This window comes from Actinomadura sp. HBU206391 (assembly GCF_014323665.1).
Taxonomy (GTDB): domain Bacteria; phylum Actinomycetota; class Actinomycetes; order Streptosporangiales; family Streptosporangiaceae; genus Actinomadura_C.
Genome location: NZ_JABVEB010000007.1, coordinates 57,672 through 102,195, shown reverse-complemented (window position 1 = coordinate 102,195; position 44,524 = coordinate 57,672). Strand labels below are relative to the sequence as shown.

At 70.9% G+C, this 44,524-nt stretch carries 52 protein-coding genes (1 of these 52 running past the window's edge); 21 read left to right on the top strand and 31 right to left on the bottom strand.

Annotation, left to right across the window (positions count from 1 at the left end):
* Positions 1-67: 67 nt before the first annotated feature.
* Positions 68-1,606 (bottom strand): alpha/beta hydrolase domain-containing protein, encoded by a 1,539-nt coding sequence (locus HKK72_RS05715; RefSeq protein ID WP_187233166.1) that lies wholly within the window; start codon positions 1,604-1,606, stop codon positions 68-70.
* Between the two features lie 180 nt (positions 1,607-1,786).
* Between HKK72_RS05715 and HKK72_RS05710 the strand changes: the two genes are divergently transcribed.
* Complete coding sequence (locus tag HKK72_RS05710; protein WP_187233165.1) at positions 1,787-2,638, top strand: MaoC/PaaZ C-terminal domain-containing protein; 852 nt, start codon at positions 1,787-1,789, stop codon at positions 2,636-2,638.
* Between the two features lies 1 nt (position 2,639).
* On the opposite strand, the gene HKK72_RS05705 is transcribed toward HKK72_RS05710, so the two are convergent.
* From HKK72_RS05705 to HKK72_RS05695, 3 genes are all read right to left on the bottom strand, one after another.
* On the bottom strand, positions 2,640-3,293 hold the full coding sequence (locus HKK72_RS05705; RefSeq protein ID WP_187233164.1) for a TetR/AcrR family transcriptional regulator: 654 nt from the start codon (positions 3,291-3,293) through the stop codon (positions 2,640-2,642).
* A gap of 203 nt (positions 3,294-3,496) precedes the next feature.
* Complete coding sequence (locus HKK72_RS05700) at positions 3,497-5,668, bottom strand: DUF6351 family protein (RefSeq protein ID WP_187233163.1); 2,172 nt, start codon at positions 5,666-5,668, stop codon at positions 3,497-3,499.
* A 374-nt stretch (positions 5,669-6,042) separates the two neighbouring features.
* The gene (locus HKK72_RS05695; protein ID WP_187233162.1) at positions 6,043-6,636 is read right to left on the bottom strand and encodes a Uma2 family endonuclease; all 594 of its coding nucleotides are present in this window, start codon (positions 6,634-6,636) and stop codon (positions 6,043-6,045) included.
* Positions 6,637-6,922: 286 nt separating this feature from the next.
* Between HKK72_RS05695 and HKK72_RS05690 the strand changes: the two genes are divergently transcribed.
* Genes HKK72_RS05690 through HKK72_RS05680 form a run of 3 tightly spaced genes read left to right on the top strand, consistent with a single transcriptional unit; the run spans position 6,923 to position 9,551 of the window.
* Complete coding sequence (locus tag HKK72_RS05690; RefSeq protein WP_187233161.1) at positions 6,923-7,594, top strand: NADPH-dependent FMN reductase; 672 nt, start codon at positions 6,923-6,925, stop codon at positions 7,592-7,594.
* Between the two features lie 29 nt (positions 7,595-7,623).
* A complete protein-coding gene (locus HKK72_RS05685) occupies positions 7,624-8,694 on the top strand; it encodes an ATP-binding cassette domain-containing protein (RefSeq protein WP_187233182.1) in 1,071 nt (356 codons plus the stop codon).
* Entirely contained in the window at positions 8,691-9,551 is an 861-nt protein-coding gene (locus HKK72_RS05680) for an ABC transporter permease (RefSeq protein ID WP_187233160.1), read from the top strand. The genes HKK72_RS05685 and HKK72_RS05680 overlap by 4 nt, the downstream gene beginning before the upstream one ends.
* A gap of 44 nt (positions 9,552-9,595) precedes the next feature.
* Here the strand turns inward: HKK72_RS05680 and HKK72_RS05675 are convergent, their stop codons facing one another.
* Positions 9,596-12,835 carry an ATP-binding protein gene (locus HKK72_RS05675; protein WP_187233159.1) on the bottom strand — a complete coding sequence of 1,080 codons (3,240 nt, stop codon included), beginning with the start codon at positions 12,833-12,835 and terminating at the stop codon, positions 9,596-9,598.
* Positions 12,836-13,037: 202 nt separating this feature from the next.
* Here HKK72_RS05675 and HKK72_RS05670 point away from each other — a divergent pair, with 202 nt between their 5' ends.
* Complete coding sequence (locus tag HKK72_RS05670) at positions 13,038-13,448, top strand: VOC family protein (protein WP_187233158.1); 411 nt, start codon at positions 13,038-13,040, stop codon at positions 13,446-13,448.
* A gap of 128 nt (positions 13,449-13,576) precedes the next feature.
* Positions 13,577-14,851 carry an SGNH/GDSL hydrolase family protein gene (locus HKK72_RS05665; protein ID WP_187233157.1) on the top strand — a complete coding sequence of 425 codons (1,275 nt, stop codon included), beginning with the start codon at positions 13,577-13,579 and terminating at the stop codon, positions 14,849-14,851.
* A 132-nt stretch (positions 14,852-14,983) separates the two neighbouring features.
* Here HKK72_RS05665 and HKK72_RS05660 read toward each other — a convergent pair whose 3' ends face one another.
* From HKK72_RS05660 to HKK72_RS05640, 5 genes are all read right to left on the bottom strand, one after another.
* Positions 14,984-15,358 (bottom strand): fluoride efflux transporter FluC, encoded by a 375-nt coding sequence (locus tag HKK72_RS05660; protein ID WP_187233156.1) that lies wholly within the window; start codon positions 15,356-15,358, stop codon positions 14,984-14,986.
* Positions 15,355-15,717 carry a DUF190 domain-containing protein gene (locus tag HKK72_RS05655; protein ID WP_222720366.1) on the bottom strand — a complete coding sequence of 121 codons (363 nt, stop codon included), beginning with the start codon at positions 15,715-15,717 and terminating at the stop codon, positions 15,355-15,357. The genes HKK72_RS05660 and HKK72_RS05655 overlap by 4 nt, the downstream gene beginning before the upstream one ends.
* The gene (locus tag HKK72_RS05650; RefSeq protein ID WP_187233154.1) at positions 15,717-16,322 is read right to left on the bottom strand and encodes a fluoride efflux transporter FluC; all 606 of its coding nucleotides are present in this window, start codon (positions 16,320-16,322) and stop codon (positions 15,717-15,719) included. Before HKK72_RS05650 ends, HKK72_RS05655 begins: the two co-directional genes overlap by 1 nt.
* 167 nt (positions 16,323-16,489) lie before the next feature.
* Positions 16,490-17,743 (bottom strand): RNA polymerase sigma factor, encoded by a 1,254-nt coding sequence (locus HKK72_RS05645; protein ID WP_187233153.1) that lies wholly within the window; start codon positions 17,741-17,743, stop codon positions 16,490-16,492.
* A complete protein-coding gene (locus HKK72_RS05640) occupies positions 17,740-18,093 on the bottom strand; it encodes a YciI family protein (protein WP_187233152.1) in 354 nt (117 codons plus the stop codon). Before HKK72_RS05640 ends, HKK72_RS05645 begins: the two co-directional genes overlap by 4 nt.
* Positions 18,094-18,311: 218 nt before the next feature.
* Between HKK72_RS05640 and HKK72_RS05635 the strand changes: the two genes are divergently transcribed.
* Complete coding sequence (locus HKK72_RS05635; protein ID WP_187233151.1) at positions 18,312-19,955, top strand: MFS transporter; 1,644 nt, start codon at positions 18,312-18,314, stop codon at positions 19,953-19,955.
* A 19-nt stretch (positions 19,956-19,974) separates the two neighbouring features.
* Here the strand turns inward: HKK72_RS05635 and HKK72_RS05630 are convergent, their stop codons facing one another.
* The 6 genes from HKK72_RS05630 to HKK72_RS05605 form a co-directional block, all read right to left on the bottom strand.
* The gene (locus HKK72_RS05630) at positions 19,975-21,015 is read right to left on the bottom strand and encodes an ABC transporter permease (RefSeq protein ID WP_187233150.1); all 1,041 of its coding nucleotides are present in this window, start codon (positions 21,013-21,015) and stop codon (positions 19,975-19,977) included.
* Positions 21,012-22,592: a sugar ABC transporter ATP-binding protein gene (locus tag HKK72_RS05625; RefSeq protein WP_222720365.1), complete on the bottom strand. Its 1,581-nt coding sequence runs from the start codon at positions 22,590-22,592 to the stop codon at positions 21,012-21,014. Before HKK72_RS05625 ends, HKK72_RS05630 begins: the two co-directional genes overlap by 4 nt.
* 4 nt (positions 22,593-22,596) lie before the next feature.
* A complete protein-coding gene (locus HKK72_RS05620) occupies positions 22,597-23,625 on the bottom strand; it encodes an ABC transporter substrate-binding protein (protein ID WP_187233149.1) in 1,029 nt (342 codons plus the stop codon).
* Between the two features lie 306 nt (positions 23,626-23,931).
* Positions 23,932-24,291, bottom strand: coding sequence for a TraR/DksA family transcriptional regulator (locus tag HKK72_RS05615; protein WP_187233148.1), 360 nt, complete (start codon positions 24,289-24,291; stop codon positions 23,932-23,934).
* 33 nt (positions 24,292-24,324) lie between these two features.
* On the bottom strand, positions 24,325-24,660 hold the full coding sequence (locus tag HKK72_RS05610) for a lipopolysaccharide assembly protein LapA domain-containing protein (RefSeq protein ID WP_187233147.1): 336 nt from the start codon (positions 24,658-24,660) through the stop codon (positions 24,325-24,327).
* 126 nt (positions 24,661-24,786) lie between these two features.
* Positions 24,787-25,083 carry a hypothetical protein gene (locus HKK72_RS05605; RefSeq protein ID WP_187233146.1) on the bottom strand — a complete coding sequence of 99 codons (297 nt, stop codon included), beginning with the start codon at positions 25,081-25,083 and terminating at the stop codon, positions 24,787-24,789.
* Positions 25,084-25,264: 181 nt separating this feature from the next.
* On the opposite strand from HKK72_RS05605, the gene HKK72_RS05600 reads away from it, so the two are divergent.
* Positions 25,265-25,516: a hypothetical protein gene (locus tag HKK72_RS05600; protein WP_187233145.1), complete on the top strand. Its 252-nt coding sequence runs from the start codon at positions 25,265-25,267 to the stop codon at positions 25,514-25,516.
* 57 nt (positions 25,517-25,573) lie between these two features.
* Here HKK72_RS05600 and HKK72_RS05595 read toward each other — a convergent pair whose 3' ends face one another.
* The 10 genes from HKK72_RS05595 to HKK72_RS05550 all read right to left on the bottom strand — a co-directional run bounded on the left by HKK72_RS05595 (position 25,574) and on the right by HKK72_RS05550 (position 32,530).
* Positions 25,574-27,079 carry a cytochrome P450 gene (locus HKK72_RS05595; RefSeq protein WP_222720364.1) on the bottom strand — a complete coding sequence of 502 codons (1,506 nt, stop codon included), beginning with the start codon at positions 27,077-27,079 and terminating at the stop codon, positions 25,574-25,576.
* Positions 27,076-27,675, bottom strand: coding sequence for a GTP-binding protein (locus HKK72_RS05590; RefSeq protein ID WP_187233144.1), 600 nt, complete (start codon positions 27,673-27,675; stop codon positions 27,076-27,078). Before HKK72_RS05590 ends, HKK72_RS05595 begins: the two co-directional genes overlap by 4 nt.
* On the bottom strand, positions 27,653-27,961 hold the full coding sequence (locus HKK72_RS05585; RefSeq protein ID WP_315987093.1) for a DUF742 domain-containing protein: 309 nt from the start codon (positions 27,959-27,961) through the stop codon (positions 27,653-27,655). The genes HKK72_RS05590 and HKK72_RS05585 overlap by 23 nt, the downstream gene beginning before the upstream one ends.
* 41 nt (positions 27,962-28,002) lie before the next feature.
* Positions 28,003-28,416, bottom strand: coding sequence for a roadblock/LC7 domain-containing protein (locus HKK72_RS05580; RefSeq protein ID WP_187233142.1), 414 nt, complete (start codon positions 28,414-28,416; stop codon positions 28,003-28,005).
* A complete protein-coding gene (locus HKK72_RS05575) occupies positions 28,413-29,777 on the bottom strand; it encodes an ATP-binding protein (RefSeq protein ID WP_187233141.1) in 1,365 nt (454 codons plus the stop codon). The genes HKK72_RS05580 and HKK72_RS05575 overlap by 4 nt, the downstream gene beginning before the upstream one ends.
* Before the next feature lie 363 nt (positions 29,778-30,140).
* On the bottom strand, positions 30,141-30,725 hold the full coding sequence (locus HKK72_RS05570) for a hypothetical protein (RefSeq protein ID WP_187233140.1): 585 nt from the start codon (positions 30,723-30,725) through the stop codon (positions 30,141-30,143).
* The gene (locus HKK72_RS05565) at positions 30,725-31,261 is read right to left on the bottom strand and encodes a DUF6286 domain-containing protein (RefSeq protein ID WP_187233139.1); all 537 of its coding nucleotides are present in this window, start codon (positions 31,259-31,261) and stop codon (positions 30,725-30,727) included. Before HKK72_RS05565 ends, HKK72_RS05570 begins: the two co-directional genes overlap by 1 nt.
* Complete coding sequence (locus HKK72_RS05560; RefSeq protein WP_187233138.1) at positions 31,261-31,764, bottom strand: hypothetical protein; 504 nt, start codon at positions 31,762-31,764, stop codon at positions 31,261-31,263. The genes HKK72_RS05565 and HKK72_RS05560 overlap by 1 nt, the downstream gene beginning before the upstream one ends.
* A complete protein-coding gene (locus tag HKK72_RS05555) occupies positions 31,761-32,291 on the bottom strand; it encodes an Asp23/Gls24 family envelope stress response protein (protein ID WP_187233137.1) in 531 nt (176 codons plus the stop codon). The genes HKK72_RS05560 and HKK72_RS05555 overlap by 4 nt, the downstream gene beginning before the upstream one ends.
* 53 nt (positions 32,292-32,344) lie before the next feature.
* Positions 32,345-32,530, bottom strand: a complete 186-nt coding sequence (locus HKK72_RS05550) for a hypothetical protein (RefSeq protein ID WP_187233136.1) — start codon at positions 32,528-32,530, stop codon at positions 32,345-32,347.
* Positions 32,531-33,024: 494 nt separating this feature from the next.
* Between HKK72_RS05550 and HKK72_RS05545 the strand changes: the two genes are divergently transcribed.
* The 10 genes from HKK72_RS05545 to HKK72_RS05500 are packed head-to-tail and all read left to right on the top strand — an operon-like array spanning position 33,025 to position 38,877.
* Positions 33,025-33,633, top strand: coding sequence for a hypothetical protein (locus HKK72_RS05545; protein ID WP_187233135.1), 609 nt, complete (start codon positions 33,025-33,027; stop codon positions 33,631-33,633).
* A 21-nt stretch (positions 33,634-33,654) separates the two neighbouring features.
* Positions 33,655-34,977 (top strand): SRPBCC family protein, encoded by a 1,323-nt coding sequence (locus HKK72_RS05540; RefSeq protein ID WP_187233134.1) that lies wholly within the window; start codon positions 33,655-33,657, stop codon positions 34,975-34,977.
* A 35-nt stretch (positions 34,978-35,012) separates the two neighbouring features.
* Entirely contained in the window at positions 35,013-35,438 is a 426-nt protein-coding gene (gvpJ, locus tag HKK72_RS05535; protein ID WP_187233133.1) for a gas vesicle protein GvpJ, read from the top strand.
* Positions 35,435-36,235, top strand: a complete 801-nt coding sequence (locus HKK72_RS05530; RefSeq protein WP_222720363.1) for a GvpL/GvpF family gas vesicle protein — start codon at positions 35,435-35,437, stop codon at positions 36,233-36,235. Before gvpJ ends, HKK72_RS05530 begins: the two co-directional genes overlap by 4 nt.
* Positions 36,236-36,238: 3 nt before the next feature.
* Positions 36,239-36,484, top strand: a complete 246-nt coding sequence (locus HKK72_RS05525) for a gas vesicle protein GvpG (RefSeq protein ID WP_187233132.1) — start codon at positions 36,239-36,241, stop codon at positions 36,482-36,484.
* Positions 36,481-37,023, top strand: coding sequence for a gas vesicle protein GvpO (gene gvpO, locus HKK72_RS05520; protein ID WP_222720362.1), 543 nt, complete (start codon positions 36,481-36,483; stop codon positions 37,021-37,023). Before HKK72_RS05525 ends, gvpO begins: the two co-directional genes overlap by 4 nt.
* A gap of 1 nt (position 37,024) precedes the next feature.
* The gene (locus tag HKK72_RS05515; RefSeq protein WP_410050285.1) at positions 37,025-37,435 is read left to right on the top strand and encodes a gas vesicle protein; all 411 of its coding nucleotides are present in this window, start codon (positions 37,025-37,027) and stop codon (positions 37,433-37,435) included.
* A complete protein-coding gene (locus HKK72_RS05510; protein ID WP_187233131.1) occupies positions 37,428-38,222 on the top strand; it encodes a GvpL/GvpF family gas vesicle protein in 795 nt (264 codons plus the stop codon). Before HKK72_RS05515 ends, HKK72_RS05510 begins: the two co-directional genes overlap by 8 nt.
* Positions 38,207-38,524: a gas vesicle protein gene (locus HKK72_RS05505; protein WP_315987092.1), complete on the top strand. Its 318-nt coding sequence runs from the start codon at positions 38,207-38,209 to the stop codon at positions 38,522-38,524. The genes HKK72_RS05510 and HKK72_RS05505 overlap by 16 nt, the downstream gene beginning before the upstream one ends.
* Complete coding sequence (locus HKK72_RS05500) at positions 38,521-38,877, top strand: gas vesicle protein K (protein WP_187233130.1); 357 nt, start codon at positions 38,521-38,523, stop codon at positions 38,875-38,877. The genes HKK72_RS05505 and HKK72_RS05500 overlap by 4 nt, the downstream gene beginning before the upstream one ends.
* A gap of 51 nt (positions 38,878-38,928) precedes the next feature.
* Here the strand turns inward: HKK72_RS05500 and HKK72_RS05495 are convergent, their stop codons facing one another.
* From HKK72_RS05495 to HKK72_RS05485, 3 genes are all read right to left on the bottom strand, one after another.
* Positions 38,929-39,252: a hypothetical protein gene (locus HKK72_RS05495; RefSeq protein WP_187233129.1), complete on the bottom strand. Its 324-nt coding sequence runs from the start codon at positions 39,250-39,252 to the stop codon at positions 38,929-38,931.
* Positions 39,243-39,827 (bottom strand): RNA polymerase sigma factor, encoded by a 585-nt coding sequence (locus tag HKK72_RS05490; protein ID WP_222720361.1) that lies wholly within the window; start codon positions 39,825-39,827, stop codon positions 39,243-39,245. The genes HKK72_RS05495 and HKK72_RS05490 overlap by 10 nt, the downstream gene beginning before the upstream one ends.
* 260 nt (positions 39,828-40,087) lie before the next feature.
* Positions 40,088-40,993: a helix-turn-helix domain-containing protein gene (locus HKK72_RS05485; RefSeq protein ID WP_261986569.1), complete on the bottom strand. Its 906-nt coding sequence runs from the start codon at positions 40,991-40,993 to the stop codon at positions 40,088-40,090.
* 399 nt (positions 40,994-41,392) lie between these two features.
* Between HKK72_RS05485 and HKK72_RS05480 the strand changes: the two genes are divergently transcribed.
* Positions 41,393-42,043 (top strand): restriction endonuclease, encoded by a 651-nt coding sequence (locus HKK72_RS05480; protein WP_187233127.1) that lies wholly within the window; start codon positions 41,393-41,395, stop codon positions 42,041-42,043.
* Between the two features lie 68 nt (positions 42,044-42,111).
* On the opposite strand, the gene HKK72_RS05475 is transcribed toward HKK72_RS05480, so the two are convergent.
* Positions 42,112-43,056: a LysR family transcriptional regulator gene (locus HKK72_RS05475; RefSeq protein WP_187233126.1), complete on the bottom strand. Its 945-nt coding sequence runs from the start codon at positions 43,054-43,056 to the stop codon at positions 42,112-42,114.
* 70 nt (positions 43,057-43,126) lie between these two features.
* Here HKK72_RS05475 and HKK72_RS05470 point away from each other — a divergent pair, with 70 nt between their 5' ends.
* Both HKK72_RS05470 and mscL read left to right on the top strand, forming a co-directional pair.
* Positions 43,127-43,963 carry a class I SAM-dependent methyltransferase gene (locus HKK72_RS05470; protein ID WP_187233125.1) on the top strand — a complete coding sequence of 279 codons (837 nt, stop codon included), beginning with the start codon at positions 43,127-43,129 and terminating at the stop codon, positions 43,961-43,963.
* 70 nt (positions 43,964-44,033) lie between these two features.
* Positions 44,034-44,471, top strand: coding sequence for a large conductance mechanosensitive channel protein MscL (gene mscL, locus HKK72_RS05465; protein ID WP_187233124.1), 438 nt, complete (start codon positions 44,034-44,036; stop codon positions 44,469-44,471).
* 23 nt (positions 44,472-44,494) lie between these two features.
* Here the strand turns inward: mscL and abc-f are convergent, their stop codons facing one another.
* Positions 44,495-44,524, bottom strand: partial view of a ribosomal protection-like ABC-F family protein gene (gene abc-f, locus HKK72_RS05460; protein ID WP_187233123.1) — the final stretch only. Its footprint extends 1,608 nt past the window's final position; 30 of the gene's 1,638 nt are visible here — the last part of the coding sequence; its start codon lies off the right edge, out of view — the gene reads right to left on this strand; its stop codon occupies positions 44,495-44,497.

Here is a 44,524-nt window from a genome sequence, read left to right as displayed (position 1 = left end):
GCCGGCGGTGCGCTCGCCGCGCACCGCCGGCGGACCACTCGGCCGGGACGGCTCGGTCAGACGTCGGTCAGACGTGACGGCGCCGGGCCGCGTCGATGAAGACGTGACCTTCCTCAGGGAGGAGGAAGCGCTGGCCCACCAGCCGGCGCACGACGTCCGCCACCTGCCGCCGGTAATCCTCGTCGTCGTAGTACAGCGCGTCGAGCTGGGCCTGGGTGAAGGGCCGGTGCGTGCCGTACAGGACGCAGAAGGAGTTCAGCGGATTGTCCAGGCTCGCCGGCGAGTTGATGCCGTCGCCCAGGGCGACCGGGACCTCCACGTCCGGCAGCCGGATGCCGCCCTGTGCGATGCCGTTCGGGTCACGCACCAGGTTCGCCGGCGGGCCCGGATCGGCGATGGCCAGCGGCTGGGCGACGCGAGGCGCGGTGCCCTTTCTCGCCCACTTGTCGAGAGCCTCGTACGCGGCATGGAAGACCGTCCAGGAGGTCACCTCGCTCGGCCCGGGGTTCGTGCAGTCGCGGGGTTCGGACGGCCCGAACTCGCGGTCGCGGATGCCGCCCAGCGTCGCCCGGAAGTCACGCGGGTCAGATCTGGTCGAATAGGCCGGGACGTGTGAGGCGCCCGCGATGTGCCAGGTTCGCAGGGTCGCGCTGTCCGGGGCGGTCCGGCTCGGCACGCCCGCACCGCGGTAGATGTCGTTCTCGGTGAAGACCCGCATGGCCTTGGTGCCGACACCGCCGCGCGGCGGCAGCGAGCTGTCGCCGATCGCGAGCAGGAAACCGTCGTAGACGTGCCGCAGCGGCTGGACGGTGTTGTAGTAGACGCCGAGGTAGCGGCCCGACTGGGACGCCCCGGCCGCGTACACGTGTGAGATGTCCAGGTCCGCGAGCGGGTTCCTTTTGCCTCTGCCCTTGGCCAGCTCGGCGATCTGCGTGTAGATGTCGAACGACTGCGAGTCGTCCAGCACGGCGCCGTTGTCGGTCAGGTCGAGTGAGCCGTAGCGCTGCGGGCTCCACTGCCTGAGCCCGCGCCCTGCCGTGGCGCCGGAGGTGGCGCCGTTCACTCCGACGCGCTGGACGGACGCTCCGATCCAGGTCCAGCCATGACGGACGAAGTAGTCCCCGCTGGTACCCCATTCGGTGTCGATGTCGTACCCGGCGGTGACGTTCTGCCAGTCCACGACGGCGATCCCGGCCGACTTGGACGGCTTCGCCGGACGGCGTACGACGATCCGCGTCGTGTAGGGCATCGCGCCGATCGGCGTCGCCGCCTGCTTCTGCTCGTCGACCGTCGGGTTGGAGTTGTACCGGGTGGCCGTGCCGGAGATGAAGAACTCCTGCTCCTCGTATCCGGCCTTCTTCAGGTCGTACGGCGTGGAGTAGAAGACGTAGTCGTGCGACGAGCCGCCGGGCTTCGCGTTCGACCGGATCGGGCCGGTGATCTTGGCGGGGCCGGCGGCGGGCGACGTCGTGGGCGACCCGCTCGCCCGTGTGTTGGCAGCTGACTTGGCAGGTGTCGTCGCCGGCTCGGACGCGACCGCCCCCGCAGCGGACGGCGCGGCGGACGCCGTCGCTGGAGCGGCGGCGAGCGCCGCGATGACGGTCATGACCAGGGAGACGAGAAGCGGTCTGTGTCGTCGGTCGGGTTGCAGGGACATGAGGTTCCCTTCGCCGGGGGTGACGGCCGCCCCCACATGCACGCTTGCGGTCGGTGGGGTTTCCAGATCGTAGATGATTCTAGATTCGGATACTAGAATTGGATTCCGTCACAACGGGAAGGGCGCGACATGCCACTCGACCACAACGCGATCGGTGTCGAATCGGCACCGTACGAGCGGTCCTGGACGTCGAAGGACGCGCTGCTGTACGCCGTCGGCGTCGGCGCCGGGGCCGGCGATCCCCTGAACGAACTGGCCTTCACCACCGAGAACTCGAGCCGCGTCGAACAGCGGGTGCTGCCGACGTACGCGGTGCTGCTGTCCCAGGTGCCCGGCGCCCGCCGCATCGGCGACTTCGACCCGGCGATGCTGGTGCACGCCGAGCAGGCGTTCGAGCTGCGCCGACCGCTGCCCGCCGAGGGTTCTGTGCGGGTGACGTCCAAGGTCACCGGTATCTACGACAAGGGATCGGGCGCGCTCGTCGTCAGCGAGGCGACGGCGGTCGATCCGGCCACCGGCGAGCCGGTCATCACCTCGCGCGGCTCGGCGTTCATCCGCGGCGAGGGCGGGTTCGGCGGCGACCGCGGGCCCCGCGACGACTGGGCGGTGCCGGATCGGGCACCTGACCACCGGGTCACCTACCTCACCCGGCCCGAGCAGGCGCTGGTCTATCGGCTGTCGGGCGACCGGAACCCGCTGCACTCCGACCCGGAGTTCGCCGCGCGCGCCGGGTTCGAGCGGCCGATCCTGCACGGCCTGTGCACGTACGGCGTGACCGGCCGGGCCCTGCTGCACACACTGGCCGGGTCGGATCCGGCTCGGTTCGCGGCGATGTCCGGCCGGTTCAGCAGCCCGGTCGTGCCGGGCGAGTCGCTGACCGTCTCGATCTGGGCCGACGGCGACGCCGCACTGTTCCGAACCACCAAGGAGGACGGAACGGTCGTCATCGACCGTGGACGCGCTACCTGCCTCGCTGCGTGAGTCAGGCCGGATCAGGCGGTCGCGCCCGGTCGTCGCCCGCGGTGAGCGGGTCAAGACGACGGATCAGACGGAGGGTGACCGCGGCCACGGTGTCGGCTTCGGCCTTGGTCTCACACGCGGCGATCTCGCGACCCGCCTCACCGATCACGGTGGTCAGCACCGCGACGGTGGCGCGGCCCACCGGGTCGGTGCCGGCACCGAGGAGGACGGCGTTCTGCCGTACCCACTCGCGGTTGCGGGTGCGGCGCGTCAGCTCGAACCCGGGCGGGCCGTCGCCGTCCATGAACAGCCGGACGAGGTCGCGCCGTTCCCACGAACCCCCGAGGAACGCCTGCGCGCCGGCGATGAACAGCTCCAGCGGATTGGTCTCGCCCGCCTCTCGCAGCGCGGCGACGGCGGCCGAGGCGTCCTCCTCGTGCGCGACCTGGTGGTCCTCGTAGAGCGCGAGGAACAGCTCGGCCTTGCCGCCGAAGTGGTGGTACAGGCTGCCGACACTGGATCCGGAGTGCTCCACCACATCGGCCACGCTGGCGTCGGCGAAGCCCCGCTCGGTGAACACCTCGCGAGCCGCCCCCAGGATCCCCCGGCGCGTCTCGGCCGTACGGCTCCATTGCCAGGCGTTCGCGCTCGGGCGGCTGCTCGTCCTGCGTGCCATCAGATCTTCGCCACCTTGCCGTCGGCCGTGTCCCCCTGATTACGGAACCGTATTCCAAAATTCTTCCACGCCGGTGCGGCGATCATGCCTGGCCACGGCCTTGACGAGGCACGATCGGGCAGCGCGAACGACTGCGAGATCACGGCAACGGGGGTGCGTGATCTCGCAGTCGTTCGTCGTGCGAGCGATAGGCCAGGGAGTGGTCAGTGCCGGTGCGGCGAGCCGGGCAGCCTGGTCGGCGGAGTCGTACCCGTCCTCTCGTCGCCATAGCTCAGCCAGGTGCCGATCGGCTTGCGCTGCCCGACACCCGGACGGCCGTAGTCACAGACGCCCTTGGCGAACGTGGCGCGCAGCTGCGCCCGCTCGGCCGCGGTGAACGTGACCGGGTAGTCCCTGAAGTCGAGCGGCTTCAGCGTGCACTTCATGACGTCCATGGAGAGCCTCTCCCCTGCCGCCATGCGCGTGTTCGCACCCACCGGGAAGCGCGCCCCGCACTGTCCGCCGGACGGGTACGTCAGAGTCTCGCGGATACGTTGGGTGGCCGACAGGTAGCAGCCGTCGCCGAGGTCGGCCGGCCGGTTCGCGAGCACCTTGTGCCGCATGTCGCGTCCCGACCGATCGGCGCCGATCGCGGACAGCCAGCGGTCCATGGCGTCGAGCTCGTACCGGGCGGCCGCGGCCGTCTCGGCCGGGGTCGGGGCGCTCGCGATGATGACCTGATTGCCGGCGGTGCCGCCCGCCCGCAGCAGCCGCTGGCGCATGACGAACGACCACTCGGTGGTGTGGATGTCGTTGCCGAGACCGGCCAGGTCGAGGTCGGTGCGCTGGTCGATGATGGGGGTCTGCCGCAGCCCCTGAGACGCCGAGTTGACGATGTCGTTGGCGTACACCGCGTTCAGCGCCTTCGGATCCGCGACGGTGCGCTGCGGCACGGGCTTGCCGGTGTGGTCCATGCCGCCGACGCCCGCGTTGAGGGCGGTGAACTGGGCCGGTGTGATCGTGCCCGCCTTCAGCGCGGCCAGCCCGTACTGCACGCCGGTGTTGTCCAGCGGGCTGCGGACGAACCCGGTCTTCGGGTCACGGCCGATCTGGTTGACCAGTTGCTCGGTGGAGTTGCACTTGACGCCGTTCGGATTGGTGACCGGGTCCCAGCGCACCGAGACCGGGATCGCCGCATTGCAGCTCTCCGTGGCGGTGGACCGGCTGGCGAAGGTCACGTCCCAGGAGACGCAGGTCGAATAGGTGAGGAAGCCGCCGATCGCGGTCTTCTGCGCCGTGGTGAACGACGCGCCGGGGCCGGCGAAGAAGCGGTTCAGCAGGCGGCAGTCCGAGACCGGGCCGGCCGTGCTCAGCGGGTCGGGGAAGGAGACGCCGGGGATGATGCCGTCCAGGATGCCGGGGTAGCTCTCGGCGATGTCGTACTGCTGGATGGCGCCGCCGGAGCCGCCCCAGCCGATGGTGTGCTCGACCGGGCCGTAGGTCTCGACGAAGTGCTCCTTGACCATCATCGCGGCCTCGGCCGAGATGATCGGGCTGCAGTTGTTGTCGAGCACGTTCAGGCTGGAGGACGCGACCGCGTAGCCCTGCCCGAGGAACAGGTCGTTCATGACGCCGCCGGTCCCTCTGCCCTGGTGGAAGCCGGAGTTGCAGCCGCCTCCGAAGGTGTAGACGAGCTTGTCGTTCCAGCCGCCGTCCGGCGTGACCGGCGAGGGTGCGGATCCGTCGTACAGTGCGGCGATCTCGTACACCGCGCGGTCGATCGTTCCGCGTTCGACCCGCACGATGTACGGCACCTGCTCGCCGTTCACCGTGGCGGTCGCGAGGTCGGCGGGCCGGGTGGACGGATCGGGCAGCGGCGCGAACGCGCCCGCCGTGGTGCGGTACTGGTAGACCACCTGGGTGGGCGCGCTGCAATGCGGCTGCTCGGCGGCCGGCAGTCCGTAGGCCTGCGTCTCGCAGTAGAAGGGGAGCTGCTGACTGCCGGACAGCACCGGCCCGGTGATCGGGTGGTTCGTGACGCGCAGAGTTGTGCTGCGGGAACCGGACTGCCTGGCCTCCAGGGTGTTGCGCCCCTCGCGCAGGCCGCTCACCAGCCCGAGGAGGCTGCCGTCGGACCGCTTGTGCAGGCCGGAGGTCACGTCGCGCCCGTTCGCGCTGACGGTGATCCGCTTGGCGTGGTTCCTCGCCGACGCGGCGACCCTGATCAGGACCTGACCTCCGCTGACGAGTTCCGGCCGTGGATTGGACACGGTCTCGATGGTCAGCCGTCCACCGTGGGACGGCGTCGTCGCGGCCGCCGTCCCGTACGTCAGCATCGGCACCGCCGCCGCGAGTGCGGCGACGACGATGGCCGAGCGCCATCTACGGTGTGCCACTGGCAACTCCGCTCGCTCATGACACCGCGAACGCGTCGCGGTGCCGGGACTCGTGGTCCTCCGCTCTGCGCGTCGCCACGAGTCGCCATGACGACGATGAGCGGAGCTCTATCTCCCGGTTCGTGGCCGCCGATCACTCATGACCAGAGTCGCTGCGGACAAGAACATCCCGCCGTCGCCGAGCGAGCATGACGCTGAGCTCAACACCGGGCACCTGCGTAAGTGCGAAGAGCATTCTAGAATGCTTTTCTAAAACCTGACCAGCCCCCCCGCGCGGGCTATGGCTCGGCGTCACCCATCATGATCGAAGCGTCACCGCATCGCCGGGAACGCCGGGGGCGCATCTCAGGTCGGCGTCGGGAGGCCGACGCGCGTCACGCCCAGGGACGCCAGGCGGCGGGGATCTCCAGCCCGAAGGGATCGGGCAGTACGACCGTCTCGCCGAACTCCCAGGTGTCCTGGTGGAGATGGCCGCCGGATGCCCCGTCGGGGATGGAGTAGAGGGTGATGCGCGAGACTCCGGGGTCGCGGTCGATCAGGAGGTAGTACGGGATCTCGGACCGGGCATACCCGTTCCACTTGGTGAGCTTCCGGTGCTCCCGCGGGCGACGGTCGTTGCCGGCGTTCGACGGCGAGGTCACCTCGACGACGAGCTCCACCTGATCGGGGACCACGTAGAGGACATCGGCGCGCTGGGCGGCCGCGAAAGTCTCCGTCTCCAGGAACATGAGATCGGGGATGTAGCCGTCCTGGACGCCGACGAGGTCGAGACCCGTGCCCTGGATGCATCTCCACGCGAAGGCAGGCTCGGTGACGCGGGCCTCGGCGACCCGGTCGACGACGTCCTGGATGATGCCGCCATGCCCGAAGGCCGGTGCCGGTGACACGACGATCTCCCCACCGATGATCTCGACCTGGTGCGCTCGTGGGGCAGATCGAGGTGGCCGTCCAGTTCGCCACGCGCTCACAGGGCGTACGGCGTGTCCGGCAACACGAGATTGAGGTGGGCCTCGACCGCGATGCTCACGTTCCGCAACTCATCCCTCACGATCTGCTCCGGTCATCGTAGGGAACCCCTACCGCCGAGCGTATCCAGAACGGCGTTTATGAGTGACGGGTGTTCCTTGCCGCCCCTCATGGGTCACTCTGGAGGCGCGAGACGCGGCCGGCGGGCCCGCTAGATCTGATCTGGCGGGATGCCGGGCCCGGACTCGCGCCTGTGGGGTGACCGCTGAGAGCCACAGGAGGCACCCGATGATCCAGAACGGAGCCACGGCCCCGCTGCGCGTGGCGGTCGTCATCGGCAGCACCCGCGAAGGCCGGGTCGGTGATGCCGTCGGCCGTTGGCTGACCACGCGGATCAGGCGGCGCGCCGACATCGAGCCGAAGGTCATCGATCTGGTCGACTTCGACTTCCCGTCCCGCTACCCGCATGAGGCGACGGGTCAGATGCTGGCTTTCACCGCACAGATCGGTGCGGCGGACGCGTTCGTCGTCGTCACCCCGGAGTACAACCACAGCTTCCCGGCGTCACTGAAGCAGGCGATCGACTACGCCTACGACGAGTGGCAGGCAAAGCCGGTCGGCATCGTCTCGTACGGCTACCGGTCCGAGGGCCTGTACGCCATGGAGCACCTGCGCACGGTCTTCGGTGAGCTGCACGCCGCGACGATGCGGAGCGGCGTGAGCATCAACCTCCTGAAGGACGGCTTCGACGAGCCGTCCGGCCTCTTGAACGACGGTTTCGACGAGCGCGGCCGACCACGAGAGGCGCAAGGCCCACGAGGTTCGGAATGCCCACGAGGTTCGGAATGCCCACGAGGTTCGGAATGCATCGGGCAAGAGGCCGACGCGATGCTCGACCAGCTCACCTGGTGGGGCCTCGCGTTGCGCGACGCCCGTGCGGCGCGCCCGTACGTGTCTTAGATCCCTTGAAGCGATGGAGAGGACAGATGATGAGCAGACCGACCGCTGACCTGGCGATCGAAACGTCGGGCCTGGTGAAGTCGTTCGGAAAGACACGGGCGGTGGACGGTGTCGATCTGACCGTGCCGGCGGGCACGGTGTACGGATTGCTCGGTCCCAACGGGGCAGGGAAGACCACCGTGGTCAGGATGCTCGCCACGTTGCTGCGTCCCGACGGGGGCCAGGCGCGGGTGTTCGGGCGTGACGTCGTCGCCGAGGCCGACGCGGTGCGCGGCCGGGTGAGTCTGACGGGGCAGTACGCCTCGGTGGACGAGGACCTGACCGGCACCGAGAACCTCGTGCTGCTGGCGCGGCTGCTCGGCTACGGCAAGCCGGCGGCCAGAGAGCGGTCGGCGGCGTTGCTGGAGGCGTTCGGCCTGACCGACGCCGCCGACCGCCAGATCAAGAAGTACTCCGGGGGCATGCGCCGCCGGATCGACATCGCAGCGAGCATTCTCAACACGCCCGACCTGCTGTTCCTCGACGAGCCCACCACCGGCCTGGACCCCCGCAGCCGCAACCAGGTCTGGGAGATCATCCGTGCGGTCGTCGCCCACGGCACCACCGTGCTGCTCACCACCCAGTACCTAGACGAGGCCGACCGGCTCGCCGGCCGCATCGCCGTGATCGACCATGGCAAGGTCATCGCCGAGGGAACCCCCGGCGAACTCAAATCCTCCGTCGGTGCCGGTGCCGTCCACGTACGGCTCCGCGACCCCCGGCAACGGCCCGAGGCCGAACAGGTCCTCACCCGCGCCCTGGAACGCGCACTCGCCGCACCCGTACAGCTCGACGCCGACCCCGTCGCCCTCACCGCCCGCGTCTCAGGCCACGAGACCGACCTCGCCGCAGCCGAGCAGGCCTCCCACGCGCTCGCCGAACTCGCCCGCAACGGCATCACCGTCGACGACTTCTCGCTCGGCCAGCCCAGCCTCGACGAGGTCTTCCTCGCCCTCACCGACCACCCCGCCACCCCCGGTCCGGACCAGTACGGACCCGACCAGAACGCCGCCGCCGCGCCCGCCGAGCCGGCCGCCACCGACAAGGAGACCGTGGCATGAGCACCGCCACCACCACGACCACGATCGAGGCGCCGGTCGCCGCCTACACCCCGTCGGCCGAGACCCTCGGCGCCGTGCTCGCCCTCGGAGAGCGCCCGGCACGCCCCAGCCCGCTGTCGGCCTCGCTGACCTTCGGCTGGCGCGCCATGCTCAAGATCAAACATGTCCCCGAACAGCTCTTCGACGTCACGGCCTTCCCGATCATCATGACGTTGATGTTCACGTTCCTGTTCGGCGGCGCTATCGCGGGATCGACCAGTGAGTACGTGCAGTTCCTGCTGCCGGGCATCATGGTGATGAGCGTCGTCATGACCACCATGTACACCGGTCTCGCCGTCAACACCGACATCGAGAAGGGCGTCTTCGACCGCTTCCGCACCCTGCCGATCTGGCGGCCCGCGCCCATGGTCGGCTACCTGCTCGGCGACGCCTTCCGCTACACCATGTCCGCGACGACCATCCTGATCGTCGGGCTCATCCTCGGCTTCCGCCCGGACGGCGGTCCCGTCGGAGTCCTCACCGGCATGGCGCTGCTCGTGGCGTTCTCCTTCGCCTTCTCGTGGGTGTGGACCATGTTCGGCCTACTGCTCCGCAGCGAGAAGTCGGTGATGGGCACCAGCATGATGGTGCTGTTCCCGCTGACCTTCCTCAGCAACATCCTGGTCGAGCCCGACACCATGCCCGGCTGGCTCCAGGTCTTCGTCGACGTCAACCCCATCACCCACCTCGTCGCCGCCGTACGCGGCCAGATGGCCGGCGACCCCGACGTCACCGCCATGACCTGGGTCCTGGCATCCGGCGCAGCGCTCATCGCGATCTTCGGAACGCTCACCATGCGCCTGTACAACCGCAAGTGACCGAGAAGAGCCGGGTTCGGCCGGCTCACTGACCACCTGGCGGCTCAGAGCCGCCAGGTGGTCTCGCCGTCCGGCCGGTAGGCGCAGGTCGCCCCGGTCGAGACGGTGGCGCGCAGGTGGGCGGCGAGTTCGGGGTGACGCTCGTCGAGCTTGCGCAGCGTGTCGCGGATGCGCGCGGTGACCGTCTTGCGGGCGCGCTCGGCCTCGTCGCCCAGCCGGCGGGTGCGCCCGGCCAGCCCGGCGGCGGCGCGCAGCTCATCGAGCAGCGCCTCGCGCTCGCGGTCGTACTCGGCGGCCCGGCGATCGTCGCCCAGTTCAGTGGCCCGGTCGATCTCCTCGTCCAGCCGGGTGAGGCGACGCCTGTACTGCGCCTTGGCCTCGTCGTCGAGCACGTCGTCGCCGCCCATGCGCCGCGCGGCCACGACGATCGCACCGCCTTCGGGATTCAGGAGCTGTACGGCCGGGATGTCCGTGCCCGGTCGTCCGAGCAGGAGATGCAGATCATGCAGGCCCTTGGCATCGGGCATGTGAACCCCGCGACCGCCGTACCGCAGCGACCAGACCTGACCGTCGAACCGGAACTCGCCGGCCTGCCGCCCGTCGGCGGCGACCGCGGAAGCCGTGGAAGCAGCCGACCCGGCGGCGGAGGCTGCGGGGACATCAGCCGAGGCCGTGGAACCCTCCGCGCCGGCGGGCTCGGCCCCGGCACGAATGTTCTTCACTCGCTCGACGATGTGCCGCATACCGATCTCGGCCGCCTCACGCCCCACCTCGTCGAGGAGCTCGGCCGCGGTGTCGGCGTCACCGGCGGAGCCGCGTGCCAGGAGTGCCTCGGCGAGCCGGCTCCGCGCCTCGATCGACCACGGCCGCGCCCGCAGCCGGTCGGCGGACCGGTAGGCGGCGGTGTATCCGTCGATCGCGTCGTCCCAGCGCTCCTGGGCGGCGTCGACGAGGGCCGACCACAGGTCCATCGGTCCGCTGATCTCGCACCCGTACACCGACAGCGCCCACTGGCCGGCGTACGGAGCCAGATCGGCGCGCGCCCGTTCGCACAGCTCCGGTTTCCGTGTCGCGGCCGCGACCTGGGCCTGGAACCTCAGCCACAGCGGCATGACACCACGCGGATACGGCTCATCGGCGTCCGCCAGCTCGGTGTAGTGCCGTAGCGCGACGTCGAGATTCCCTCCCTGCACCGCTGTGACGGCCTCCAGCAGGTGCGGGTAGGGAAGCCCGCGCTCGCCGAGTGATCGGTGCAGGGCCGCCAACTCGTCGTACCGGCCCTGAAGCAGCCAGAGCGCCCAGCGAAGGTGGTTGACCATGTCCACGACGCCGCCGTGATCGTCCTCGGAGAGCAGCACCGCCCGGTCGATGAGGGCCTCCGCCTCGGCGAAGCGGCCCTGCAGGCCGGTGATGATGCTCTGGTCGATGACCGAGGCGAACTTGAAGCGCGGAAGAGCCTCGCGTTCGGCCAGGGCGATGAACGCGTGGTACTGGTCGAGGTAGCGGGGGTCGCCCTGCTCCAGCAGTGCCACCCACCGCAGTGACGACGCGAAGTGCTCCATGTCGTGGTCGGAGATGCGGCGTGCCAGCTCGGTCATCTCATCGGTGAGCTCCTCCCGCTCGGCTGCGGTGCCCGGGCCCCAGATGACGTCATGGCGGGCCCACAGGCTGAAGGCGAGAGCCTCGTCGTCGCCCGTGCGCCGCGCCAGCCCGGCGGCGTGGACGGCCAGCTCCTGCGCGAGGCGGTCGAGCGGCAGCGGGCGGGGCGGGGCCGCGCCCCCGAGAACGAGCTTGCCGTGCGCCTCGGTCAGGAGGTCGGCCCGCAGCCGGCCCTTTTCGCCGCCGCAGTCCTCGTAGGAGTACAGGGTGAGCGCCACGCGCGCCAGCAACTCCTGGTCGTCGAGCTCGCGGCTGAGTGCGGCGGCGGCTTCGAAGGCCTGCCAGGCATCGCCTCGATCACCGGCGTGGAACAGCTCTCGGCCGAGATCGAGCGAGATCGTGGCCTGCCTTCGAGGTTCGAGCGCGTCGGCGCGTTCCAGTGCCCGGCGGTAGTGCCCGACCGACTCCTCCACGGCGAGCCGGCGGTCGGCGTCGCGTGCCGCGGCCAGCAGATGGTCCACCGCTCGGGCGGGTTCGAGGTCGTCTCCGGCGAGGTAGGCGTGCCGGGCCAGCTCGGCCGGCAAGACCCTCTCGGTGAGGGCGGAGGAACGGTCGATGGCTCGGACGGCGGCGGCGTGATGCCGGCGCGCCTGTGCCTCGTCGAGCGAGTCGTAGAGCGTCTCGCGGACCAGATCGTGCGCGAACGCGAACCGGCCGGAGCCGAGGGTCACCACGAGCCGGGCGGCCACCGCCTGATCGAGCAGCCGGTCGACCTGCGGAACGGGCGCCGCCGCGGTGCCCGCGAGCACCTGACGGTGGAACTCCCGGCCGAGCGTGGCCGCCACCGCGAGGATCCGGGCGACCGGCGCGGGCAGCAGTGACAACCGCCGCTGCACGGCGTCGCGCACGCCCGGCGCGATCGCGGTGACCGCGCTGCCGCTGAGCCACAACCGGGCCGTCTGCTCCACGAAGAACGGGTTGCCGCCGGTGCGGCGGTGCACCTCGGTGACCAGGTCGCCGTCCGGCTCGTGACCCGCCGTACGGGTCATCAGCGCACCGACCTCGTCACGGCTCAGACCCGTCAGCGTCACCGTCGTGGCCTTGGCCACCAGCGACAGCATCAACGGCCGCAGCGGGTGTTCGGCCGACTCCACCTCGACGTCCCGGTACGTGCCCACGAGCAGCAGCCGCTCGAACCAGGTGTGCCGGGCCGCGAACTCCAGCAGCTTGACCGACGCGGCGTCGGCCCAGTGCAGGTCGTCGATCACGACCACGAGCGGGCGGCTCTGCGAGACCGACACCAGCGCGGTGGTCACCGCGTCGTACAGCCGAAAGGCCTCGGCCGCCTCGGCGCCCGACGACTCTCCGAGCATCACCGACAGGCCGCCGCCCGCGGCCGACTCGGCCGCCGCCCATTCCTCGGGGGTGGCGCTCCGGCGCAGGCCCCGGACCACCTGAACCCACGGCCAGTGACCGGGCGCGCTCTCGGAGTCCCAGCAGGATCCGCTCAGTACCAGCGCGCCGAGCCGCCGGGCCTCGTCCATGGCCCCGGTGACCAGCGTGGTCTTGCCGATTCCGGCCTCTCCCGTGACGAGGAGCAGCCCACCGTGGCTGTCGGCCGCCCGGCCGATCTCAGCACGAAGAACACCGGCGGGATGGTCCCGCCCGATGATCGCAGGTGTCATTTCCGGCCTGCCGTCGCTCCGTGGGTGGACATGGCACACAAGAACGTATCGAACGGGTCGGACAGCGAGGGCTGAGCGCGCGAGACCGCCAGACCGCGAGATCCGGTCTGGCGCGCGCTAGTCCACGTCTCGCGCCTTCGGGGAAACGGCTGAGGATCCGGTCGGATCCGGTGGCCGAACGGCACCGAGAAAGGCACCCGAAATGTCCACGAAGATCTTCATCAACCTCCCTGTGAAGGATCTCGCCGTCTCCAAGCGATTCTTCTCCGAGCTGGGTTTCGCCCTCAACGAGGATTTCGCCGACGAGAACATGGAATGCGTGGTCGTCACCGCCGACATCTACGTGATGCTGCTGGTGGAGCCGTACTTCAAGACCTTCACCGACAAGGAGATCGCCGACGCCACCACGACGACCGAGGCGATCATGGCGCTGGGCGTCGACAGCAGGCAGCGGGTGGACGAGCTGGCCGACAAGGCCCTCGCGTCCGGCGGACGGCACGCCGATGACCCCCGCGACCTGGGCTTCCTGTACGGACGCAACTTCCAGGACCCCGACGGGCACCTGTGGGACGTCATCTACATGGACATGTCCGCGGCGCCCGAGCAGGCCTGATCCGTGCCCGCACCGACCACGCGGGGCCGGCGGCGGCTCGGAGACGACGACGCCGGCCCCCGCACGGTCGGACGTTCTGCTGAAAGGACATCCTGGTGAACGCTTCAAGATTTCGAACCTTCGCGTCCATGGCCGCGGTGACAGTGGTGGCGGCGCTGGCCGTTCCTACCGGTTCCGCCGCCGCCTCCGGCGACCGCGCAGAGACCGGCCGTGACAGGTCCGGCGCCTGGTCCGGCGCCTGGTCGGCCTCCCAGCACAAGCCGGCGGTCGGCACACCATGGGACGGCCCCAACTGGTCGATCCCGGGATTCACCGCCGACCAGTCGGTGCGGCAGGTCGTCCGGGTCACCACCGGTGGCTCACGGGTGCGGATCCGGCTGTCCAACCGGTACGGCACCGGTCCGCTGCGCGTCGCCGGGGCGACCATCGCCAAGGCCGGCCACGGCGCGGCGATCCGGCCCGGCACGGTACGCCGGGTGACCTTCGGCCGCTCGGCGTCCACGACGATTCCGGCCGGCCGCGATGCGACCTCCGATGCCGCGTGGCTGGTGACCGCGCCGCTGGAGAAGCTGACGGTCACGCTCTACTTCGCGAAGCCCACCGGGCCCGCCACCTTCCACGAGCTCGGATTGACGACGACCTACCGCGCCACCGGTGACCGCCGGTTCGACCAGGACGCCGGCGCGTTCGCCGGCGAGACCAGCCACTCCTGGTACTACCTGACCGGCGTGGACGTCGCCGGTGGAGCACACCGGGCCGACGGCACCGTGGTGACGTTCGGCGACTCCATCACCGACGGGTTCGGCTCCACACCTGGCGCCGACAACCGCTTTCCGGACGAGTTGGCCGAGCGGCTCACCGGCGCCCACAGGCCGATGGGCGTGCTCAACGCAGGGATCGGCGGGAACATGCTGCTCACCGACTCGCTCTGCATCGCCGGCGAGAAGGGCCTCACGCGGTTCGCCCGCGACGTGGCCGACCGGCCCTCGGTACGCTCGGTGATCGTCTTGCTGGGCACGAACGACATCGGCCTCGGCGATCGCGACTTCGGCTGTGGTGCGTTCCCCTTGATGACCGCGCCACGGCTCATCGAGGGGCACCGGGCCCTGATCCGCGCCGCGCACTCCCGTGGCATCAAGATCATTGGCGCTACCCTGCCGCCGTTCAAGGGCGCCGAGCCCTACTACGACGAGGCCGGAGAACACGAGAAGGTCCGCGACGCCGTCAACCAGTGGATCCGCCACAGCGGCGAATACGACGCGGTGGTCGACGTCGACAAGGTCCTCGCCGACGCCGGCGATCCGGACGCGCTGTCGCCCGCCTACAACTCGGGAGACAACCTGCACCCGAACGACGCCGGCATGAAGGCCATCGCCAGGGCCATCGATCCGCGCACGCTCTGATGCTCCTGCTGATCCGCTTGTTGATCGCAGGCCATACCCCCTGGGCCATCCCCGCGGCGCCGACGCCGCGGGGATGGCCCAGGGCATCGATCCCCAGTACATCGGTCACCGGTACATCGGTCACCGGCCGGGTCACCAGGGGCCGCCGCCGGTGACGACGTGGGCGACGGCCATGCCGCAATAGGCGGCGCCGAGGCCCGCGGCGATGGATCCGGCCACGTTCAGCACCGCGTAGGCGCGGGCGCCCCCCTCGGCCAGTCGCAGGGTCTCGTACCCGAAGGTCGAATAGGTCGTGAGCGCTCCGCAGAACCCCGTGCCGGCCAACGCCATCAGGCCACTGCCGGCGGGCAGGGCGGCCAGGAACCCCAGCAGCGCCGACCCCGCGACGTTGACGGCGAACGTGCCCCAGGGGAACGCGCTGTCATGACGTGTCTGCACCATCCGGTCGGCCACGTACCGCAGCGGCGCACCCACCGCGGCGCCGAGCGCCACGAGCAACAGTGTCATCGGGTCCCCTGCCCGCCGGGCTCCGCGGACCGTCCTCCATAGCGGATCACCCGCACCGGATCGATGATCGCCAGGCCCTCCAGAACGAGCTCGTCGAGCTCGGGCAGGAAGGAATTGATCTTGTCCTCCGTGTCGACGATGACGACCGCGACGGGCAGGTCGTCCGACAGCGACAGGATCCGGGTGGTGTGGATCCGGCTCGACGCTCCGTAACCCTCGATGCCGCGCAGTACGCTCGCCCCGGCCAGGCCGGCGGCATGGGCCCGATGCACGATCTCGTGGTAGAGCGGCCGGTGGTGCCACTGGTCGGTCTCGCCGACGAAGACCGTCAGGCGGACGGCCGGGCCTTCCAGCTTCATCACCGCTCCCTCCCATGTCCGCCGTCACGGTGGACTCTCTCAGCGACCCTGTGCCCGGCGGCGGCCTGACCATCGCCCGCGGAGATCCAGGGCCTGCGGTGCCGGCGGGCGATCAGCCGGGTCACCCGGTCGCCGGCGTACACGGCGGCCAGCGCGGTGACCACGGTGCCCGCCAGGTAGGCCACCGCGACGCCAGGCGACCCCGAGTCCACGCCGCGCTGGACGTCGACGATGTAGGTGGAGAAGGTGGTGAACCCGCCCAGCACCCCCACCCCGAGGAACGGGCGGGCCGGCGCGGGCGCCTGCCACACCTCGGTGATCGCGAACATCAGGGCGCCGATCAGCAGGCAACCGGACACGTTGATCAGGAACGTCGCCCACGCGAACGAACCGGGCGCGGCGGGGAGGGCGACCGACAGGCCGTGGCGGGCCAGTGCCCCGAGCGCCCCGCCCGCCGAGACGGCCGCCAGAGTGGCCCACGGCACGCGGCGCGTCGGCCGGCTAGGGCCCCGAGGGCCGCCGGACTCGCGCGCCGACACGCCGTCGGGCGATCCCGCCGGACCGCGCGGACGGCCGGTGTTCGCGGGAGTGATGGGGTCGGGCATGGTGCCTCCTACCAGAACGACGAATCCCTGGTAGGGACCGTTGGCGGAACACCGCGGTCGTCCCCGGTCACGGGGGCGGCGGGCCCCACCGCCGCGGGCCCCGCACTCGGGGACCTGTTCGCGATTCTACCGAGGCCAGGGCCGCCGGGAGGACTCGGTGATCTCGTTCACCGGTGTCCTTGGGCCAGGCGGGCGGCGCGGGTCTGCAGATAGTGCTGTTCGGGACGGCTGGTGGTACGGCGGGCTGCGGCCTGGTAACAGGCCCGGGCCGCGTCGTGGTCACCGGTCATCTCCAGCAGGTGCCCGCGCACCGCGTCGAGGCGATGGTGCCGCGCGACGCGCGAGTCGGCGTCGAGGGTCTCGAGCAGGTCGAGCCCGGCCTGTGGGCCGTCGACCATCGCGAGCGCGACGGCGTGGTTGAGCGTGGTCATGGGGTTGGGTGAGATGCGAGACAGCAGCCGGTAGAGGACGAGGATCTGCGGCCAGTCGGTGTCCTCGGCGCGTGCCGCCTCGGCATGGATCGCGGCGATGGCCGCCTGAAGCTGGTACGGGCCGAGCGGTGTACCGGAGAGCGCGCCGGTGACGAGGGCGACGCCCGCACGGATGTACTCCCGGTTCCAACGATCCCGGTCCTGTTCGGCGAGCGGGATCAGAGTGCCGTCCGGCCCGGTGCGCGCCGTCCGCCGCGCGTCGGTGAGGAGCATGAGCGCGAGCAGCCCGGCGACCTCGCCGTCGCCCGGCAGCAGCCGGTGCACCGCGCGGGTGAGCCGGATCGCCTCACCGGTCAGCTCGCGACGTTCCAGGTCGGGGCCCGAGGAGGTGGTGTAGCCCTCGTTGAAGATCAGGTAGAGCACGTGCAGCGCCACCCGCATCCGGCCTGGCCACTCCGGTTCGGGCGGCATGCTGAACCGGGCGCCGGCGGCCTTGATGCTCTGCTTGGCCCTGCTGATGCGCTGGGCCATGGTCGCCTCCGGAACGAAGAAGGCGTGCGCGATCTGCGCGGTGGTCAGGCCCCCGACGGCGCGGAGGGTGAGCGCGATCTGAGAGGCCGCCGACAGCGCGGGATGGCAGCAGAGCAGCAGCAGTGTCAGCGTGTCGTCCCGGTCCGGTGGTGGTTCGTCGTCGGCGGCGGGCGCGAGAAGGGCGTCGGCCGGCAGGCGTTCGGCGGCGGTGACCTCCCGGTCGTGGCGCGCGTGGTCGCTGCGCCACTGGTCGACCAGGCGGCGCGACGCGACGGTGATCAGCCAGCCTCGCGGGTTCGCCGGCACGCCCTGGTCGGGCCACTGGACGGCGGCGGCCAGCAGCGCCTCCTGCACCGCGTCCTCGCAGGCGTCGAACTGCCCGTGTCGGCGTACGAGCGTGCCGAGGACCTGCGGCGACAGCTCGCGCAGCAGATCCTCGACGTCGGCGTGCGCCGTCATGACCCCACGTCGCCGGTGTCCAGGATCGGCCGCACCTCCATGGCGCCGTAGCGGGCGTCCGGCCAGCGCGCGGCGATCTCGGTCGCGCGCTCGAGGGTCTCGCACTCGACCACGCAGTAGCCGGCCAGCTGCTCCTTGGCCTCGGCGAAGGGCCCGTCCGTGGTCGCCGGGACGCCGTCTCGCACTCTGACCGTCCTGGTGTGCGCCGGCTCGGCCAGCGCCTCGCCGCCGACCCACTCCCCCGACTCGGCCAGTTCGCCCATGAGGACGTCGACCTCTCGCATCAGCCCGTCGATGTCCTGCGCGGCCAGCGATTCGGGGTTGTTGTAGATCAAAAGCATGTATTTCATGGCTTAATCCTCACGTTTCGGCACCTGGACTGCGGCAGAGACTGCGGATGTTAGGCAGCGCCTCAGCGGGGTGGCAAGCCGAGAGCCGTCCCCGTCCGCGGGATCAGATCTTCTCCGCGAACATGCGACACCGATGTCGAGAACCTCCCGGCCGCTCCGACCGATCTGCGAAGGGCGCTCACACCGGGCGCCCACCGACGCGACCAGAGGAGCCCGACATGGACACAGGCACCGCGACCGGGGCCGGGCGGCGGGAATGGATCGGGCTGGCCGTGCTCGCCCTGCCGACCCTGCTCATATCGATCGACGTCTTCGTCCTGCTGCTGGCGCTGCCGCACCTGAGCGCCGACCTGGGTGCGAGCAGCACACAGCAGTTGTGGATCATGGATGTCTACGGATTCATGCTGTCCGGCTTCCTGATCACGATGGGCACTCTGGGCGACCGGATCGGCCGCCGCAGACTGCTGCTGATCGGCGCGACCGGGTTCGCCGTCGCCTCGGTCCTGGCGGCCTACTCCACCGGTCCCGGCATGCTGATCGCCGCCCGCGCGCTGCTCGGGATCGCCGGCGCGACGCTGGCGCCCTCGACCCTGGGGTTGATCAGCAATATGTTCCGCGACCCCAGGCAGCGGGCCGTCGCCATCAGCGTGTGGCTCGTGTGCTTCATCTCCGGCGCGGCCATCGGCCCGCTGGTCGGCGGGGCGCTGCTGGGCCACTTCTGGTGGGGCTCGGCGTTCCTGATCGGTGTGCCGATCATGGCAGTGCTGCTGGTGACCGCGCCGACGCTGCTGCCTGAGTACCGCGACACCGCGGCCGGCCGGCTCGACCTCACCAGCGTCGGCCTGTCGCTGGCGTCCATCCTGCCGTTCATCTATGGCGTCAAGGAGCTGGCCAAGAACGGCTGGCAGACCGTCCCGGTCCTGGCCGTCGTCGCCGGTGTCGCCATGGGCGTGGTCTTCGCGGCTCGTCAGCGCACGCTGGCCGACCCCCTGCTGGACCTGCGCCTGTTCGCGGACCGTACGTTCAGCACCGCGCTGGGCGGCTTGATGTTCGGCACGATGCTGATGGGGGCGATCATGTTCTTCATCACGCAGTACCTCCAGCTGGTGCAGGGGCTGTCGCCGCTGCGGGCGGGCCTCTGGATGCTCCCCGGGACGGCCGGATCGGTCGCGGGCTTCCTGCTGTCCCCGCTGATCGCGCGTCGGATCCGCCCGGCCTACCTCATCGGCGGCGGCCTGGCCGTCTCGGTGGTCGGCCTACTGATCATCGCGCGGGCCGACACGGTCTCGGGGCTGGCGGCCGTGGCGGCCGGGTTCGCCGTCATCAACCTCGGCGCCGGTCCGCTGGTGACGCTCGGCACCGACCTGATCGTCGGATCCGTCCCGCCCGCCAAGGCCGGGTCGGCGGCCGCGATGAACGAGACCAGCGGGGAATTCGGCTTCGCACTCGGCATCGCCGTCCTGGGCAGCCTCGGCACCCTCCTCTACCGCAGCGAGATCAGCGACGCCATTCCCGCCGGTGTCCCGGCCGACGCGGCCAAGGCCGCCCGCGACACCCTGGCGGGCGCCACCACCGCGGCCGAGCAGCTGCCGGCGGGACTGGGCGCGCAGTTGCTCGGCCCCGCCCGTGAGGCCTACACGAGCGGAATGCACACGCTCGCGGCCGTCAGCGCCGCGCTCCTGGTCGTGGTCGCCCTCCTGACCGTGACCCTGCTGCGGCACGTACGGCCCAGCGGCGAGGCGGCCGAGGCCGGGCCCGGCGAACCGGCGGAGCCAGAGCGGGCCGAGGCCGGGGGGCCGGCCGACGCCGGGGGGCCGGCCGACGCCGGGGGGCCGGCGGAGGCCGTACATGCCACCGCCTGACCCTCCCGGCCACCGCGGGTCACCGGTGATCGCGAACCTTCGCCCGCAGGTTCTGCAGATGCTCGGTGGCGACCGCCACGAGGATCAGCGCACCTGTGAGGATCTGGAGCCAGAACGGATCGATGCCGAGAAGCGTGCCGCCGTTGTCGAGCGTGCCCACGATGAGGGCTCCGACGAGCGCGCCGAGAGCGGTGCCACGGGCGCCGAACAGGCTGGCGCCACCGATCACGCAGGCCGCGATGGCCTGCAGCTCGTAGCCGGTGCCCGCGGTGGGCACGCCGTTGCCGAGCCGCGAGGCGAGCAGCAGGCCCGCGAGAGCGGCGAGGAGGCCGCTCAGCGTGTAGGCGCTGATCTGCACCGCGCGCACCGGCACACCGGTCAGCCGGGCCGACTCGGCGTTGGAGCCGACCGCGTACAGATAGCGGCCCCACACCGTACGCCGCAGGAAGAACGCGACCGCCACCGTGACGGCCAGCATCACCCAGGTGAGGTTCGCGATTCCGAGCATCGACCCGCCGGCCAGTTCGGAGAAGCCGTCCGGCAGCGGCTGAACGGTCCGGCCGTCGGTGATGAGCAGGGTCACGCCGCGCGCGATCCCCATCATCCCCAGGGTCACGATGAAGGGCGGCAGCCGCACCACGGCGACCAGCACGCCGTTGATCAATCCGGCCAGGGCGCCCACGGCCAGCGCGAGCAGCACCCCCCACAAGATCGGCAGCCCACCGGTGGTCTCGAACACCGCCTTGGCGGCGACGACTCCGGCGATGCCGACCACCGAACCGACCGACAGGTCGATCCCGGCAGTGATGATCACTATCAGCTGGGCCGCGCCGAGAATGGCGTAGATGGAGACCTGGCGGCCTAGGTTGTCGAGGTTGGTGCCGGTGAGGAATGTATCGGTGGTCAGGCTGAGCCCGAACGCCAGCACCAGGAGGACGGGGATGCCGCCGAGCCCCCTGCTGAAGATCTGCCCCAGCCCGAGGATCTCGTCGTCACCCGGCTCGGGGCGCGGGCTCCGGCCGCGGCTCTTGCTCGGCGGTGCGGTGGTGACTTCGGTCATCGGTGCTCCACTGGTTTCACATCATCGAGTACGGACGCGGCGCCGCCGCTGGGGCTGGCCAGGCGGAGCACCTCCTCTTCGGTCGCCTCGGCGGCGGTGAGCTCGGCGACGAGGCGTCTTTCCCTGACCACGACCACCCGGTCGCACAGGCCCAGCAACTCGGGCAGGTAGGACGAGACCACGACGATCGCGAGGCCGGCCGCGGCCAGGTCGGCCACGATCCGGTAGATGTCGGCCTTCGCGCCGACGTCCACGCCCTTGGTCGGTTCGTCGAGCAGCAGGACCTTCGCGTCGAGCGCCCGCCACCGGGCGATCAGCACCTTCTGCTGGTTGCCGCCGGACAGCGACGACACCGGGTCGGACCAGTCGCCGAAGCGCAGCCGCAGCCCGTCCGCCGCGGTCTCGACGTGCCGCCGCAACCTGGCCCGGTTCACGAGGCCACGGGAGCCGGCGGTCCGCCAGCCGGCAATGGCGATGTTCTCCTCGATGCTGAGCTGGGGCAGCAGCCCCGACTCCTTGCGGTCCTCGGTCAGCAGCCCGATGCCGCGCCGCGACGCCGCCCGGGTCGAGCCGGCCGGTACGGGCCGTCCGTCCACCAGCACCTGGCCGCCGCTGACCGGGTCGGCACCGAACACCGCGCGCAGCAGTTCGCTCCGGCCCGACCCGAGGAGCCCGGCGAGACCGACGATCTCACCGGCGCGCACGGACAGGTCGGCGGGTTCCGGGAAGCCCGGCGGGCGCAGACCGCGTACCTCCAGCCGCGTTTCTCCGGCCTCGCTGCGCTGGCCCGGGTAGAGGTTGGAGATCTCCCGGCCGACCATCGCCGCGATCAGCGAGTCCTCGTCGAACTCCGCCACCGGGCCGGTGGCGACGTGGGCGCCGTCGCGTAGCACCGTGACCGTGTCGCCGATCTCGAAGATCTCCTCCAGCCGGTGGGTGACGTACAGGACGGCCACGCCGCCCGACCGCAGCGTGGAGATCCGGCTCAGCAGGGCCTCGGCCTCTTCGGCCGACAGGGCCGTGGTCGGTTCGTCGAAGACGACGACCTTGGCGCCGCCCGCCAGCACCCGGGCGATCTCGACCAGTTGCCGCGTAGCCGTGGGCAGCACGGCCACGGGCAGATCGAGGTCGAGGCCGGTGAGTCCGACCCGGTCGAGCATCGCCGCGGCCGCCTCTCGCTGGCGCCGCCGGTCGACGATCCCGGCACGCGACGGGAACGCGCCCATGCACAGGTTGTCGACCACCGTGAGCTGAGGCAGCAGGCTGAGCTCCTGGTAGACGACGCCCACCCCGGAGGAGCGGGACTCGGCGGGAGTGACGTTGCGCCGCACCTGGCGGCCCTCGATCTCGTAGTCGCCGGCATCGCGCTGTACGGCGCCGGTGAGGATCTTGATCAGGGTGGACTTGCCCGCGCCGTTCTCACCGGCGAGGCAGTGCACGGACCCCGGATAGAGGTCCAGATCGACACCGTCGAGCGCCCGCACCGCGCCGTACCGCTTGCTGATCTTGTGGAGGGTCAGCACCGGCGGAACCTCCGGCGTCATGGTGTCCGGAGCCGCCGTCTGGGACGTCGGCATCGGCTCAGCCCTTCGTCTTCGGCGGGTCGAGCAGCTGCGCGAACTCGGGCTTGTCGACCATCGACTTGTCGATGACGACCGCTCCGGGGTCCAGGTTCACCGGCGGGGCGCTGCCGCGCACCGCCATCACCGCCTCGGCCACACCCTGGTAGCCGAAGAAGAACGGGTTCTGCACGATGATCGCGCTGAGCGTTCCGGTGCGAACGCCCTCGACCTCGGCGGGGTCGGAGTCGAAGGCGACCGCGACGACGCGCGAGGCGGCGTTCTTCTCCTTGATCGCGCGCGCCGCTCCGGTGCCGGAGGTGTTGTTGTCAGCGAAGATCCCCACGACGTCGGGCCTGCTGCTCAGCACGTCGCCGACCTGGCCGACGGCCTTGTTGAGGTCGTTGTCGTTGACGAGGGTCTGGACGATCTCGGCCTTCGGGCAGTCCTTGGCGAGCCCCTCCTTGAACCCGGTGAACCGGTCGACCAGCACCTGCTGACCTGAGACGGAGCTCTCGTGGACGATCTTTCCGTCCGCCTTGTCCTTCTCCTTGATCAGCTTGCACATGCGCTCGCCGGCCTGCTGCCCGGCCTTGATGTTGTCGGTGCCGATGAATCCCTCGGACTGCGTGGTGATCGCGTTGTCCACGGTGACGACCTTGATGCCTTCGGCCCTGGCGCGCTGCACCACCCCGTTGAGGGCGGTGGAGGAGTTGGCGGCCAGCACGATGGCGTCCGCGCCGCGCGAGATGGAGTTCTCGACGAGCTTCACCTGCCCGTCGATGTCGGTCTCGGACGTCGGGCCGAACAGGCCGAGCCGGACCCCGAAATCACCGCCGGCCTTCTTGGATCCGGCGAGCATCGACTGCCAGAACTCGGAGTCGGTCGCCTTCGTGATCACGTCGACCTTGGTTCCGGTGGTGCGTGCGGCACCGGCGTCGGATTCGGTATCGCCGCCGAACGCGGCCTTTCCGGTGGTGAGCCCCGCGGCCACCGCCACGACGGCGATGACGGCGGCGACCCCGGGTGAGACATAACGGATGCGGGCCATGGGGGTTCCTCGGGACGGTGGTTGCGGGTCGGCTCGATGGATGGCGTGAACGCAACTGTTGTCCTGTAATGACAGGATGTCAAGAGTGGCCGCTCGATCTGCCAGGCCTCTGCGCGCCCCGCCGTGTCTCCGCGCCCCTGAACACGACCCGCCGCCGAGTGGCCGGTGCCGGTGGATCCCCGCAACGGACGAGAGAGGGGCGCGTTGCGCGCTCCTCTCCCTTTGCCGCCGGCCTGGCGTCGCGGACTTCCCGTCGGTCATGGCCCGCGGATCCGCTCCCGGAGGTCCCGGTGGCGGACCGGCGGCCTACCGGGCGGCGCAGGCGATGCAGGTTCTCGCGGTGGGGCGGGCGGCCAGCCGCTCGGGGGCGATCGGACCGCCACAACGCTCGCAGTTGCCGTACGTGCCCGCGCGAAGCTTCTCAAGAGCCTGGTCCAGATCGGCGATCCGCTCGTGAGCCCGGGTGAGCTGGGCCTCGATCTGAGACCTCTCGAACGCGAGCGTCGCGCCTTCGGGGTCGTGCTCGTCGTCCACGCCGACGCCGGTCGACGATTCGACGATGCCGTCCCAGTCGCCGGTCAGCGCCGCGATGCGGCGCAGCGCGCTCACGCGCTCGGCCGCGAGCCGCTCCTCCAGCGAGGATGAGTCCGGAGATCGCTCGGTCATCGCCGATCCGGCATGCTCACGGGGTCCGGCCGGTCAGTCCGCGTGCTTGCGGGCCAGGTGACGTCGCCGGGTGGCGAACGCCGCGCCGATCGCCAAGGTGACGGCGGTGCCGCTCAGCATGGCCAGGAACAGAGCCATCGCCAGCGGCAGTGTGCCGCCGAGCCCCAGGAAGGACACCTTCACGCTGTCGGTGTTCTGCACGATGAAGGTGATCAATCCGGCGAGCATGACGGGTGCCGCGCAGATGCTGATCCACACCACGCCCACCCGGCCCCGCGGTATCCGCCGCGCCGCGGTGAACGTCTGGACGTCACGAGCCGTCGGCTCCTGATCGTCGGGATTGTCCCGGGTTCGTTGGAGTAGGAACATGCATCGCCCTCCGACGGGCCGGCCTGGCAGGCATCTCGAGGCAGGATGTCGCTGCCGGCTCACTTTGACCATACGCCCGCGCACCGTCGCTAACCAGCTTTCGGCAGGGGCGCCAGAGGCCACGTCCTACAGCGGTTCGGTGACCCAGTGCCAGCCACGGTCATCGCGGACGGGACGTACGAGCTGCGCGCCGCTGGAATCCGCCAGTTCGGCCACCGCCCGGAGCAGCTGACGGTGGAAATCGGCCGGCGGGTGCTCGCCGACGGAACCGTCCACCAGCGTCACGGTCGCCCTTGCGTCGTCGCGGAGTTGCGCGGTCACCCGGCCGCCTCCGTCAAGGCATGCGATCACGATCGCATCGGAGCGGATCATGTCGCGGCCGTTGGACGCCGCGATCCAGACCTGAGGTGCGCTGCCGCTCATAGGTGTCCTCCCCGAGCCCGGGCGAAACTCGCCCGTACCCTCTCCAAGACTCCCACGCCGCGCGACCGCTCCGGTCGTCCTCGCGGCGGGGCGGCGCGCCGCGAGGGACGAAGCCGAGTGGAGGAGTCGTAGGCTGAAGGTAGCGGGCCGTATACGTTCAGCCACGGGGAGCGGAACGCTGATGAGCGAATCGAAGCCTACGGCCGAGCTTCATCTGCGCGTGCTCGGCCAGCCGACCGAGTGGACGCTGTTCCTGCACGGTGAGCCGCCCACCGAGGACGAGCTGAAGTCATGGATGCAGGACGGGGTGGTCGCCCGGGTGCTCTTCGCCGAACAGGGGAGCAACGAACCGCACACGCTGCTGGTGAACTTCTCCCTCATCGTGTCCGCGCGGTTGTTTCCCGTGGCGCACGGCCGAGAGATCAGTTTTTGAGCGTACGCGGAGGCGTACGCACCGGCCCGGGCCGTCACCGCCGGTCGCCGCCATGGGTCACTCCCCGTGCCACCACCTCTTCAGGGAGCTCCACGGATCCCGCGGCTCGTCGCTCGCGGAGCCGCGCAATGCCGGATCGGGCGCCGAGGCGGGCGGGACCGCCGCCGGCACCGGGACGCCGTCGCCGCCGGCCCATGGGCGATCATCGGATCCGGGCATCCGCGCATCCGGGACGCGTGCCTGCTCCGGCACACGAATCTGCTCCGGGACGCGTGCGGCCTCCGGTACGCGTGCGGGCTCGGGGACGGACACGGGGGGAAAGCGCACCGGCAGCTCGGTGAGGGCCCGGTGGAAGGGGCCCGGCCGCCACACCAGCCGGTCGGCGGGGACGGCCAGCTCCATCTCCGGCAACGCGTCGAGCAGTTTCTCGATCGCGACCGAGGCGATGAGACGAGCCTGACCCTGCGCCGGGCAGGTGTGCGGACCGGCGCTCCAGGCCAGGTGCGCCCGGTTGCCGACCCGTTGGCCTGCGGAGAGCGACGGATCGGTGTTGGCACCGGCCAGGCTGATGACCACCGGCTGGTGCTTCTGCAGGCGGACACCGGCGAGGTCGACGTCCCGTACGGGGTAGGTGATGGCGAAGTTGGCCAGCGGCGGATCGGTCCACAGGACCTCTTCCAGCGCGTCCTCGACGGGCAGGCTGCCGCCGGACAGATCGCCGGCGAACCGGTCGTCGGAGAGCAGCAGGCGCAGCCCGTTCGCGATCAGGTTCTGTTCGGGCTCGGTGCCGGCGCCCTGCAGGGTCAGCACCTGGTGCATGACCTCCTCGTCGGTCAGCCCCACCGGATGCGACATCAGCCAGGACGTCATGTCCGCCCCGGGCTCCCTGCGTTTGAGGGTGACCAGGTCGAGTACGGCCTGCCGGAGCACCTGGTTGGCGTTCTTGGCGTTGACCGTGTCGAAGATCCCGCTCATGCCCTCGACCAGCCGGTCGCCGATGTCGGGCGGACAGCCGAAGAGCTCGTTGAACACCATCAGCGGCAGGGCTCTGGCGTACTGCCCGACCAGGTCGGCCGACCCGCGCCCGCGAAACCCCCTGATCAGCCTGTCGGCGGTGCGCTCGACGTGGTCGCGCAGCGCGTTCAGGTCGACCCGCGCCAGGCTGTCGGTGACCGCGGCGCGCAGCCGGGCGTGGACCTCGCCGTCGGTGTTACGGCAGTTCGGGCGGTACATCATCAGCGGCAGCACCGGGCAGTCCGCGGGAATGCCCTTCTGCCACTCACGGGCGTCCTTGGCGAACGTGGCCGGGTCGCGGAGCACCTCGAGCGCGGTGTCGTAACCGACGACGAGCGTCGCGGGGACGCCCGGGGCCAGCTCGACCGGCGCTACCGGCCCCCACCCGCGCAGGTGCGCGTACACCCGGCCAGGGTCCGCGGCGAACTCCGGGCCGTGCAGCGGCACCCGGCCGGGGTGGGCCGACCGGCCGGAGTCGGCCGAACGGCCGGTGTGGGCCGGGCAGCCGGGCGGCGGTGCGGGACTGGGATCCGCGGAATGCGAGGTCACGCGCTCTCCTGATCGGTACTGGCGAGCAGATACTGCACGAGGGCGATCAGCGCTCGGGTCGATGACACCGGCTCGCGGGCGTCGCAGACGACGAGGGGCGTCTCGGGTAGCAGGTCGAGCGCTTCGCGCACCTCCGCCTCGGGGAAGCTCGGCGCCCCGTCGAACTGGTTGACCGCGACCGCGTAACGGATGCCCTTCTCCTCGAGAAGGCTCATCACGTCAAAGGAGTGCTCGAGCCGGCGGGTGTCGGCGAGCACCAGCGCGCCGAGCGCGCCACGGGCGAGGTCGTGCCATAGCGGGGTGAAGCGCCGCTGGCCGGGCGCCCCGAACAGGTACAGCACCAGCCGATCGTTGAGGGTCATGCGGCCGAAGTCCATCGCGACGGTCGTGGTGTTCTTGGCCGGCGCTCCGGCGGGGTCGTCGACCGACGAGGCGGCCTGCGTCATCGTCTCCTCGGTGCGCAGTGGCCGGATCTCCGACAGCGTGCCGACGAGGGTGGTCTTGCCGACGGCGAAGTGACCCACGATCAGGAGCTTCACCGTGGTGCGCACCGTCTCGCGGACGTAGAGGTCGTCAGAGGCGAGCACGGAGTCCATCGAGGACCTCCTGCAAGAGCTGGTGGTCGGGGGCCTCGGCCTGTGGCGCGCCGGCACGGGTCGTGATATGCCCGCTGTCCACGAGGTCCGAGAGCAGGACCTTGGTCACGCTCACGGGCAGTCGCAGATGGGCCGCGATCTCGGCGACCGACAGGGCTCCGCCCCGGCAGAGCTCCATGACCCGCCGTTTCTCCGGGCTCAGATCGCGCGCGTCGTCGTAGACGACGATCATCAGCGTCACGAGATCGAAGATGTTGCGCGTAGGGTGGGCGCGTCCGCCGGTCACCACATGGGGCCGTACCAAGGCCCGTTCGTGCCGGCGGCGGGTCATGCGGGTCTGCCGATGTCCCGGCGCGGCGGCGTGGTGAGTTCCTTGCCCAGACGCTGCACGAGTTCGTGCAGCCGGAAGGACACCGCCTCCATGTGCACGTTCTCGGTGGCCGAGACCGCCAGGTACGCGCCCGTACCCGCGGCGACCAGGAAGACGTAGCCGCCGTCGAACTCGGTCACGGTCTGGCGCCATCTGGTGTTCGGGTCCCCGCAGAACCCGGCCGTGCTGCGGGCGAGCGACTGCAGCCCGGCCATCCCGGCGGCGTGCCGCTCGGCGTCGTCGCGGCTGATCCGCTCGGAGTGGGCCATGAGCAGCCCGTCGGCGGAGAGCAGGACCGCGTGCCGGGTCTCCGGCATCCTCAGCGCGTCGTCGAGCATCCACCCGAGTTTGTTGGACAGGGCATCGTTCATGCCGGGGGGTTCCCTTCAGAGTCGGGTGCGACGGTGGCACGGCCCGAGCGGGTGCCGCGCTGCCAGGCGCCCATGCCGGCAGCGGTCTCTCGTGGCGTCCGGCTCTGAGAGCCGGGGGGCGGTGCCGAATACTCCGCGGCCTCTTGCCGCGCCGGGCGGGCGGCCCGTGATCTGTCGCCGGCGGTCGTCCGGCGCCGCTTCGGCAGGCCTCCTGCGGTCACCGGCCGCGCCGCCGCCGGTTCGGTCGGTTCGGCAGGCCGCCCCGGTTCCGCGGCTTCGGGGACGTCGCGCGGCCCGGCGGCCCACGGATCTTCGAGCGCCGGGCGGCTCGGAGCCGCGGCCGCGGGGGTCCAAACCGGCTCGGGCTCGTCCTTGACGGCGGTGAGCAGTGCCGTGGGCAGGAAGACCACGGCCCGCACTCCCCCGTACGGAGAGCGGGTGTCGACGGACACGCTGAACCCGTACCGGGCGGCGAGTACGCCGACGACGCCGAACCCGACCTGCGGGGGGTCGCCGAGCCGGTTGATGTCCACGGACTCGCGGCCGGACAGCAACCGGGTCGCCTGCGCCAGTTCCTCGGGGTTCATGGCAACGCCGGCGTCGTCGATCACTATCGCGATGCCGTTGTGGGTCTGCTGGAAGTTGACCTGTACGGAGCTGTTCGGCTGCGAGTGCCGCGCGCCGTTGTCCAGCAACTCCGCGACGGCGAGGACGACCGGCTCGACCACCCGGCTGACGACCGCGACGTTCACCTCCGAATGCACCTGGATGCGCAGATAGTCGCGGATCCGGGAGGTCGCGCCGCGCACCACGTCGGTGAGGAGCGACGCCGAACGCTGCTGCCCCGGCCACGAGCCGCACAGAACCGCGGTGGCCTGCGCTCGCCGGCCGAGCTGGGCGTTCATATGGTCGATCTTCAGCAGGTCCTCGAGCACGTTCGGGTCGTCGTGCCTGTCCTGCATGTTCGAGATGGCCAGCTGCTGCTCGTTGGCCAGGCTCTGGACGGTGCGCATCGCCGCTTTCAGCGTCGCCTTGGCCGACTGGTCGGCGCGGGCCTTCGCCTGCTCGACCGACTCGGCGAACCTGTTGATGATCGTCTGCACGCTCTGGCCGTACGCCGTTCCGGCCAGCTGAGCGTGAAGGGGACCGGGCACCTCGACCGGACGGTCGTAGATGAACTCGACGAGGGCGGGCAGCCGAGCCGCGACGAGGTGCCGCAACTCCTCGTCACGTACCCGCTCGGCGCCCTGCAGCACGGCGACCCGTCTGCGCAGACGGGCGGTGATCCGCCACTGGCGTACCAGCAGGACTCCGACGGCGACCGCGCAGACCGCCAGACACCAGAACGCCACCGACAACATGTATGTGCTCCATATCCTCGCGGGAAGGGGGCGGGGGCGGGCACGGCCGCAGTATGGGCGGCGGGGCGTCGCGCGGTGTCGGCCGGCCGGCCGGGAGAGACACCGGCGCCGGCGGCCAAGGCGGCTCATACCGACGGGACCGGCTCAGGCGCGTGTCCCGTTGGTCATTTCGGTGACGCTCGAGCGAGATCACGGACGGCCGACGGGAGCGGCGAACCGGCCGTGGCCGAATGTCGTTTCGGTGAGGGCCGACATCGATGCTCCGGGTGCGGATTGCTAGCAGAGTTCGCGTAAGGGGGTAAAGGATACAGCCGGGCCAACTCGGGGCGCCAGCGTCGCGTGTTTCGCCAGGACGGGATTCCGTCAGCGGACCCTGGGCCCGGCGGGGCCGCCGGGCCGGACGGTGACGTCGACGGGATCGGGCCGGAGGCCGCTGGTGACCGTCAGCTGTTGAACGGTGCGGCCGAGGTGCTCGCCCACGGCTCGCAGGTCGGTGCCGCCGGCCGTGTCGATGCGAGCGCGCAACTCGGGATGTTCGGCGTCCCCGAGAAGCCGGACGAGCGCCCGCTCGACCGCCGCGTGCCGTTCGAGCGCGTTCTCGGTGGCATGGGCGAGAGCGGGGCTGTTCAGCCGGGTCTCCCCCGCCGTCTCGGGCCCGTCACCTGGTTCGAGGACGAGATCGGTCGGCAGCGACCGGCGCCCGCCGGGGCGGAGCTCGGCGCGTAGCAGGCGCCAGCCGAGCCAGGCCAGGATCAGGCCCGCCACAGCGAGACCGGCCCATGCCCAGGAACCCCACGCGTGCCACCGGTCGAGGAACCAGCGGGGCAACAGCGGGCTGCGGGGATCGACGCCGTTCAGGTGGCCGCGTCCGGCCGCCACGCCCAGTGCCCCCGTGGCCGTCAGCAGGAGGCCGACCACCGCCCAGAGCACGCGGTTGAAGCGATCCATCAGGTGACCCTCCTCGGTTTCCGGAGCCGCAGGCGGACCCGGACATGGGCCGGGGCGGCGAGCCTGTCCAGCTCGTCCTCGATGGCCTCCGCGATCCGCCTGCGGCTTTCGTCACGAGCCTCGGCCCGTACGTTGACCTTCCACCGGTGCCGTCCGCGCAGCCGCACGCGTGCCTTGTTCACGCCGGGGATCCGGGCGGTGGCGGCGGCGAGACGGCGCTCGGCCGGGCCGCGTACCACCCACCACGCGCTGCTGGGATCGGCGGTGGCCGGATGCACGGGCAGCCGGGACGGACGCCAGGGGCGCAGTTCGGCGATGAGCAGCACCAGTCCGATCACTCCGAGCGCAGCCGCCACGATCGTCGTGACGGGGTCATCGAGCCGCGTGCCGACGAGGTCGTCATGCCAGCTTCGGAGCGGCAGTGGCCATGGCGCGCGGTGGAACGCCGCCAGCACCGCCTGGACCGCGATGAACAGGCCGCCCACGATCAGCGCCAGGCTCAGCACCAGCGCCGCGATCCGGTTGAAGGCGCGCATCAGCGGCCCGATCCTCGAGCCAGACCGGCCTCCGGGCGACCGGGTTCTGGACGGCCAGGTCCTGGACGGCCGGGCTCCCGGCGGCCGGGTTCCGGGTGGTCGCGCTGCGGGTCGGCGTGCGCCGGTTCGGTGTGCGCCGGTTCGGTGTGTTCGGGAAGGGCGCTGACGCCCTCGAGTGCGTCGACCACCACCGCGACACTGCGATCATCGCCGGCCCGGCTCAGTACCCGCCGCACGGCCCGGGCGACGGCCGTGGTCACTCCCTGCAGGGGAAGGGCGTTGACGACGATGTGGACGACCACCGTGTCGTCGGTGAGCCGGACCCCCATGACCTTGCCGTGCCGATGCAGCGTGGCCACCTGGACCGGCCCCGCATCGCCGATGAGACCGGCGACCCCGGGCACGGCCTCGATCGCGGTCGCGACGTCGCGGGCCAAGCCGGCGCGGTCGCCCGGGTCGACCCGGGCGACACGGTCACGGTTCTCGCGGTCGTCGGCGTTCACTGGACGCGCGGCTTCTCAGGCGGTTTCTCTTCCTGGCCCTCGATGTAGATGTCGTCGACGTTGATGTTCACTTCGACGACCCTCAGTCCCGTCATGGACTCGACGCGTTCGATCACGTTGCGGCGGACCGCCTCGCTGATCTCGATGATGCTCTGGCCGTACCAGGTGACGATGTCCAGGTCGATCGCCGCCTCCTTTTCGCCGACCTCGACCTCCACGCCCTGGGCGACCATGGACGAGTCCGTCTGGCCGGGCACCATGGCACGCACCCGCCCGAGTCTGCGGGCCATCCCACGCCCCATCGAGTGCACGCCGGGGATCTCCCGGGTGGCCATCCCCGCGATCTTCGCCACGACGGCCTCGGAGATGTGAGTGGTTCCCATGTCGGTTGACAGCGATGCGTACGCGGGGGCCGCACCTCCGGAAGGACGCCGGGCGGCCTGCGCCGACGGTTTGACTACCTGACCGGCCTTGTCGCCGGTCTTGTTCGCAGATGCGGTGTTGCGCTCGGATGTGGTGTCGGACATGACCGATGCTCCTTGCCGTCATTCACACCGCGCACGAGTGTGCGGTCCTGTGGTCAGTGGCGCGAAGCCGAGAACCTGTCGGTCCACTCCCGGAGGTCGACATCGCCTTCCACGACGCGACTCACCCAGTAGCCGATGACGCCGGCGACGACCGCGCCCACGGCGGCCAGAAAACCCGCCGACACCCACAGCCAGGCGATCAGGAACCCGACGAGGAAGCCGAAGTGGCGGTGCGACATGGCCTCTCCCCCTCCAGCCGATCTCGCGCTCGGCTATCTGGTTAGATCCGGCCACCGCATAAACGTTCCGCGCTTCTCGGACCTCATGGAGGACGGGGAAGGCCTCTAGGCCAAGAATCTACGAACCAGCGGGAAAGGCCCGGTTTCGGGGCATCTGCCCAGGGTAGAGGGCCTTTCGTTGATTTGAAATGCCGCGATCCGCGGCTGACGTCCACGATGTGACTCGCCCAAGGCCCTTGCCACAGCGATCCTCCGGATGATTCGGCGCCCCGTCCATTTTCGACGACCGGTGACCCTGCGCCGACAGCCGCGATGCGCCGCGACGGCGGCGGGACAGCGCCTGCGTTCGCCCATCCGCGCGTTGCCGCCGATTCTTACGGCGCTGGGTCGTCGCACAGGGGGGAGAGGGCATGAAGTGCGGAAGTCAGATAGCGGTCGGCGTCCTCGGGGGCTACGTGCTCGGACGCAGTCATAAGACCAGGTTGGCCGTCCTCATGGCACTCATGGCGGCGGGGGGGAAGCTCCCCATCGATCCCGCGGATCTGCTGCGCCGCACCCCTTTGGGCGCCGAAGGCGGCCCGTTGGACAAGCTGACGGGCGATCTCCGTAGTCAGCTCCTCGACGCCGGCAAGTCGGTGGCGATGTCAGCTGCCAGCGGCCGGATCGATTCGCTCAGCGACAAGCTCCAGCACCGCGCGGATGCGATGCGCGCGCCGACCGGGGGCAAGCGCAAGACACGTCCGGCCGATGAGGAGCCGGAGGAAGAGCGCGAGCCCGGAGATTACGAGGACGAATACGAAGACGAGTACGAAGACGAGGGCGAGTACGAGGACGAGGGCGAATACAGAGACGAATACGAGCCCGAGCCGGAAGAGCGAGAAGAGCGCCGCCCACCGGCTCGCCCGCCGCGGCGGGAACCTCGTCGGGCAACGCCGAGGAGCGACGAGGGCGAATACAGAGACGAATACGAGCCCGAGCCGGAAGAGCGAGAAGAGCGCCGCCCACCGGCTCGCCCGCCGCGGCGCGAGCCTCGTCGGGCAACGCCGAGGAGTGGCGGGGACGCCTCCAGAGCGCCCAGGAGGACGCCGCGCGCCACGCGATGACGGATAGCGAGGGCGAAAGCGATGACTGATCAGCATGCACCCGGCGGGTCGGGCGCCAACGTGGCCGACAGTCTGCACACCGGGCGGCTGTCGCAAGAGGCACAGAACTTCATGAGCGCGCTCGCCGAGAAGGCGGCGGGCTCGGTCAGCGAGAAGCTCAGCGGGGCGACCGACAAGCTGATCGACAAAATGGACCAGGGCGGTCCGGGCGTCAAGTCGGCGGTATCGGGCCTGAAAGCGCTCGCCGAGGGCAGGTCGCCGGTCCGCGCCGCGCTCAACGCCGGGGCCACCGGGGTGAAGGAGAAGGTCAAGCAGATCTTCAAGCGCGGTAAGGGCAAGGGCAAGAAGGGGCTCAAGCTCACCAACATCGTGGAGACGCTGGACGTCGGCGTCCCGCTTCGCCTCGCCTACGACCAGTGGACGCAGTACGAGGACTTCCCGAGCTTCATGAAGAAGGTCGAGCACGCGGAGCGACCGGAGGACGACAAGGTCAACTGGAAGGCGCAGGTCTGGTGGTCGCACCGTAGCTGGGAATCGCACATCGTCGAGCAGGTGCCGGACGACCACATCATCTGGCGCTCGAAGGGGGCGAAGGGCTACGTCGACGGCACCGTGTCCTTCTCGGAACTGGCTCCCAACCTCACCCGGATCCTGCTGGTCATGGAGTACCACCCGCAAGGATTCTTCGAGCACACGGGCAACCTCTGGCGGGCCCAGGGACGACGCGCTCGTCTGGAGTTCAAGCACTTCCGGCGGCACGTGATGGCGCACGCCATCCTCAATCCCGACGAGATCGAGGGTTGGCGCGGTGAGATCCGTGACGGCGAGGTCGTGAAGAGCCACGAGGACGCCCTCGAAGAAGAGCAGCGCACCCGCGAGGAGGAGGGCGAGGGCGGTCCGCCCGAAGCGAAGACCGGCGGGCGGGAGGCCGCCGAGGAGGAACGCGCTCCGGAGGAGGAAGAGGCCCCCGAGGAGGAGGCGTACGCCGAGCCCGAAGAAGAGCACGAACCCGAAGAAGACCGCGAGTCCGAGGAGGAGCCCGAGCCTGAAGAAGAGCCCGAGCCCGAGGTGGCCTCCGCGGAGGAGGCTCCCGAGGAGGAGAGGCCACGCCGTGCGCCGCCGCAGCGGCGCCGCGCCCCCGTACGGCGGCGTGCCGAGGCCGAGCCTGCGGAGGACGAGCGGGAACCCGCCGCGCCCCCGGCGAGAGCGCGAAGCAGACCACCTCGACGGTCGGAGGAAGGACGCGCGGCCGAGGAGCCCCGCCGAGCACCGGCCCGGCGGCGCGCGCCGGCACGGCGGCGCGCCGAGGACGACGAGACGCCCCGGCGTGACCGCGGCGAGTGAGCCGAGCGGACGACCGCAGCGGAGGAGGTAATCCGATGACCGTTTCTACGACCCGAGGGTCGCCGGTCGAGCGTCCGTCCGGAGGCGGACTCGCGGACGTCGTCGGCTTGATCCTGGACAAGGGCCTTGTGATCGACGCGTTCGTCCGCGTCTCGCTGGTCGGCATCGAGCTGATCACCATCGACGCGCGCATCGTCGTGGCGAGCGTGGACACCTATCTGCGATTCGCGGAGGCCACCAACCGGCTCGACCTCTACGAGAAGGGCGGAAAGAGCCTGCCCGAAGTCGTCCAGGGGATCACCGAGGCCGGCACCCAGAGCGTGGCCAAGGGAAAGACCAAGGGCGTCCTCGACGCGGCGAAGGAGACGTTCGCCGAGACCATGGCGGAGCGTCGGGAGGCGGCAGAGGAAGCGCGGGAGCCCCGCCGTGCCAGGCCGCCTCGAAGGGAGCGTGAGCCGTGACGACGCAGTCGCAGTCCCAGACCCGAGATTCCGAAAGCCCCGTGAACGAGACCGGCGCGGCATGTTACGTCTACGGGATCGTCCCGGTGGACACTGAGCTGCCCGAAGGGCTGACCGGAACCGACGGGAGCGAGGTGTCGCTGGTGCGACACGGCGACCTCGCCGCGGCGGTGAGTGAAATCACCCCCGAGGGGCCGCTTGGCACCCGGGACGACCTGCTCGCGCACGAACGCGTCGTCGAGGCGCTCGCGGCCGAGACCACCATGCTGCCGCTGCGCTTCGGCGCGGTGGTCACCAGCACCGACGCGGTGGTCGACGAGATGCTGGCGCCACATCACGACTGGTTCGCCGACGTCATGGCAGATCTCGCCGGCCGGATGGAGTTCACCGTCTTCGGCACGTACGAGCAGGACACGGTGCTCCGTGAGGTCTTGGAGGAGGAGCCAGAGGTACGGGACCTGCGGGAGCGGCTGCGCGACCTGCCGGAGGACGCCGGGTACTACGAGCGCGTCCGGCTGGGTGAGCTCGTCGTACAGGCGATCGAGGCGAAGCGCGAGGTGGACAACACGGCCCTGGCAGAGTCGCTCGCACCGTACGCCGTGGCGGTGGCTCCGCGTGTGGCGGCCGGCGAGGACACGGCCGCGGACGCGGCGTTCCTCGTCGACGACCGAGGCCGGTCGCGCTTCGAGAAGGCCGTGGACGACCTGGGCCGACAATGGGCCGGCCGGGTCCGGCTGCGCCTGCTGGGACCGCTCGCACCGTACGACTTCGTGCCGCCCCCCGAGGAGGAGGACTGAGAGATGGGGCTGTTGACCGGACTGCTCACGCTGCCGATCGCGCCCGTACGAGGAGTCGTGTGGATGGCGGAGCGGATCCGCGATCAGGCTGAGCAGGAGATGTACGATCCCGCCGCGGTCCGGCGCCAGTTGGCCGAAGTCGACCGGGCACGCACCGCCGGCGAGATCTCGGGCGACGTCGCCGCGGAACTCGAGAACGAGCTGCTGAGCCGGCTGACTGCGGGGCGCTCTCGCGGACCGGAGATGTGACCGTGTGGACCGGCCGGCCAGAGGAGCGGGAGAGCCGGTGGGAGCCGGAGGGGAGGCGCCCGCCTCGTGACCGCAGCGGCCGCACGGATCGGGAGCGACGAGCGGAGGACGCCGCCCTGCCGGTCGAGCCGCGCAGGAGGCGGCGTGACGTGGAGCCGCCAGAGCGACCGGAGCCACGAGAGACACCGAAGCCACGCGAGCCACCCGCGCCGGAGGATCGCGGCGAGCGGGAGGAGACGGCGGCCCGGGAGCGAGGCCCCGCTCCCCGCCGGGGACGCCGGGTGACGGCCGCGCTGGCGGCCAGGTCAGCGGCCCGCCACGTCGGCGAGATGACGGGCAAGGAGCCCGAAGGCATCACCTCGCTGGAACACACCGACGACGGACGCTGGCGCATCGGTGTCGAGGTCGTCGAGATCCACCGGATCCCCGACACGACCGACATCCTCGCGCTGTACGAGGCCGAACTCGACGAGTGCGGCGAGTTGATCGCCTATCGGCGAACCCAGCGCTACGCGCGCGCTCAGACACTGGAGGACTGACGTGACGCAACCGAGCCGGATCGGCGGGACCGGCGGCTACGGGCGGCCTCCAACACCGGTGAAGCGCCCCGAGTCAGCGAACCTGGCCGACATCCTCGAGCGGGTGCTCGACAAGGGGATCGTCATCGTCGGCGACATCCAGGTGAACCTGCTCGACATCGAACTACTGACGATCAAGCTGCGCTTGATCGTGGCGTCCGTCGACCGGGCCAAGGAGATGGGCATCGACTGGTGGGAGCGCGATCCCACGCTCTCCTCACGCGGCAGCGAGATCGAGAGGGAGAACCGCGAGCTCCGTGACCGGGTCGCCGCGCTGGAGGCCGGCGTCGACCGGGGCCGGGCGCCGGCCGAGCGGCGGGAGCGGCGGGTCACCCGGGCGCGGGCGCCCGCCGAGGAGGATCCTCGTGACTGAGACCGGGGTCTATGTCTACGCCGTCAGCCGTGGCCTTCCCGATCAGGTGACGAAGGCGATGGAGGGGATCGGCGGCGTCGCCGGGGCGCCCGTCCGGGCGGTCGAGCATGCCGGCCTCACGGCACTGGTGAGCACCGTCGACCTGGCGGAGTTCGGGGAGGAGGCGCTCCGCCGCAATCTGGAGGATCTCCGCTGGCTCGAGTCGACGGCGCGCGCTCACCACTCGGTCGTCGACGTCATGGCGGCCCTCGCCGTCACACTGCCGCTGCGGCTCGTCACCGTCTACCGGAGCGACCAGCGGGTGCGAGAGGTGCTGCGCGAGCGCGGCGAGGAGTTCACCGAGGCCCTGGACCGGATCACCGGGCGTACCGAATGGGGCGTGAAGGCCTACGCCGACCCCGAGGAGTTCAGGACCGGCGGCCGGACGGGCGACGACGCCGGGCAGAGCAGCCCCGGAACCGCCTACCTCCTGCGCCGCCGGGCACAGCAGAACACCGAGGAGAAGGCGCACCAGGAGGCGGCGGCCTGCGCCGACCAGATCGACTCCGAGCTTCGCGGCCTCGCGGCCACGAGCCGCAGTCATCCGCCCCAGGACCCGCAGTTGTCCGGGCATGAGGGCTGGATGATCCTCAACGCGGCCTACCTCGTCGACGACGCGCGGGCGGACGACTTCCGCACGGCCGTGACCCGGCTCGCCGGGCTCCGTTCCGGGGTCCGGCTGGAGCTGACCGGACCGTGGGCGCCGTACTCCTTCGCCACCGAGGAGGAGCCGTGGACCGAACGCTGACCGGAATTCCGGTACCGCCGCCGCCCAAGCGATCGGCTCTCGCGCGAGGCGAACGCGTCGCGCTGGTGGACCTGCTGGACCGGTTGCTGGCAGGCGGTGTCGTGATCACCGGCGACATCACGATCTCGATCGCGGACGTCGATCTCGTACGGATCTCACTCCGCGCGATCATCGCGTCAATTCGTCCCGAAATGGAGTCGATTCGTCCGGACATGGAGAGGATCGGGGGTGAGGTCGGCGCCCTCACCCGGCTGGACGAGCACCGGCGGCCCGCACGGTCACGGGAAGAGACGCCGCCGTGAGCACCCCCCGACCCCGCCGCCGCGACGCCGCCGGGCCACGGCGGTCATCCGAGGTGACCCGGGGTGAGGTCCGGCGGCTGCCCCACCGGCTGGAGACCGATCCCGATGCGGTGCAGCGCGATCTCGTACGGCTCGTCCTCACCGTCGTCGAGCTGGTCCGCCAGCTCATGGAGCGCCAGGCTCTGCGCAGGGTCGACACCGGCGATCTCTCCGACGAGCAGGTGGAGCGACTCGGGCTGGCGCTCATGCGGCTGGAGGAGGCGATGACCGGGCTCCAGGAGCGCTTCGACATCGACCGGCGAGACCTGAACCTCGACCTCGGCCCGCTCGGCACCCTGCTTCCGCCCGAATGAGCGACCGCGCGCTCCCGCCCTCTGCGATGTTCGCCGACGTTGTGCGAGCCTCTACGACGTTCTGTGAGAGACGCGAGCCGGTGCCGCGACGTCGACCGCGACGGCGACGGCGCAGCCGGGGAAGTGCCGCTGGAGCTCGGCCCGCACCGCACCGCTGACCGTCTCGGTAAGCGAGGGGAGGTGGACACCATGGTCGCCGGTGATCACGAGGCCGACCCGAACGACCGGGCGCTCCGGCGACGGCGGCGACAGCGTGATCGCGCGTACGTTCCGCACTCCACGCACCCGTCCGGCGGCGTGCGCGGCCAGCCGGTCCAGCACCCGCGTCGCCAGTCGGGTGACACCGGGATCACGCAGATCGATGGTCACACCCACGGGCGCATCGCCTCCATCAGCTCGACGCGAGCGCGGTGCAGCCGGCCGCGAACGGCCGGCATGGTGATGCCCAGGATCTGGGCGATCTCCTGGTAGGAGCAGCCGGCGTACTCGCGCAGGACGAGCGGAGAGCGCTGTTCGGGCGGAAGGGCCGCGATCGCGCGGCGGAGGGCACGGTCGCGATCGGCCCGTTCGACGATCGCCTCGGGTTCGTCCTGCGGAGTGTCGGGGGCGTCTCTGGCCTCGTCGAGTGACAACAGCACGTGACGCCGCCGCTGGCGGTTCTTGAGACAGACGTTGGTCAAGATGCGATAGATCCAGGTGCGAAAGGCCGCTCGTCCCTCAAAGGCCGGCAGCGCGAGCCAGGCCCGTTCGAAGGCCTCCTGGGTGGCGTCCTCGGCGTCGCGCGTGTCGTCCAGCATGCGCAGCGCGACCCGGTAAAGGGCGCGGTAATGGCGGCGGGACAGCTCTTCGAAGGCGTCCAGCCCTCCCTGCCGCGCTCGCGCCGCCAGGACGGTGTCGTCGCTGCCGCTGCCCGCAGGTGCCACCCCCGTCGGGCTGACTTCAGTCCCCACCTGCGGAAACATGCCCGGAATAGGACAAAAAACGCACATACGACCACGTCACCGGCGGCCGTCCGGGCCGGACGGCCTTCTCCGGCCGGTCGGATCCGCCCCCCTCGGCCCTCGCCCGCCCCGCCGCAGCCCGGCTCATCGCCGTCGGCGACGACCCTCAACGCCTCGAGGACACCATCAACGACGCCTCGATCCGCATCTGGCTCCGCGATCCCGTTCTTGACCTGGCACACGCACCCGCGGAATCTACGGGACGCGCCCTAGAACTCTCGGAGCATCCGGCGCAGGAGTTCCGTGGTCTCGGCCGGCGGCTCTGCTTCGATGCCCAACTGGTTCATCACGTGCCAGTAGTGCTCGGTGTCGACCGGTTTGTCGAGGTAGACGGCGGTGGTCAGCTGTTCCAGATAGACCACATCGGGCAGCTCGCCACCGGGCAGGCGCAGGATCGTGATGGGCCCGCCCGCCGCGGCGTGGCCGCCGGCGCTGAAGGGCATCACCTGGAGGGTGACGTGGGGGAGCTCGGCCATCTCGACGAGATGCTCCAACTGGGCCCGCATGGTCGCGGTGCTGCCGCACGGCCGCCGCAGCGCCGCTTCGTCCAGTACCGCCCACAGCTTGAGCCCGTCCGGCTCGCGCAGCAGCCGTCGGCGGCGCATCCGCACCTCGACCCGGCGCTCTATCTCCCGCTGCGAGACCTCCTCGTGGCCGAGCCGGATCACCGCCCGGGCGTAGGCCTCGGTCTGCAGCAGCCCGGGAACGAACTGCACCTCGTAGGTGCGGATGAGGGACGCGGCCTGTTCCAGCCCCAGGTAGGCCTCGAACCAGCCGGGCAGCACATCCTTGTAGGGCTGCCACCAGCCCGGCTTGTTGGCCTGTTCGACCACGGCGAGCAGCACCGCGCGCTCGGCGGTGTCGCCCACGCCGTACAGAGTGAGCAGATCGGCCACATCCCGCGGCTTGGAGCCGATCCGGCCGAGCTCCAGCCGGCTGATCTTGGACTCGGAGGACCGGATCGCATAACCGGCCTCCTCCCGGGTGACGCCCGCGGCCTCGCGCAATCGGCGCAGCTGCGCGCCGAGCAGCATCCGCGACATCGTCGGTCCTGAGTGCTGCGACTCGCCGACCTGCCCACCCGGCGGCATCGCCGCGGCCCGAACGGTGATCATGTTCGCTCCCCTTCGATGCCGCCAGATGTGCAATTCCCACATTAACGGCGGCGTGCGGCGACGAGGTGAAATTCCTGTCACCGAAATTGTGGCGTACGGCCAGATCTGCCGAAGAGGTGAGGGTGTGCGCGCCGGTCGACACCGCGCGAGTCGCCGGCGCGCACACGTTCAGGCGCACCGTCCCGCCCACCGCCACCGACCTACGATCCCGCCGCCTCCGGCGTCGCACCGCCCACGCGCGACCGGGACCGGCAGAAATGGCCCACCCTGGAGGAACTCAAGACCAGCGGATGGGCATTGCCGTACGAACGAGGTTCCGCGGCCGAACCCGGTCACCGCCCGTTGCCCGCGGCCCGTGTCATTCTGAGGCTCAGCCGACGGGCCGCTGGAGGGCATCCCATGGCAACCCCCGAGCCGACCGGGCCCCGCCCGACGCCGAGGGGCACACCGCCGCTCATGGTCGCCGGACTCGCGGCGACCGCGCTGGCCGGTGGGGTCGCCGCCGGGTGGTTGATCGTCACGGTCACGCGGGCGGTCGCCGGGTTCGTCGCCGCCCACCAGTGGCAGGTCGTCACCGTCGCGGTCGTCGTGCTCGTGCTCGCCGTGGTCGGCGCGGTCGCCGTCGTCACCGAGAGGCAGCGGGCACGGGCCCTGCAGACCCGGCTACGGCGGCTCGGGCACCTGGACCGGGTCGACGAGATGAGCGGGCCGATGTTCGAGGAGTTCGTCGCCGACCTGTTGCGCCGCGACGGCTACAGGGCGGTCAGCAGGATCGGCCGGAGCGGCGACAGAGGGGCCGACGTCGTCGCCCGCACCCCCGACGGCCGCAAGATCGCCGTGCAGTGCAAACGCCAGATGCGCACCGTCGGCGCCGACCGGGTGCGCAACCTCGTCGGCGCGGTGCACGGCGCCTACACCGGGCACGTCGGCGTCCTGGTCACTTCGAGCACCTTCACCCGCCCGGCGCTCGCGGAGGCCGAGAACCGGCTCGTCCTGGTCGACCGCGACCGCCTCGCCGGCTGGATGGACGGCGAACCCCTCAGGCTCTGATCCATCCGGTCAGGCCGTGATCCGGTCATCGCGTCCCGCCGCACGCGAGCGGAAGCCGCCATGACCGTTCAGGACCGGTGCCGGGCGGCGAGCGCGACGAGGATCGTCAGCATCGCCGCGACCGCCGGCGCGCGGAAGGGCGGCGGCGCCGCGACAACGTACAGCCGGCGGGACGGCAGCGCCGGGGTGACGGCGCGCAGCATGACATCACGGCGCATGGCGGGCCCGGCCAACGTGGGCACGAGCATGACACCTGCGCCGGCGGCGACGAGGGCCTGCTTGCCGTTCCAGTCGTCGCAGGTGAACCCGATGCGCGGTGGACCGCCGAGGGCGTCGGCGAGATCGGCGACCGGGCCGAGGCAGTCCGGGTGCGCTCCCTCGATCCACGTCTCCTCCCGCAGGTCGCGTAGCCGTACCCGGTCGTGCCGCGCCAGCCGGTGATCGGCCGCCACGGCCACCTGGAGTTCCTCGTCGAGCAGCGGGATCGATTCGACGTCCTCGGCCGGCCTGGGGTCGTCCGGCGCCGGTTCGTCTCCCGCGTCCCCGCGAGCGCCGGGCAGGTCCCAGGCCGTCGCCAGCGCCACGTCGACGCGCCCGTCGCGGACCGCCGCCACGGGACCGGCCGGGTCGGCCTGGAGCAGGCTGAGCGTCACCCCGGGGTGGGCGTCGCCGAACCGGCGTACGGCCTCGGGCACGAAGAACGTGTTCGCGCTGGAGAACGCCGAGAGCCGCAGCCGCCCCGTCTCGAGGTGGGCGAAGGCCGTGAGCCGGGACTCCATCGCCCGCAGCCGCGCCAGGACCTCACGAGCCGAGTCCAGCGCCACCTCGCCGGCGGCGGTGGCTCGGACCCCGCGCGGAACCCGCTGGAAGAGGCGCACCCCGAGCCGCCGCTCCAGTCCCGCGATCTGGCGGGACACGGCCGGCTGGGTCAGCGACATGGCATCGGCGGCCGCGGAGAACGAGCCCCGCTCCCCCACTTCGACCAGCACCCGTAGAGACCACGTGTCGAGCATGCATGGAGCGTATGGCAGATCCAATGAACCTGCAGTTGTGCTCATACCGGATGCGCCGAATGCTGGACGCATGAGCCGCCCAGCGAGAATCCCGTCCACCCGATCGGACGACCAAGCGCCCGCCACCTCGCCTCCCCCCACTTCTCCGCCCGCCACCCCCGTCCCGTCCACCGACGCCCCGCCCGACGACGCCGGCCCGGTCGGGCTCGCCGAGCAGTTGACGTTCCTGTCCGACCGGCTGCCGCCACCGCCCGCCCGGATCCTCGACGCCGGCTGCGGACGCGGCGAGCTGGCGGTGGCGTTGAGCGCCCTCGGTTACGAGGTCACGGCCATCGACACCGACCCGGAGGCCGTGGCCGCCGCCGAGGCGCGCGGCGCCCCCGTGACGCGCGCCGACATCGCCGACCATGACGACGAGCCCTTCGACGTGGTGCTGTTCTCCCTGTCGCTCCACCACGTCGAGAGCCTGTCCCGCGCGATGGCACGCGTACGGGCCCTGCTAAGGCCCGGGGGCACGCTGATCGCCGACGAGTTCGCCTGGGACCGGGCCGATCACCAGACCGCCGCGTGGTTCTACGACACCGCCGCGCTGCTGGGCGACTGCCACATGCTGCGCTCACGCGTGCACGACGACCGGATCGCCGACCCGCTGCGGCGATGGACGCACCGGCACCGCGACGAGGACCCGATGCATCCGGGCGCGGTGATGATCGACGCCATCACGGCCGAACTCGAACTGGGCGAGGTCACCCGCGGCCCGTACCTGCACCGCTACCTCGGCGGTTTCCTCACCGGCGACGCCGGCGCGGGCCTGCTCGGCACTCTGCGGGACATCGAACGGCGGCGAGTCCGGGACGGCACCCTTGCCGCGGTCGGGCTGAGGCTACTGGCCCACCGGCCGGTCTGAGGCGATTCGACGGCCGGCAAGATCTGCAAAGGCAGGGTAAAAGGCGCCCTTTCTGGAAACCTCTGGGCCCATGAGTGGATTCAGGAAGTTCCTTCTGCGCGGCAACCTGGTCGATCTGGCCGTGGCGGTCGTCATCGGTACGCAGTTCGCCAGCCTGGTCAAGGCGTTCGTGCAGTCCTTCATCACCCCGCTGCTGTCCCTGGCCGGTGGCCAGCCCAACCTCGCCCATCTCGCCTTCACGATCGGCGACTCCCGGTTCACCTACGGCGCCTTCCTGACCGAGGTGCTGTCCTTCCTGATCTCCGCAGCGGTGATCTATTTCGTGGTCGTGCTGCCGGTGGCGCGGGTGCTCCGGTTCTTCGAACGCGACCAGGCCGAGACCGAGCGCGACTGCCCCGAGTGCACACGGAGCATCCCGATCGAGGCACGCCGCTGCCCCGAGTGCACCGCGCCCATCACACCCGCCACCGAGAAGCCGAGCGACCCCGAGCCGGTCCCGAGCTCATAGCCGACCACCCAGCCGTACGTCCTTCAGTCGCCGTCGGGCGGCCCCGTCTCGAG

Coding starts and splice junctions, on each gene's coding strand:
- HKK72_RS05715 (WP_187233166.1), bottom strand. CDS start 1,606: ATGACCGTCATCGCGGCGCTCGCCGCCGCTCCAGCGACGGCGTCCGCC.
- HKK72_RS05710 (WP_187233165.1), top strand. CDS start 1,787: ATGCCACTCGACCACAACGCGATCGGTGTCGAATCGGCACCGTACGAG.
- HKK72_RS05705 (WP_187233164.1), bottom strand. CDS start 3,293: ATGGCACGCAGGACGAGCAGCCGCCCGAGCGCGAACGCCTGGCAATGG.
- HKK72_RS05690 (WP_187233161.1), top strand. CDS start 6,923: ATGATCCAGAACGGAGCCACGGCCCCGCTGCGCGTGGCGGTCGTCATC.
- HKK72_RS05685 (WP_187233182.1), top strand. CDS start 7,624: ATGAGCAGACCGACCGCTGACCTGGCGATCGAAACGTCGGGCCTGGTG.
- HKK72_RS05680 (WP_187233160.1), top strand. CDS start 8,691: ATGAGCACCGCCACCACCACGACCACGATCGAGGCGCCGGTCGCCGCC.
- HKK72_RS05675 (WP_187233159.1), bottom strand. CDS start 12,835: ATGACACCTGCGATCATCGGGCGGGACCATCCCGCCGGTGTTCTTCGT.
- HKK72_RS05670 (WP_187233158.1), top strand. CDS start 13,038: ATGTCCACGAAGATCTTCATCAACCTCCCTGTGAAGGATCTCGCCGTC.
- HKK72_RS05665 (WP_187233157.1), top strand. CDS start 13,577: ATGGCCGCGGTGACAGTGGTGGCGGCGCTGGCCGTTCCTACCGGTTCC.
- HKK72_RS05660 (WP_187233156.1), bottom strand. CDS start 15,358: ATGACACTGTTGCTCGTGGCGCTCGGCGCCGCGGTGGGTGCGCCGCTG.
- HKK72_RS05655 (WP_222720366.1), bottom strand. CDS start 15,717: ATGAAGCTGGAAGGCCCGGCCGTCCGCCTGACGGTCTTCGTCGGCGAG.
- HKK72_RS05650 (WP_187233154.1), bottom strand. CDS start 16,322: ATGCCCGACCCCATCACTCCCGCGAACACCGGCCGTCCGCGCGGTCCG.
- HKK72_RS05645 (WP_187233153.1), bottom strand. CDS start 17,743: ATGACGGCGCACGCCGACGTCGAGGATCTGCTGCGCGAGCTGTCGCCG.
- HKK72_RS05640 (WP_187233152.1), bottom strand. CDS start 18,093: ATGAAATACATGCTTTTGATCTACAACAACCCCGAATCGCTGGCCGCG.
- HKK72_RS05635 (WP_187233151.1), top strand. CDS start 18,312: ATGGACACAGGCACCGCGACCGGGGCCGGGCGGCGGGAATGGATCGGG.
- HKK72_RS05630 (WP_187233150.1), bottom strand. CDS start 21,015: ATGACCGAAGTCACCACCGCACCGCCGAGCAAGAGCCGCGGCCGGAGC.
- HKK72_RS05625 (WP_222720365.1), bottom strand. CDS start 22,592: ATGCCGACGTCCCAGACGGCGGCTCCGGACACCATGACGCCGGAGGTT.
- HKK72_RS05620 (WP_187233149.1), bottom strand. CDS start 23,625: ATGGCCCGCATCCGTTATGTCTCACCCGGGGTCGCCGCCGTCATCGCC.
- HKK72_RS05615 (WP_187233148.1), bottom strand. CDS start 24,291: ATGACCGAGCGATCTCCGGACTCATCCTCGCTGGAGGAGCGGCTCGCG.
- HKK72_RS05610 (WP_187233147.1), bottom strand. CDS start 24,660: ATGTTCCTACTCCAACGAACCCGGGACAATCCCGACGATCAGGAGCCG.
- HKK72_RS05605 (WP_187233146.1), bottom strand. CDS start 25,083: ATGAGCGGCAGCGCACCTCAGGTCTGGATCGCGGCGTCCAACGGCCGC.
- HKK72_RS05600 (WP_187233145.1), top strand. CDS start 25,265: ATGAGCGAATCGAAGCCTACGGCCGAGCTTCATCTGCGCGTGCTCGGC.
- HKK72_RS05590 (WP_187233144.1), bottom strand. CDS start 27,675: ATGGACTCCGTGCTCGCCTCTGACGACCTCTACGTCCGCGAGACGGTG.
- HKK72_RS05580 (WP_187233142.1), bottom strand. CDS start 28,416: ATGAACGATGCCCTGTCCAACAAACTCGGGTGGATGCTCGACGACGCG.
- HKK72_RS05575 (WP_187233141.1), bottom strand. CDS start 29,777: ATGTTGTCGGTGGCGTTCTGGTGTCTGGCGGTCTGCGCGGTCGCCGTC.
- HKK72_RS05570 (WP_187233140.1), bottom strand. CDS start 30,725: ATGGATCGCTTCAACCGCGTGCTCTGGGCGGTGGTCGGCCTCCTGCTG.
- HKK72_RS05565 (WP_187233139.1), bottom strand. CDS start 31,261: ATGCGCGCCTTCAACCGGATCGCGGCGCTGGTGCTGAGCCTGGCGCTG.
- HKK72_RS05555 (WP_187233137.1), bottom strand. CDS start 32,291: ATGTCCGACACCACATCCGAGCGCAACACCGCATCTGCGAACAAGACC.
- HKK72_RS05550 (WP_187233136.1), bottom strand. CDS start 32,530: ATGTCGCACCGCCACTTCGGCTTCCTCGTCGGGTTCCTGATCGCCTGG.
- HKK72_RS05545 (WP_187233135.1), top strand. CDS start 33,025: ATGGCACTCATGGCGGCGGGGGGGAAGCTCCCCATCGATCCCGCGGAT.
- HKK72_RS05540 (WP_187233134.1), top strand. CDS start 33,655: ATGACTGATCAGCATGCACCCGGCGGGTCGGGCGCCAACGTGGCCGAC.
- gvpJ (WP_187233133.1), top strand. CDS start 35,013: ATGACCGTTTCTACGACCCGAGGGTCGCCGGTCGAGCGTCCGTCCGGA.
- HKK72_RS05525 (WP_187233132.1), top strand. CDS start 36,239: ATGGGGCTGTTGACCGGACTGCTCACGCTGCCGATCGCGCCCGTACGA.
- HKK72_RS05485 (WP_261986569.1), bottom strand. CDS start 40,993: ATGATCACCGTTCGGGCCGCGGCGATGCCGCCGGGTGGGCAGGTCGGC.
- HKK72_RS05480 (WP_187233127.1), top strand. CDS start 41,393: ATGGCAACCCCCGAGCCGACCGGGCCCCGCCCGACGCCGAGGGGCACA.
- HKK72_RS05475 (WP_187233126.1), bottom strand. CDS start 43,056: ATGCTCGACACGTGGTCTCTACGGGTGCTGGTCGAAGTGGGGGAGCGG.
- HKK72_RS05470 (WP_187233125.1), top strand. CDS start 43,127: ATGAGCCGCCCAGCGAGAATCCCGTCCACCCGATCGGACGACCAAGCG.
- mscL (WP_187233124.1), top strand. CDS start 44,034: ATGAGTGGATTCAGGAAGTTCCTTCTGCGCGGCAACCTGGTCGATCTG.